Origin of the sequence: Rhizobium rosettiformans W3 (assembly GCF_004912135.1) — a bacterium.
Lineage (GTDB): Bacteria > Pseudomonadota > Alphaproteobacteria > Rhizobiales > Rhizobiaceae > Allorhizobium > Allorhizobium rosettiformans.
Genome location: NZ_STGU01000003.1, coordinates 57,495 through 115,165, shown reverse-complemented (window position 1 = coordinate 115,165; position 57,671 = coordinate 57,495). Strand labels below are relative to the sequence as shown.

General features: G+C 61.2%; 48 protein-coding genes (2 of these 48 cut by a window edge). 19 read left to right on the top strand and 29 right to left on the bottom strand.

Translation table 11 applies throughout. The annotated features are described in order from the left end of the window. Together ccmB and ccmA are read right to left on the bottom strand one after the other, a co-directional pair. On the bottom strand, nt 1-557 hold the 5' portion of the coding sequence (gene ccmB / locus FAA86_RS06620; RefSeq protein ID WP_113377858.1) for a heme exporter protein CcmB. 103 nt of this gene lie to the left of the window's left edge; the window shows 557 of its 660 coding nt (coding positions 1-557); it begins with the start codon at nt 555-557; the stop codon falls past the left edge of the window. Beyond that, nucleotides 554-1,201 (bottom strand): heme ABC exporter ATP-binding protein CcmA, encoded by a 648-nt coding sequence (gene ccmA, locus FAA86_RS06615; RefSeq protein ID WP_136539692.1) that lies wholly within the window; start codon nt 1,199-1,201, stop codon nt 554-556. The genes ccmB and ccmA overlap by 4 nt, the downstream gene beginning before the upstream one ends. A gap of 273 nt (nt 1,202-1,474) precedes the next feature. Between ccmA and acnA the strand changes: the two genes are divergently transcribed. After that, nucleotides 1,475-4,168 (top strand): aconitate hydratase AcnA, encoded by a 2,694-nt coding sequence (gene acnA, locus FAA86_RS06610; RefSeq protein ID WP_113459090.1) that lies wholly within the window; start codon nt 1,475-1,477, stop codon nt 4,166-4,168. Between the two features lie 160 nt (nt 4,169-4,328). Then, nucleotides 4,329-5,117 carry a DUF1223 domain-containing protein gene (locus FAA86_RS06605; RefSeq protein WP_136539182.1) on the top strand — a complete coding sequence of 263 codons (789 nt, stop codon included), beginning with the start codon at nt 4,329-4,331 and terminating at the stop codon, nt 5,115-5,117. A 280-nt stretch (nt 5,118-5,397) separates the two neighbouring features. On the opposite strand, the gene FAA86_RS06600 is transcribed toward FAA86_RS06605, so the two are convergent. The 9 genes from FAA86_RS06600 to chvE all read right to left on the bottom strand — a co-directional run bounded on the left by FAA86_RS06600 (nt 5,398) and on the right by chvE (nt 16,154). Beyond that, a complete protein-coding gene (locus tag FAA86_RS06600) occupies nt 5,398-6,027 on the bottom strand; it encodes a 2-dehydro-3-deoxy-6-phosphogalactonate aldolase (RefSeq protein ID WP_136539180.1) in 630 nt (209 codons plus the stop codon). Between the two features lie 3 nt (nt 6,028-6,030). Beyond that, nucleotides 6,031-6,960, bottom strand: a complete 930-nt coding sequence (locus FAA86_RS06595; protein WP_136539178.1) for a 2-dehydro-3-deoxygalactonokinase — start codon at nt 6,958-6,960, stop codon at nt 6,031-6,033. A gap of 9 nt (nt 6,961-6,969) precedes the next feature. Continuing rightward, nucleotides 6,970-8,484 carry an aldehyde dehydrogenase (NADP(+)) gene (locus tag FAA86_RS06590; RefSeq protein ID WP_136539176.1) on the bottom strand — a complete coding sequence of 505 codons (1,515 nt, stop codon included), beginning with the start codon at nt 8,482-8,484 and terminating at the stop codon, nt 6,970-6,972. A 21-nt stretch (nt 8,485-8,505) separates the two neighbouring features. Then, complete coding sequence (locus FAA86_RS06585; protein WP_136539174.1) at nt 8,506-9,435, bottom strand: Gfo/Idh/MocA family protein; 930 nt, start codon at nt 9,433-9,435, stop codon at nt 8,506-8,508. An 11-nt stretch (nt 9,436-9,446) separates the two neighbouring features. After that, the gene (gene araD / locus FAA86_RS06580) at nt 9,447-11,192 is read right to left on the bottom strand and encodes an L-arabinonate dehydratase (RefSeq protein ID WP_136539172.1); all 1,746 of its coding nucleotides are present in this window, start codon (nt 11,190-11,192) and stop codon (nt 9,447-9,449) included. 49 nt (nt 11,193-11,241) lie between these two features. Next, complete coding sequence (gene araD1 / locus FAA86_RS06575) at nt 11,242-12,207, bottom strand: AraD1 family protein (protein WP_136539170.1); 966 nt, start codon at nt 12,205-12,207, stop codon at nt 11,242-11,244. Nucleotides 12,208-12,217: 10 nt separating this feature from the next. Beyond that, the gene (gene mmsB / locus FAA86_RS06570) at nt 12,218-13,429 is read right to left on the bottom strand and encodes a multiple monosaccharide ABC transporter permease (RefSeq protein WP_136539168.1); all 1,212 of its coding nucleotides are present in this window, start codon (nt 13,427-13,429) and stop codon (nt 12,218-12,220) included. Further along, nucleotides 13,429-14,964 carry a multiple monosaccharide ABC transporter ATP-binding protein gene (gene mmsA / locus FAA86_RS06565; protein ID WP_113459099.1) on the bottom strand — a complete coding sequence of 512 codons (1,536 nt, stop codon included), beginning with the start codon at nt 14,962-14,964 and terminating at the stop codon, nt 13,429-13,431. Before mmsA ends, mmsB begins: the two co-directional genes overlap by 1 nt. Before the next feature lie 119 nt (nt 14,965-15,083). Then, nucleotides 15,084-16,154 (bottom strand): multiple monosaccharide ABC transporter substrate-binding protein, encoded by a 1,071-nt coding sequence (chvE, locus tag FAA86_RS06560; protein WP_113459100.1) that lies wholly within the window; start codon nt 16,152-16,154, stop codon nt 15,084-15,086. Between the two features lie 171 nt (nt 16,155-16,325). Between chvE and FAA86_RS06555 the strand changes: the two genes are divergently transcribed. Both FAA86_RS06555 and FAA86_RS06550 read left to right on the top strand, forming a co-directional pair. After that, nucleotides 16,326-17,264: a LysR family transcriptional regulator gene (locus FAA86_RS06555; RefSeq protein ID WP_136539166.1), complete on the top strand. Its 939-nt coding sequence runs from the start codon at nt 16,326-16,328 to the stop codon at nt 17,262-17,264. A 102-nt stretch (nt 17,265-17,366) separates the two neighbouring features. After that, complete coding sequence (locus tag FAA86_RS06550) at nt 17,367-17,762, top strand: DUF2794 domain-containing protein (protein ID WP_136539164.1); 396 nt, start codon at nt 17,367-17,369, stop codon at nt 17,760-17,762. 2 nt (nt 17,763-17,764) lie between these two features. On the opposite strand, the gene FAA86_RS06545 is transcribed toward FAA86_RS06550, so the two are convergent. Next, the gene (locus FAA86_RS06545) at nt 17,765-18,316 is read right to left on the bottom strand and encodes a GNAT family N-acetyltransferase (protein ID WP_136539162.1); all 552 of its coding nucleotides are present in this window, start codon (nt 18,314-18,316) and stop codon (nt 17,765-17,767) included. Nucleotides 18,317-18,727: 411 nt separating this feature from the next. Here FAA86_RS06545 and FAA86_RS06540 point away from each other — a divergent pair, with 411 nt between their 5' ends. Together FAA86_RS06540 and FAA86_RS06535 are read left to right on the top strand one after the other, a co-directional pair. After that, nucleotides 18,728-19,759, top strand: coding sequence for an aspartate-semialdehyde dehydrogenase (locus FAA86_RS06540; protein ID WP_113459104.1), 1,032 nt, complete (start codon nt 18,728-18,730; stop codon nt 19,757-19,759). A 178-nt stretch (nt 19,760-19,937) separates the two neighbouring features. Further along, nucleotides 19,938-20,759: a lytic murein transglycosylase gene (locus tag FAA86_RS06535; RefSeq protein WP_113459195.1), complete on the top strand. Its 822-nt coding sequence runs from the start codon at nt 19,938-19,940 to the stop codon at nt 20,757-20,759. Nucleotides 20,760-20,824: 65 nt separating this feature from the next. On the opposite strand, the gene FAA86_RS06530 is transcribed toward FAA86_RS06535, so the two are convergent. After that, nucleotides 20,825-21,478: a carbonic anhydrase gene (locus FAA86_RS06530; protein WP_113459105.1), complete on the bottom strand. Its 654-nt coding sequence runs from the start codon at nt 21,476-21,478 to the stop codon at nt 20,825-20,827. A 70-nt stretch (nt 21,479-21,548) separates the two neighbouring features. Continuing rightward, nucleotides 21,549-22,430, bottom strand: coding sequence for a pyridoxal kinase PdxY (gene pdxY, locus FAA86_RS06525; RefSeq protein ID WP_136539160.1), 882 nt, complete (start codon nt 22,428-22,430; stop codon nt 21,549-21,551). A 188-nt stretch (nt 22,431-22,618) separates the two neighbouring features. On the opposite strand from pdxY, the gene FAA86_RS06520 reads away from it, so the two are divergent. Both FAA86_RS06520 and FAA86_RS06515 read left to right on the top strand, forming a co-directional pair. Further along, on the top strand, nt 22,619-27,406 hold the full coding sequence (locus tag FAA86_RS06520; RefSeq protein WP_136539158.1) for an NAD-glutamate dehydrogenase: 4,788 nt from the start codon (nt 22,619-22,621) through the stop codon (nt 27,404-27,406). 53 nt (nt 27,407-27,459) lie between these two features. Then, nucleotides 27,460-28,824, top strand: a complete 1,365-nt coding sequence (locus tag FAA86_RS06515) for an MFS transporter (RefSeq protein ID WP_136539690.1) — start codon at nt 27,460-27,462, stop codon at nt 28,822-28,824. A 61-nt stretch (nt 28,825-28,885) separates the two neighbouring features. Here FAA86_RS06515 and purH read toward each other — a convergent pair whose 3' ends face one another. The 4 genes from purH to htpX all read right to left on the bottom strand — a co-directional run bounded on the left by purH (nt 28,886) and on the right by htpX (nt 34,808). Further along, nucleotides 28,886-30,502 carry a bifunctional phosphoribosylaminoimidazolecarboxamide formyltransferase/IMP cyclohydrolase gene (gene purH, locus FAA86_RS06510; RefSeq protein ID WP_136539156.1) on the bottom strand — a complete coding sequence of 539 codons (1,617 nt, stop codon included), beginning with the start codon at nt 30,500-30,502 and terminating at the stop codon, nt 28,886-28,888. A 100-nt stretch (nt 30,503-30,602) separates the two neighbouring features. Beyond that, a complete protein-coding gene (locus tag FAA86_RS06505) occupies nt 30,603-32,279 on the bottom strand; it encodes a heparinase II/III family protein (RefSeq protein WP_136539154.1) in 1,677 nt (558 codons plus the stop codon). A gap of 190 nt (nt 32,280-32,469) precedes the next feature. Continuing rightward, a complete protein-coding gene (locus FAA86_RS06500; protein WP_136539152.1) occupies nt 32,470-33,855 on the bottom strand; it encodes an RsmB/NOP family class I SAM-dependent RNA methyltransferase in 1,386 nt (461 codons plus the stop codon). Continuing rightward, the gene (gene htpX / locus FAA86_RS06495) at nt 33,846-34,808 is read right to left on the bottom strand and encodes a zinc metalloprotease HtpX (RefSeq protein ID WP_136539150.1); all 963 of its coding nucleotides are present in this window, start codon (nt 34,806-34,808) and stop codon (nt 33,846-33,848) included. Before htpX ends, FAA86_RS06500 begins: the two co-directional genes overlap by 10 nt. 124 nt (nt 34,809-34,932) lie before the next feature. Between htpX and FAA86_RS06490 the strand changes: the two genes are divergently transcribed. From FAA86_RS06490 to FAA86_RS06480, 3 genes are read left to right on the top strand one after another with little or no spacing between them, the layout of a single operon-like run. Next, nucleotides 34,933-35,139, top strand: coding sequence for a DUF1674 domain-containing protein (locus FAA86_RS06490; RefSeq protein WP_113459112.1), 207 nt, complete (start codon nt 34,933-34,935; stop codon nt 35,137-35,139). 49 nt (nt 35,140-35,188) lie between these two features. Further along, on the top strand, nt 35,189-35,638 hold the full coding sequence (locus FAA86_RS06485; RefSeq protein ID WP_136539148.1) for a thermonuclease family protein: 450 nt from the start codon (nt 35,189-35,191) through the stop codon (nt 35,636-35,638). A 35-nt stretch (nt 35,639-35,673) separates the two neighbouring features. Further along, nucleotides 35,674-35,952, top strand: coding sequence for an excalibur calcium-binding domain-containing protein (locus FAA86_RS06480; protein WP_310242534.1), 279 nt, complete (start codon nt 35,674-35,676; stop codon nt 35,950-35,952). A gap of 42 nt (nt 35,953-35,994) precedes the next feature. Here the strand turns inward: FAA86_RS06480 and acs are convergent, their stop codons facing one another. Next, a complete protein-coding gene (gene acs / locus FAA86_RS06475) occupies nt 35,995-37,947 on the bottom strand; it encodes an acetate--CoA ligase (RefSeq protein WP_113459114.1) in 1,953 nt (650 codons plus the stop codon). A gap of 233 nt (nt 37,948-38,180) precedes the next feature. On the opposite strand from acs, the gene FAA86_RS06470 reads away from it, so the two are divergent. Beyond that, nucleotides 38,181-38,882, top strand: coding sequence for a DUF1013 domain-containing protein (locus FAA86_RS06470; protein ID WP_113459115.1), 702 nt, complete (start codon nt 38,181-38,183; stop codon nt 38,880-38,882). A 70-nt stretch (nt 38,883-38,952) separates the two neighbouring features. On the opposite strand, the gene FAA86_RS06465 is transcribed toward FAA86_RS06470, so the two are convergent. Together FAA86_RS06465 and FAA86_RS06460 are read right to left on the bottom strand one after the other, a co-directional pair. Then, the gene (locus tag FAA86_RS06465; RefSeq protein ID WP_136539146.1) at nt 38,953-40,890 is read right to left on the bottom strand and encodes a propionyl-CoA synthetase; all 1,938 of its coding nucleotides are present in this window, start codon (nt 40,888-40,890) and stop codon (nt 38,953-38,955) included. Between the two features lie 111 nt (nt 40,891-41,001). Beyond that, nucleotides 41,002-41,661 carry a YggS family pyridoxal phosphate-dependent enzyme gene (locus FAA86_RS06460; protein ID WP_136539144.1) on the bottom strand — a complete coding sequence of 220 codons (660 nt, stop codon included), beginning with the start codon at nt 41,659-41,661 and terminating at the stop codon, nt 41,002-41,004. 205 nt (nt 41,662-41,866) lie between these two features. Between FAA86_RS06460 and leuS the strand changes: the two genes are divergently transcribed. From leuS to holA, 3 genes are read left to right on the top strand one after another with little or no spacing between them, the layout of a single operon-like run. Beyond that, a complete protein-coding gene (gene leuS / locus FAA86_RS06455) occupies nt 41,867-44,488 on the top strand; it encodes a leucine--tRNA ligase (RefSeq protein WP_136539142.1) in 2,622 nt (873 codons plus the stop codon). Continuing rightward, nucleotides 44,478-44,999 (top strand): hypothetical protein, encoded by a 522-nt coding sequence (locus FAA86_RS06450; protein ID WP_136539140.1) that lies wholly within the window; start codon nt 44,478-44,480, stop codon nt 44,997-44,999. Before leuS ends, FAA86_RS06450 begins: the two co-directional genes overlap by 11 nt. A 9-nt stretch (nt 45,000-45,008) precedes the next feature. Next, nucleotides 45,009-46,055 (top strand): DNA polymerase III subunit delta, encoded by a 1,047-nt coding sequence (gene holA / locus FAA86_RS06445; RefSeq protein WP_136539138.1) that lies wholly within the window; start codon nt 45,009-45,011, stop codon nt 46,053-46,055. Here the strand turns inward: holA and FAA86_RS06440 are convergent, their stop codons facing one another. The 8 genes from FAA86_RS06440 to hemE all read right to left on the bottom strand — a co-directional run bounded on the left by FAA86_RS06440 (nt 46,056) and on the right by hemE (nt 54,700). Next, nucleotides 46,056-46,937, bottom strand: a complete 882-nt coding sequence (locus FAA86_RS06440) for a ParB/RepB/Spo0J family partition protein (protein ID WP_136539136.1) — start codon at nt 46,935-46,937, stop codon at nt 46,056-46,058. 21 nt (nt 46,938-46,958) lie between these two features. Further along, nucleotides 46,959-47,753 (bottom strand): ParA family protein, encoded by a 795-nt coding sequence (locus FAA86_RS06435; protein WP_113459122.1) that lies wholly within the window; start codon nt 47,751-47,753, stop codon nt 46,959-46,961. Between the two features lie 16 nt (nt 47,754-47,769). Next, nucleotides 47,770-48,399 carry a 16S rRNA (guanine(527)-N(7))-methyltransferase RsmG gene (gene rsmG, locus FAA86_RS06430; protein ID WP_136539134.1) on the bottom strand — a complete coding sequence of 210 codons (630 nt, stop codon included), beginning with the start codon at nt 48,397-48,399 and terminating at the stop codon, nt 47,770-47,772. Nucleotide 48,400: 1 nt separating this feature from the next. Next, on the bottom strand, nt 48,401-50,269 hold the full coding sequence (mnmG, locus tag FAA86_RS06425) for a tRNA uridine-5-carboxymethylaminomethyl(34) synthesis enzyme MnmG (protein ID WP_136539132.1): 1,869 nt from the start codon (nt 50,267-50,269) through the stop codon (nt 48,401-48,403). A 24-nt stretch (nt 50,270-50,293) separates the two neighbouring features. After that, nucleotides 50,294-51,622 carry a tRNA uridine-5-carboxymethylaminomethyl(34) synthesis GTPase MnmE gene (gene mnmE, locus FAA86_RS06420; RefSeq protein WP_136539130.1) on the bottom strand — a complete coding sequence of 443 codons (1,329 nt, stop codon included), beginning with the start codon at nt 51,620-51,622 and terminating at the stop codon, nt 50,294-50,296. A 46-nt stretch (nt 51,623-51,668) separates the two neighbouring features. Further along, entirely contained in the window at nt 51,669-52,934 is a 1,266-nt protein-coding gene (gene rho, locus FAA86_RS06415) for a transcription termination factor Rho (protein ID WP_113459126.1), read from the bottom strand. Between the two features lie 195 nt (nt 52,935-53,129). After that, nucleotides 53,130-53,666, bottom strand: a complete 537-nt coding sequence (hemJ, locus tag FAA86_RS06410; RefSeq protein ID WP_136539128.1) for a protoporphyrinogen oxidase HemJ — start codon at nt 53,664-53,666, stop codon at nt 53,130-53,132. Nucleotides 53,667-53,668: 2 nt separating this feature from the next. Beyond that, entirely contained in the window at nt 53,669-54,700 is a 1,032-nt protein-coding gene (gene hemE / locus FAA86_RS06405; RefSeq protein WP_136539126.1) for a uroporphyrinogen decarboxylase, read from the bottom strand. Nucleotides 54,701-55,105: 405 nt separating this feature from the next. Here hemE and FAA86_RS06400 point away from each other — a divergent pair, with 405 nt between their 5' ends. The 4 genes in view from FAA86_RS06400 to coaE are tightly spaced (at most 33 nt apart) and all read left to right on the top strand, a layout consistent with a single transcriptional unit that may run on beyond the window. Further along, complete coding sequence (locus FAA86_RS06400; protein WP_136539124.1) at nt 55,106-55,927, top strand: pyruvate, water dikinase regulatory protein; 822 nt, start codon at nt 55,106-55,108, stop codon at nt 55,925-55,927. Nucleotides 55,928-55,960: 33 nt separating this feature from the next. Next, entirely contained in the window at nt 55,961-56,560 is a 600-nt protein-coding gene (locus FAA86_RS06395; protein ID WP_136539122.1) for a Maf-like protein, read from the top strand. Further along, nucleotides 56,553-57,413 carry a shikimate dehydrogenase gene (locus FAA86_RS06390; protein ID WP_136539120.1) on the top strand — a complete coding sequence of 287 codons (861 nt, stop codon included), beginning with the start codon at nt 56,553-56,555 and terminating at the stop codon, nt 57,411-57,413. The genes FAA86_RS06395 and FAA86_RS06390 overlap by 8 nt, the downstream gene beginning before the upstream one ends. After that, nucleotides 57,410-57,671, top strand: partial view of a dephospho-CoA kinase gene (gene coaE / locus FAA86_RS06385; protein ID WP_136539118.1) — the start only. Its footprint extends 344 nt past the window's final position; 262 of the gene's 606 nt are visible here — the first part of the coding sequence; it begins with the start codon at nt 57,410-57,412; its stop codon lies beyond the right edge, outside the window. The genes FAA86_RS06390 and coaE overlap by 4 nt, the downstream gene beginning before the upstream one ends.

The following is a 57,671-nucleotide window of genomic DNA, read 5'->3' as shown; positions in this document are numbered from 1 at the left end:
GCCGGATCCTCGACCGCCGCATAGGAGGCGCTGACACCGAAGATCAGCACGGGAACGGCAAGCGGCAGAACGAGGATCGACACCAGGAGACCGCCGCGCGGGAGTGCCACGGCGACAGCGGCACCGGCTGCACCGATGAAGGTGATCGCCGGCGAACCGACCAGGAGCGTCAGCATCACGGCACCGATCGCAACCTCGTCCATATTCATGAAGAGCCCGAGCAGCGGCGAGGCAATCACGAGCGGCAGGCCGGTCGCCACCCAATGCGCCAGGCATTTGACGAGCACCGTCAGCACGAGCGGTGTTTCCTGCATCAGCAGGATGTCGAGCGAACCATCGTCGCGTTCTGCCTGGAACAGGCGATCGAGCCCGAGCAAAGCAGAGAGCAGGGCCCCGATCCAGACGATGGCAGGTCCGATCCGCGAAAGAAGATTGAGATCGGGGCCGACGCCGAAGGGAATGACGGCGACCACTGTGGTGAAGAAGAGCACGCCGATCAGCGCGCCGCCACCGGCGCGGACAGAGAGCTTCAGGTCCCGGAGAAACAGCGCCATCATGCGGAATACTCCAGATCGACACCCTCGAAGCCCAGCATCTCGAGCGTCTGGGCGCCCTCCATCCCGAGCGGCTGATGGGTCGCGGCCAGAGCGATGCCTCCCGACTGTCGGTGCCGACGCACGAGCTCTTCGAACATCGCGTCCGCCTTGCGATCGAGCGCGGCCGTCGGTTCGTCGAGAATCCAGATCGGGCGGTAAGCGACGAGGAGCCGCGCCATGGCGAAGCGCCGCTGCTGTCCCGCAGAAAGATAACCATAGGGCAGGTGGGTGATCCCCGAGAGCCCCACTTCGGCGGCGGCCTCTTCGACGCTCGCACCGATCCCGCCTATGGCATCACCCAAGAAGGACTTCCAGAAGGCAAGGTTTTCCGCAACGGTCAATTCGCGCTTCATGCCGTTGCGATGACCGAGGTAGTGGCTGAATTCCCCGGCCGGACGCGGCTCATCGACGGCATCGGACACGCAGATCGCCTGCCCCGTTTCCGGGCGAAGCAGACCGGCGACGACGCGCAGAAGCGTCGACTTTCCAGACCCGTTTCGGCCTGTCAGAACCAGCGCCTCTCCGGCATTCAACCTAAAGGAAACATTAACGAAAATCAGATCCTCGCCACGACGCGCTGAGAGATTTTCGGCTTCAAGCCTGATCATGGTCGCCTTCTGGCAGGATGAGGCCTGCCTCATAAAAAAATCCGATTTCGCCCTTCGTCGGTCTGGCGCCTTTCTTAGAAATTATCTATAAGACCTGCAACCACGCCAGCGGCCGGCGTGAAGTTCATCCTTGTGCCGAACTTGAACATCGCAAGCAGCGGTTTTCACGTGCGGACAGCGGAAATGGTCGTACCCGCATCCTGATGTGCATGAAGTGCATAGGCGTCCGCACGAATGTGTTGGCTATCAGTCTAAGCGGGGTTTCTATCCGTGGCTAAATCTCTCGACAGCTTCAATTGCCGGTCGGTCCTGACCGTCGACGGCAAGGACTATGTCTACTACAGCATTCCCAAGGCCGAAGCGAACGGTCTCGCCGGGGTTTCGAAGCTCCCCTATTCGATGAAGGTGCTTCTCGAAAACCTTCTGCGCAACGAAGACGGCCGTTCCGTCACCAAGGCCGATATCGAGGCCTGTGCCGCCTGGCTCGTCAACAAGGGCCTGACCGAAGCTGAAATCGCCTACCGCCCGGCCCGCGTGCTGATGCAGGACTTCACCGGCGTTCCCGCCGTCGTCGACCTCGCCGCCATGCGTGACGGCATCAAGAACCTCGGCGGCGATCCGGAAAAGATCAACCCGCTCGTTCCCGTCGACCTCGTCATCGACCACTCCGTCATCGTCGACGAATTCGGCACGCCCCAGGCTTTTGCCCGCAACGTCGAGCTGGAATACCAGCGCAACGGCGAACGCTACCGCTTCCTGAAGTGGGGCCAGCAGGCATTCAAGAACTTCCGCGTCGTTCCCCCGGGCACCGGCATCTGTCACCAGGTGAACTTTGAATATCTCGGCCAGACCGTCTGGACGAAGGACGAGGACGGCGAGACCATCGCCTATCCCGACACCTGCGTCGGCACGGACAGCCACACCACGATGATCAACGGTCTCGGCGTTCTCGGCTGGGGTGTGGGCGGTATCGAAGCCGAAGCTGCCATGCTCGGCCAGCCCGTCTCCATGCTGCTGCCTGAAGTCATCGGCTTCAAGCTGACCGGCACGCTGAAGGAAGGCGTGACCGCGACCGACCTCGTTCTGACCGTCGTGCAGATGCTGCGCAAGAAGGGCGTTGTATCCAAGTTCGTCGAATTCTACGGCTCTGGCCTCGACACGCTGCCGGTTGCCGACCGCGCAACCATCGGCAACATGGGTCCGGAATACGGCGCGACCTGCGGCTTCTTCCCGGTCGATTCGGCCACTGTCGGCTATCTCGACATGTCGGGCCGCACCAAGGACCGCATCGCGCTCGTCGAAGCCTATTCGAAGGCTCAAGGCATGTGGCGTGACAATGACGGCTCGCAGCTCGTCTTCACCGACACGCTCGAACTCGATCTCGGCGACGTCGTTCCGTCGATGGCCGGCCCGAAGCGTCCGGAAGGCCGCCTGCCGCTCGAAACCATCGCACCGAACTTTGCGACCGCTCTCGAAGGCGACTACAAGAAGCCGGGTCAGCTGACCCAGCGTTGGGATGTCGAAGGCACCGACTACGATCTCGGTCATGGTGACGTGGCGATCGCCGCCATCACGTCTTGCACCAACACCTCGAACCCGAGCGTGCTGATTGCAGCCGGTCTGCTCGCCCGCAACGCCGTTGCCAAGGGCCTGAAGACCAAGCCTTGGGTAAAGACCTCGCTCGCCCCTGGATCCCAGGTCGTTGGCGAATATCTCGAAAAGTCGGGCCTGCAGAAGGAGCTCGACGCGCTCGGCTTCAACCTCGTCGGCTTCGGCTGCACGACCTGCATCGGCAATTCCGGCCCGCTGCCGGGTCCGATCTCGAAGACGATCAACGACAAGGGCATCATCGCTGCCGGCGTTCTCTCGGGCAACCGTAACTTCGAAGGCCGTATCTCGCCTGATGTCCAGGCGAACTACCTCGCCTCCCCGCCGCTCGTCGTCGCCTACGCGCTTGCTGGCACGGTCCAGAAGGACCTGACCAAGGAGCCGATCGGTGAAGACCAGAACGGCAACCCGGTCTACCTGAAGGACATCTGGCCGACCTCTGCCGAAGTGCAGGAGTTCATCCAGAAATACGTCACCCGTGCCCTCTTCGAATCGAAGTATGCCGACGTCTTCAAGGGCGACGAAAACTGGCAGGCCGTCCAGGTTCCGGAAGGCCAGACCTATGCCTGGGACGACAAGTCGACCTATGTCCAGAACCCGCCTTACTTCGTGGGCATGGGCAAGACCGGCTCGGGCCTGAAGGACATCAAGGGCGCCCGCGTCCTGGGTCTCTTCGGCGACAAGATCACCACCGACCACATTTCTCCGGCCGGTTCGATCAAGGCAGCCTCGCCTGCCGGCGCTTACCTGACGGAGAACGGCGTCGCAGTCGCCGACTTCAACCAGTACGGCACGCGTCGTGGCAACCACGAAGTCATGATGCGCGGCACCTTCGCCAACATCCGCATCCGCAACCACATGCTCGGCCCGAACGGCAAGGAAGGTGGCTACACCATCCACTATCCGTCCAAGGAAGAGCTGTCGATCTACGATGCGGCCATGAAGTACAAGGAAGAGGGCGTTCCGCTCGTCATCTTCGCCGGCGTCGAATACGGCAACGGCTCCTCGCGTGACTGGGCTGCCAAGGGCACCAACCTGCTCGGCGTCAAGGCCGTGATCGCGCAGTCCTTCGAGCGTATCCACCGCTCGAACCTCGTCGGCATGGGCGTCGTGCCCTTCACCTTCGAAGACGGCACCACCTGGGCTTCGCTGAACCTGAAGGGCGACGAGATCGTGACGATCGAGGGCCTGGAAGGCGAGATCAAGCCGCGCGAGAAGAAGATCGCCAAGATCACCTACTCCGACGGCACCGTGAAGGACGTACCGCTGCTCTGCCGCATCGATACGCTCGACGAGGTCACCTACATGAACAATGGCGGCATCCTGCAGACCGTTCTGCGCGACCTCGCCGCCTGAGACTGACAAAACAAATTTGTGAAAGGCCGCCGGGCAACCGGCGGCCTTTTGCGTGGTTCGTGCTGCGGATCCAGTGCCGAAAGTTTCACCCCATCGTGACTTCCCGCTGAAGCGATGAGGCGTTATCAGTGCAGCACTCAAGTGAAGGCATCTCGATAGCATGCAGCACACGAATTTCATCAGGACGGGCAGACGGGCCACGGCATGGGCGATGACGGCCCTTGGCGTCCTGTTCCTGTCAGCCGCGACCGACAGAGCGACGGCCGGTGACTTTGCCGAGCCGAAGGGCGTTGTCGAGCTCTTCACCTCGCAGGGTTGCCGCTCCTGTCCTCCGGCCGATCGCGCCTTTGAACGGCTGGTGCGAGAAGGCGAAGTCGTGGCGCTGTCCTATCACGTCGACTACTGGAATTACCTCGGCTGGGCCGACACGCTGGCCTCTCCCGAGAACACGGAACGGCAATATGCCTATGCCAAGGCCTTCGGCCGCAGCGGCGTCTACACGCCGCAGGCGGTGCTGAATGGGCGCGAACATCTGAAGGGCACCGACGCTGTCGATATCGACCGGCGGCTCGAGCGGCTCCAGGACGCCGGCAAGGGTCTTGTCGTTCCGATCCGAGCCTCCCGCCATGACGATCAGCTGACGATCTCCGTCGGTGCCGGCAGAGGCAAGGCAAACGTCGTCGTGGTCTATTTCCGTCAGCATCAGACCGTCGAGGTGCTGAAGGGCGAGAATGTCGGACAGAACCTGGACTATTGGCACAGCGTGACCGATGTGCAGACCGTCGGCATGTGGGACGGCAAGGCTCTCGATCTCACGCTGCCCGCCAAGCGCATGGGCGACGACAAGAGCGACGGCTGCGCCATTCTTCTGCAAGCCGCAGACAGCGAGGGCAATCCCTCGCACATCGTCGGAGCGACGGTGATGATGGACAAGCCGAAGACGCTTTGAAGGGAAAAGAACCTGGTGTGGTCCGGCCCGGAAGCATTGGGGGGCTGGGGGTAAGGGGTCAATGCGCCAGACCGGACCGTTTGGCGCACCGCGCCAACCAAGTTAGTTATACTCTATCGCAAAAAGCGGCGCAGGTATGTTCAAATTTGGGCAGCCGCGCATTTATCCGCTTTGACGCGTGATAATCGTCACAAGAAACCGCCGAATCCCGAAACGAGAAAGGCCTGCCCGACATCCGGGCAGGCCTTTCTCGCACATTGGGTATGGAAGCTGCTCAGCCCTAGAGCAGCGCGTCGTAGGCAATCACGCTCTTGACCGCACGCTCGCCGATGAGCTTGGCATCGTCGCCCGGCTTGTAGAGACTGGAGCCCAGACCGAAAGCCCGCACACCAACCTTCCAGTAATCGGCAAAGTTCGCGTCCGACACGCCGCCCACGGCGCCGATCGGCAGATGCGGCGGCAGGATCGCCTTGATCGCGGAGATGCCGCCGGGGCCCAGCACGCTCGCCGGGAAAAATTTGAGCGCCGCTGCACCGCATTTGGCGGCAAGCAGCGCTTCGCTCGGCGTGAACACACCCGGCATCGCCACCATGCCATGCGAGACGGCGCGTCGGATAACGTCGGGTTCCACATTCGGAGTGACCAGCAGGTTGCCGCCGACATCGTGCAGGCGATCGACCTGCGCCACTTCCAGAACAGTCCCGGCACCGATCAAGACGTTTGCCGGCGCGCGCTTGCGGGCCTTCTCGATCGAGACGAAGGGATCCGGCGAATTCAGAGGCACTTCGATCGCTTCGAAGCCGGCCTCGACGAGCGCATCGACGGTCGCCTCGATCTCGGTCGGCTTGATGCCGCGCAGGATGGCTACGAGGTTACGGCGAAGCGCGGGCCAGGCAACGGAGGCGGTCATCGGTCAGTCCTTGAATTCGTGGTCGAAGAGGGAAAGCGCGGAGGCGAGCAGGCCGCGGCGAACGAGCAGCCCGCCATCGAGCATCACAGGCTCACCACCGGCTTTGGTGATCGCGCGGGCATAGAGACGCGTAAGCTTGCCGGTCCCGATCAGATAGGCCTTGCCGTGGCGCTGGAGGTCATCCCGGATGGCTGCGATCTCCGCGCCGATCAGGAGACCGGAAAGGCGTGCGGCCGGGTTGATCTTGGCGTCCGGCGCCAGCAGGCCCTCGGCGCGGATCGAGAAAAGAACGGAGGTGAGGGCAAAGCCGGGTTCGAGCGCCTGGGCAACCGCCGCGTCGAAGATCTCCGGATCTGCTTCTGCGTCCCCGTCTTCCGGCACCGATAGCCGCAGGATCGATTGCCGGCTAATCAAATTGAACAGTTCACCCGTCATTACGGTGGAGAAGCGGCGCGCCTGGCCGTCTTCAACGAGCGCCCATTTGGAATGGGTGCCCGGCAGGCAGAAGAGGGCGTTGTCCAGCCCCTGCTCGAGCGCGCCGGCGAGCTGTGTCTCCTCGCCGCGCATGACATCATAGGCACCGCCCTCGCGCTGGCAAACGCCGGGCAGGATATAGACCGGACGGCTCACGCCCTCCGGCTGCACCGCATGCTGGAAGAGGCCGACCAGCGGCGCGGGTGTTTCGACATAAGGCGCTTCGCGCCAGCCGGTGCGGGCACCGGCCATCCCGGCGACCACCACGGGCAGATCCGATGGCGCACCGAGCGCGGAAAGATGCCCTTCCAGCACGGCGGGATAGGCAGCCTTGTCCAGGCCGCCCATACCCTCAGGCGACTGCCTCTCACCGAGGACCGCGCCCTGGCTGTCGACGAGCCAGATGCGCAGGTTGCTGGTGCCCCAATCGACGAGCGCGGCAAACGGTGATGCAGTCACGTCGGCTCCTTAGGCCAGATCGATCGGCAGCAGGGCGGCCGGGATGTCCTGATAGCAGACCGGTCGCAGGAAGCGGCGGATCGACAGCGTGCCGACGGAGGTTGCGCCGAAGTTCGTGGAGGCCGGGTAGGGACCGCCGTGAACCATGCTATCGGCAACTTCGACACCGGTCGGGAAGCCATTGGCAAGCACGCGGCCGGCCTTGCGCTCCAGGATCGGCATCAGACGCTTGCCGAGGGCCTCGTCACCATCGGCGAGATGGATCGACGCGGTCAGCTGACCCGAAAGGCTGCGCGCCATGGCGACCATTTCGTCTTCGCTCTCGGCGATAACGATCAGGCCGAGCGGTCCGAAGACCTCTTCGCCCAGCACGTGGTTGTCGAGCCAGTCCTTCGCCGTCGTCTGGAAGAGATAGGGCGTTGCATTGCGCAGGTCGCAAGTCGACGTGAGAACCGAACGCACACCTTCGGTGCCGGCGATCTTGGTCGCACCCTTGCGATAGGCATCCGCAATACCGTCCGTCAGCATGGTCTGCGGACCAACGGCCGACAGGGCTTCGGTTGCCGTTTCGACATACTTGTCGGCGTCGGCGCCCTTCAGCAGGACGACGATACCCGGATTGGTGCAGAACTGGCCGGCACCCATGGTGAGCGAACCGACCCAGCCCTTGGCGATGGTTTCGCCGCGGGTGGCAACAGCCTTGGGCAGCATGAACATCGGGTTGACCGAGCCGAGCTCGCCGAAGAAGGGGATCGGCTCCGGACGCTGGGCGCAGAGATCGTAAAGTGCGCGGCCACCGCCGAGCGAACCGGTGAAGCCGACGGCCTTGATCAGCGGATGCTGGACCAGCGCCTGGCCGACGTCACGGCTGCCGCCATGAACCAGCGAGAAGACACCCGGATGCACGCCGCAGCGCTTGATCGCGGCATCGATGGCCGAAGCCACGATTTCACCCGTGCCCGGATGGGCATCATGCGCCTTGACCACGACCGGGCAACCGGCAGCAAGGGCTGCCGCGGTGTCGCCACCGGCCGTCGAGAAGGCGAGCGGGAAGTTGGAGGCGCCGAAGACGGCGACCGGACCGATCGGGCGCTGGACCATCTTCAGGTCCGGACGCGGAAGCGGCTTGCGGTCGGGCAGGGCTTCGTCGTGGCGACGATCGAGATAGTCGCCCTTGCGGATATGCGAGGCAAACAGGCGGAGCTGGCCGACGGTACGGCCACGTTCGCCAACCAGGCGGGCTTCCGGCAGGCCGGTTTCCTGAGAACCGATCTCGGTGATCGCGTCACCACGGGCATCGATTTCCTCGGCGATGGCTTCGAGGAATGCCGCACGCTCTTCGCGCGTCGAATAGGCATAGGTCTCGAATGCCTCTTCGGCAGCCTTGGCCGCCTGATCGACGAGGGCAGGGGTACCCTTGGAGAAGGTGTGGGAGGGGCCCGTGGCAGGCGACGAGGCAAAGGTATCCGCGCTGGCAACCCAGTTGCCGGCGATCAGGTGTTTTCCAGTCGGTGTATAGGCCATGGGATGGGCCTCCTTTTCATGTCAGTCTTCGAAGGGAGCGACGACTTTCCGTTCCCCGCAGAGGAAGGAATCCGCCACGATGCGCAGCGGCTGATAGTCAGTGTCGCTCTGGCGGGAGCGGATGAGATGGGCGAAGCGTTCGTAGATGCCCGCATATTCGCGATCCGGGCCGGACGCCTGTTCGGTCCCCTTGATATAGAGTTCCGAGCCGCCCTTTGAAAGACGCAGCTCGCCTTCATTCGTCTGGACTGTGATGTCCCACGTTTGAGGCCCTTCCTGTCGCCAGTCGAATTCGGCCGTAACAGGCGCGCCTTCGACGGTCCGCATGGCGATGGAAGCGGCAATCGGCTGCTTCTTGTTTTCCGGAAACTCGAGAGTGGATTTCTGCACCATGATGTGACCGGGAACGATCTCGGTCAGGATCGACAAGGCGTTGATGCCCGGGTCGAAGACGCCGAAACCGCCCGGCTCCCAGATCCAGGCCTGGCCGGGATGCCAGCGACGCACGTCTTCCTTCCAGACGATGGAGATCGACTGGATCGCCTTGTCCGCCAGCCATTGCTTGGCGGGCTCGACACCGAGGGCAAAGCGCGAGTGCCAGGTGGCGAACAGCGTCACCCCCGCCTTTTCGGCAAGCTCCGAAAGAGCCTCCGCCTCACCCAGCGTGGTTGCCGGAGGCTTTTCCATCAGCACATGGCGTCCGGCAGCGATCGCGGCCTTTGCCATGTCGAAACGGACTTCCGGCGGTGTGCAGAGCGAGACGACCTTGATGTCGGGACGGGCGGCGAGAAACTCCTCGAAATCGGTGAAGTTCTCGGCCCCCTCGACCTTGCCGTGACGGCTGACACCGGCGGCAACGACGAAATCGTCACCGCCTGCGATCGACGGAATGTGCTGGTCGCGGGCGATCTTGCCGATACCGACAAGCGCGAGCGGAATGCGATCTGCCATGGTCCCGTTCCTCAGTGTGCGTCCTTGCCGACCGGCGAACCGCGGCAGCCCTTCAGGAAGTCGAAGTCGGCACCGGTATCGGCACCCTCGACATGGTCATGGAAGAGTTTCGCATAGCCGCTTGCCGGCGGCTCGACCGGCGGACGCCATTCGGCGAGACGGCGCTGCATTTCCTCGTCCGAAATGTCGAGATGAACGCGACGGGCTTCTACGTCGACTTCGATGAAGTCACCGTTCTTGACGATGGCGAGCGGACCGCCGCGTGCTGCTTCCGGCGAGGTGTGCAGGAGAACCGTGCCGTATGCCGTGCCGGACATGCGCGCATCCGAAATGCGGACCATGTCGGTGATGCCCTTGCGCAGGACCTTCGGCGGAAGACCCATATTGCCGACTTCCGCCATGCCCGGATAGCCGCGGGGACCGCAATACTTGAGGACCATGACGCAGGTCTCGTCGATATCGAGCGCCTCGTCGTTGATCTTCGCCTTGTAGTCGTCGATGTCTTCGAAGACCACGGCGCGGCCGCGATGCTTCATCAGATGCGGAGACGCGGCCGAGGGCTTCAAGACGCAGCCCTTCGGCGCGAGATTGCCGCGCAGGACCACGATGCCGCCCTGCTGGGTCAGCGCCTTGTCGACCGGCAGGATGACGTCCTCGTTCCAGTTGCGGACATCCTTCACTTCGTCCCAGATGCTTTCGCCGGAGACGGTCAGCGCATCCTTGTGCAGCTTGCCGGCTTCGCCGAGCATCTTGATGACAACGGGCAAGCCGCCGGCATAGAAGAACTCTTCCATCAGATACTTGCCGGACGGCATCAGGTTGACGATCGTCGGGATATCGCGGCCGAGGCGATCCCAGTCGTCAAGCGTGATGTCGACGCCGACGCGACCGGCCATGGCAAGGATGTGCACGACGGCATTGGTCGAGCCGCCGATTGCCCCGTTGACGCGGATCGCGTTTTCGAAGGCTTCCTTCGTCATGATGTCGGAGGGCTTCAGGTCGTCCTTGACCATCTGCACGATGCGGCGGCCGGAAAGCTGCGCCATCACCTTGCGGCGGCTGTCGACGGCCGGGATCGCAGCGTTTCCGGACAGTGCCATGCCGAGCGCTTCGACCATGGAGGCCATCGTCGAGGCGGTGCCCATGGTGTTGCAGCTACCGCTGGAGCGCGACATCGAGGCTTCTGCCTCGAGGAACTCTTCCTGGCTCATCTCGCCGGCCTTGACGGCTTCGGAGAACTTCCAGAGATGGGTGCCCGAACCGACGCGCTCGCCACGGAAATAGCCGTTGAGCATTGGACCGCCGGTGACGACGATCGACGGCAGGTCGGTCGAGGCCGCTGCCATGACGAGCGACGGGGTGGTCTTGTCACAGCCGACGAGCAAAACGGCGCCATCGATCGGCTGACCGCGCATGGCTTCCTCGACGGCGAGCGCCGCAAGGTTGCGATACATCATGGCCGTCGGACGGAAGGTGTTTTCCGACGCCGAGAACACCGGGATTTCGACCGGGAAGCCACCGGCCTCCCACACGCCTGCCTTCACCTTCTCGGCCAGTTCGCGCAGATGGCCGTTGCAGGGGGTCAGGTCCGACCAGGTGTTGAGGATGCCGATGACCGGACGCCCGTCGAACAGGTCATGCGGATGACCCTGGTTCTTCAGCCAGCCACGGTGGTAGATGGTGTCGCGCGACGTACCGCCATACCAGTGCTGCGATCTCAGTTGGCGCGGCCAGGCCGCCGGTTTGAACTTGCTCATGGCTATCGTCCTGTCTCTGTTGAATGGGCGGGTCGGCAGGCCGATCCGCTCAGAGCATCTTCACCTTGACGGTCTCTGCGGCAGCCTTTGCCAGGCGGTTGCGCAGCGGAAGACCGAATTGCGGGGACTCGATCTCGAACACGTCGCCTTCCTGCGTGACGAAGCCGTCAGCAACCGAAAGCGTCGCCGTGCCATACATGTGCACATGCAGATCGCCGGGCTGGCAGAAGAGCGCGTATTTGAAGTGGTGATATTCGAGGTTCGCGATCGTGTGGGACATGTTCGCCTCACCCGACAGGAACGGCTTTTCCCATACAGTTTGACCGCCACGGATGATGCGCGAGGTGCCCTCGACATGATCCGGCAGAGCGCCGACGCGAAGCTCCGGGCCGAAGGAGGCCGGGCGCAGCTTGGAATGCGCGAGGAAGAGATAGTTGATCTTCTCGGTCACGTGGTCGGAGAATTCGTTGGCGACGGAAAAGCCCAGGCGATGCGCCGTGCCATCTTCGCCGATGATGTAGTAGCCGGCCATTTCGGGCTCTTCGCCACCGTCGAGCGCGAAGGACGGGGAGACGAGGTCTTCACCGGGAGCGACCGCGTTGAAGCCGTTGCCCTTGTAGAACCATTCCGGCTGAACGCCGATTTCGCCAGGCTTCGGCTTGCCGCCTTCCATGCCCATGCGGAACATCTTCATGGAATCGCTCATGCCGGCCGTATCGGCATGCATGCTATCCCGGGCCGAGGCCGAACCGGTATGGGTGAGACCCGTGCCGGTCAGGTACATGTGCGCCGGATCTGGATGACGGACGGGGCAGTCGAGCTTGCCTTCGGCGGCGAGCGCCAGAAGGTCGACGCTGTCGCCGGCCCCCTGCTTTTCGATCAGGGTCGCGACATCCGTGCCGGCGGCGATGGCCGCCTTGGCGAGTTCGTAAGTGGTGTTGAAACCTGGGACAAGGCGCGCAGCCTCACCCTGGCGGCAAATGATGCCGCCAGCCTTCAATTGCGAGAGAAACATAAGCCTATCCTCAGACTGCTTTGTTCTTGTTGTAAACGTCGAAGAAGACAGCAGCCAAAAGCACGAGACCCTTGATGAGCTGCTGGTAGTCGATGCCGATACCCATGATCGACATGCCGTTGTTCATGACGCCCATGATGAAGGCGCCGATGACTGCACCAGTAATCTTGCCAACGCCGCCGGATGCCGAGGCACCGCCGATGAAGCAGGCCGCGATAACGTCGAGCTCGAAGCCCACGCCGGCCTTCGGCGTGGCGGAGTTGAGACGGGCTGCGATGATCATGCCGGCAAGTGCTGCCAGCACGCCCATGTTCACGAAGGTCAGGAACACCAGGCGTTCGGTGTTGATGCCGGAGAGTTTCGCAGCCTTTTCGTTGCCACCCAGCGCATAGATGCGGCGACCGATGGTCGTGCGGGTGGTGACGAAGGAGTAGAGGGCGATCAGAACACCCATGACGACCAGAACGTTCGGCAGACCGCGATAGGTGGCCAGCTGATAGCCGAGGAAGATGGCGACCGCGCTGATGATGCCCATCTGCACGGCGAAGAAGACGAAGGGCTCGTTTTCAGTGCCATGTTCGTCGTTCAGGCGACGGTTCTTCATGCCGGAATAGATCGCAAGACCAACGAGCGCCACAACGAGAATGATCGCGACATGGTTGGCGATACCGGTGGTCGCGGGATCCGTCAGCGGCAGGAAATCCGGGATGAAGCCGGTGGAGAGCAGCGTGAATTCCTTCGGGAACGGACCGATCGGGCGACCGCCAAGCGTGACATAGGTCAGGCCGCGGAAGACCAGCATGCCGGCCAGCGTAACGATGAAGGAGGGGATCTTCTGATAGGCGACCCAGTAACCCTGGGCAGCACCCATCAGGCCGCCGAGCACCAGACACAGCGGCACGACGAGCGAGAAATGCCAGCCCCATTTGACCAGCATCATCGCAGATATGCCGCCGATGAAGGCGACGATCGAGCCGACCGACAGATCGATATGGCCGGCGACAATGATCAGCAACATGCCCAGCGCCATGATGACGATGAACGAGTTCTGCAGCACCAGGTTGGTGATGTTGACCGGACGGAAGAGAACGCCGTCGGTCAGGAACTGGAACAGCAGCATGATGACGACGAGCGCGAGCAGCAGTCCGTATTCGCGGATGTTGTTGCGCAGATAGTCGCCCACGGAGACCTTGGGGGTTTCGGTTCTTGTGTCGATGGCCATTAGTGTTTCTCCCCAGAGCGCATGATGGCACGCATGATGGACTCTTGGCTTGCTTCTTCTTTGGTAAGTTCCGCGACGATGCGACCTTCGTTCATGACGTAGATGCGATCGCAGGTGCCGAGCAGCTCGGGCATTTCCGACGAGATCATCAGAATGCCCTTACCTTCGGCGGCAAGCTGGTTGATGATGGTGTAGATTTCGAACTTCGCCCCGACGTCGATGCCGCGGGTCGGCTCGTCGAGGATCAGGATCTCGGGATTGGTGAACAGCCACTTCGACAGCACGACCTTCTGCTGGTTGCCACCGGAGAGGTTGACGGCTTCCTGATAGATCGAATGCGACCGGATCCGGAGCTTCTGGCGGTAGTCGGAGGCCACCTTGGCTTCCATGCGGTCGTCGATGACGGTGCCGCTGGACACGCCGTCGAGATTGGCGAGCGTGGTGTTTTCCTTGATGTTGTTCTGCAGCACGAGACCGAGATGTTTGCGGTCTTCGGTCACATAGGCAAGGCCGGCACTGATCGCCTTCGGGATCGTCGACACGTCGACCGGCTTGCCGTGCATCGAGACGTCGCCGGTGATCTTGTGACCCCAGGACTTGCCGAAGATGCTCATGGCGGTCTCGGTCCGGCCAGCGCCCATCAGGCCCGCGATACCGACCACTTCACCGGCGCGCACATTGAAGGCGACGTCGTGCAGGAACTGGCGATCGCGGTGGTTCTGGTGGAAGACGTTCCAGTTCTTCACCTCGAGCAGAACGTCGCCGATCTTCGGATCCCGCTTCGGATAGCGGTCTTCCATGTCACGGCCGACCATGCCCTTGATGATGCGGTCTTCGGTGATTTCCTGCGTATGACAGTCGAGCGTCTCGACCGTGCCACCGTCGCGAATGATGGTGATCTTGTCGGCGACCTTGCGGATTTCGTTGAGCTTGTGGGAGATGATGATCGAGGTCATCCCCTGCTTGCGGAACTCCATGAGGAGCGTCAGCAGCGCGTCAGAGTCCGTTTCATTGAGCGAAGCGGTCGGCTCGTCGAGGATGAGCAGGCGAACCTTCTTCGACAGCGCCTTGGCGATTTCGACGAGCTGCTGCTTGCCGACGCCGATATCGGTGATGCGGGTCGACGGGGCATCCTTCAGGCCGACCTTTGCCAGCAGCTCTTTCGTCCGCGCGAAGGTCTGGGGCCAGTGGATCACGCCCTTCTGGGCGATCTCGTTGCCGAGGAAGATGTTTTCGGCGATCGACAGGAGCGGCACGAGAGCCAGTTCCTGGTGAATGATGATGATGCCGAGCTCTTCGCTGTCGGAAATCCGCGCGAAGCGACGGACTTCGCCGTCGTAATAGATGTCGCCGTCATAGGTGCCAGCGGGATAGACGCCACTCAGGACCTTCATCAGCGTAGACTTGCCGGCGCCGTTTTCGCCGACCAGCGCGTGGATCTCGCCCTCGCGCACCTTGAAGCTGACATTGTCCAGCGCTTTCACGCCGGGGAATGTCTTTGTGATGCCGCGCATCTCGAGAATGATGTTGTCCATGTGCAGAATTCCGGCGCCAGGCCAGCGATCCCGAAAGATCCAGCTGGGGCGCGAGCTCCCTCAATGCGTATAGAAAATGGGTCCGCGACGTGTCGCGGACCCGGATGCGACCCGAAGGATCAGTTGTCGATCTGCTCGGCGGTGTAGTAGCCGGCGCCGACGAGAACGTCCTTGGCATTGGCCTTGTCGAGAGCGACAGGCTTCAGCAGGTAGGACGGAACGACCTTCACACCGTTGTTGTAGGTCTTGTCGTCGTTGATCTCGGGGGTCTTGCCTTCCATGATGGCTTCAACCATCGAGACGGCGACCTTGGCGAGTTCGCGGGTGTCCTTGAAAACGGTCGAGTACTGCTCGTCGGCAAGCATCGACTTGATCGAGGGCAGCTCGGCGTCCTGACCGGTTACAACCGGCATGGTCATGTCGCCAGAACCGTAGCCAACGCCCTTCAGAGCCGACAGGATGCCGATGGACAGGCCGTCATACGGGGACAGAGCGCCGTGCAGCTTGTCTTCGGTGTAGGTCGAGGAGAGCAGGTTTTCCATGCGAGCCTGGGCGACGGTGCCGTCCCAACGCAGGGTACCAACCTGGTCCATGCCCATCTGGCCGGACTTGATGACGATGTCGCCGCTGTCGATCAGGGGCTGCAGAACGGACATGGCGCCATCGTAGAAGAAGAAGGCGTTGTTGTCGTCCGGCGAACCGCCGAAGAGTTCGACGTTCCACGGCTTGGTGTCCGGGAACTTCGCCTTGAGGCCGTCAACGAGGCTGGTTGCCTGGAGCACGCCGACCTGGAAGTTGTCGAAGGTGGCGTAGTAGTCGACATTGCCCGAGTCGCGGATCAGACGGTCGTAAGCGATGACCTTGACGCCGGCATCTGCAGCCTTCTGCAGGATGTCGGAGAGCGTCGTGCCGTCGATGGCGCCGATGACGAGAACCTTGGCACCCTTGGTGACCATGTTTTCGATCTGAGCGAGCTGGTTCGGGATATCGTCGTCAGCGAACTGCAGGTCCGGCGTGTAGCCAGCTTCCGTGAACAGCTTTTCCATGGTCTCGCCGTCGGAGATCCAGCGGGTCGACGTCTTCGTCGGCATGGAAATGCCGACCATGCCCTTGTCCTGAGCGTAGGACATGGGCGCGAATGATGCGATGCCGATTGCGAGAGACGCAATCAGGGCGCCAAGTTTCTTCATGGTAACCTCCCTGGTCATACCGTGCGAGGCCAAGCTCCTCCTGGCGCCCGCTGAAACAAGAACGAGTGGCTGACGCAGCAGCCCCCAGCTCCGCGGCGAGTCTTATCGCGGCCCATATACCGATCAAATGATTATTTTGACTTTCTGCATACCATGGTTGATATGTCCTTTATGGCAGAGATCCATATTCAACGATTGCAGCCCAAACACCTCCAGCTGATCCGCTCGATTGCGGAGCTGGGGCAATTAAGCCTTGCAGCTCAGGAACTTGCGCTGACCCAGCCGGCGGCATCTCGCATGCTGGGCGAAATCGAGCGCTATGTCGGGTCGCCGATTTTCCTGCGCACGCCGAAGGGCATGGAGCCGACGGCCGTCGGCAGCGCGCTCGCGCGGCGCGCCCAGAATGTTCTCGAAGAAATGCGCGAGGCCGCCCGAGAAGTGGAGGCCATCCAGCGCGGCTTGACCGGCAAGATCCGGATCGGGGCGGTGACCGGCGGCGCGGTCGGTTATGTGGTCCCGGCGATACGGGCGCTGAAGGCCGAGGCATCCACCATCGACATCCATGTCGATGTGGCGCCGAGTGGAGAGATGATAAGGGATCTGCTGTCGGGACAATATGATTTCGTGCTCGGCCGCATTCCCGCAGGCATCGATGCGCGCCAGTTCCACGTCGAGGGCGCGACGATGGAGGAGGTCGAGATCGTCGTCCACCACAGCCACCCGCTGGTCAATGTCGACCGGCTGAACATTTCCGACATGGCCCATTTCCCCTGGGTGATGCAGGCGCCGGGCACGCCGCTGCGCCAGGCGGTCGAAAACGTCTTCATCGAAGAAGGCGCGCCCATCCCGCGAAACATCGTCAACACCACATCCCTGCTCGTGATGATCGCGATGCTCGCTTCGTCGAATGCGATCGCACCGATGTCGCGGGAGGTGTCCGACCTTCTCTGTCGCCAGACGCCCGTCGGCAATCTGACCACGCTCAAGATGGAAACGCCGATCGAGGTGACGCCCTACCACCTGATCACGCTGAACGGAAAGCGCCTCTCCCCGGTGGCCGCCCGGCTGCGCGAACTCCTGCTTGGGCACTTCATGAGCAGAAGCCGCTGAGGCTTTGCCGGAGAGAAGCGGGGTGCCCGATAAGCTTGCAATTTCGAACATGTCAGGCACACTGTCACCCATCCGTCATGAATCGGAGCTCGTGGAGCATTGATGTCAGAGCAGCCGGAAGGGCAGCGTCGCGACGACGAAGGGGCCGAACGAACCACCAGCGTCGTCGATCTGGGTATCTATCGGCAATCTGTAGACCCGCTCCCCATCACATTTCACCGCCGCGAACTGGATGCCATTCTCTGGATCTACGGGCGGATGGTCGGAGAAGGTGAATGGCGTGACTACGCCATCGATCACCTAAAGGATCGGGCCGTCTTCTCCGTCTTCAAGCGCTCGGGTGAATACCCTCTCTACCGGATCGAAAAGAACCCGAAGCTTGCAGCCAAGCAGGGCGCGTTTTCGGTCGTCGGCACCGATGGCCGTATCCTGAAGCGAGGTCATGACCTGCGCCAAGTGCTGAAGGTCTTCGACAAGGCGCTGAAGGCCGCCGACTAGCTCTAAGCCAAGGTACCGGGATAGGTGTCGGGGTCGGGCATGGTCGAATTCCCCTCCCCGAGAGCCTTCTGCATGAAAACCGTGTCGAGCCAGAGCCCGTGCTTGAACCCGGTCCCGGCCAGACGCCCGGCCAGGTCGAACCCGCAGCTGCGATGCACCGCAATCGAGCTTTCGCTCGCCCCGCCGACGACAGCAACCATCTGACGGAAGCCCAAGGCCTGACAGCGGGCCACAAGCTCGGTAAGCAAGGCCTTGCCCACACCCCGCCCGCGGGCGGACGGGTGAATATAGATGGAATCTTCGACGAGCCATCGATAGGCCGGCCGTGTGCGGAACGCAGACGCATAGGCATAACCGAGAAGCGCGCCGGCCTCATCCGTTGCGGCGAGATAGGGATACCCTTTTTCTTTCAGCGCCGCGAAACGGGACGTCATCTCCTGCAGGTCAGGGGGAACGAGCTCGTAACTCGCTGTCCCCCGGGAAACTGCGTCGGCATAGATTTCTGTAACAGATGGAAGATCGTCCGCGACGAGATCGCGAATGAGAAGGCTCATGGTGACACTCCGAACATGCAGCCTTTTGTTCCACGACGGAAAAGTGCAGGCAAGCAGGCGCGTGTCACCATGACATGCAGAAGCTGGATAAACGGAGTGCGCTTTTCGCCTTCACGCGCCTTCAGTCGGCTTGACTCATCCCAAAAACCTTGTAATCCCTCGCCGCGAAGAGGAATTCGGTCCATGCACGCTTTCGGGCAACCCTTCGCGGTCTTCCACCTCCTGCAGCGCTCCGCTGCCGGCGGCGCATGCCATTCTCTTGCATCCACGACCAAGGCCAAAACGACGACGAAAACCGTCTGACGTCTTCGGCCACCGCTCTCTCCCCGGCACGGCCGGGGACAAGGAAGGTTGCGTCCTGTCGCGAACTTCCCCTCACCATCCGCGGAGAGACAGAAAGAGAGCATAGACATGGGTTTCAAGATTGCAGTTGTAGGCGCCACCGGCAATGTCGGTCGCGAAATGCTCAACATCCTCTCCGAGCGTGGTTTTCCGGCCTCGCAGGTCATCGCGCTCGCCTCGGCGCGCTCGCAGGGCACCGAGGTCTCCTTCGGTGACAGCGTTCTGAAGGTCCAGAACCTCGAAAACTACGATTTCTCCGACACCGACATCTGCCTGATGTCCGCCGGCGGCACGATTTCCCAGAAGTGGTCGCCGAAGATCGGTGCCCAGGGTTGCGTTGTCATCGACAACTCTTCGGCCTGGCGCTACGACGCCGACGTTCCGCTGATCGTTCCGGAAGTGAACCCGGATGCGATCGTCGACTTCAAGAAGCGCAACATCATCGCCAACCCGAATTGCTCGACGGCGCAGCTGGTCGTAGCGCTGAAGCCGCTGCACGACGTCGCGAAGATCAAGCGCGTGGTGGTTTCGACCTATCAGTCCGTGTCCGGCGCCGGCAAGGAAGGCATGGACGAGCTTTTCACCCAGACCCGCGCCGTCTTCGTGGCCGATCCGGTCGAGGCGAAGAAGTTCACCAAGCGCATCGCCTTCAACGTCATTCCGCACATCGACGTCTTCATGGAAGACGGCTACACGAAGGAAGAATGGAAGGTTCTGGCCGAGACCAAGAAGATGCTCGACCCGAAGATCAAGGTCACCTGCACGGCCGTGCGCGTTCCGGTCTTCATCGGTCACTCTGAATCGGTCAACATCGAGTTCGAAAACGAGATCACCGCCGACCAGGCGCGTGACATCCTGCGCGATGCGCCGGGCTGCCTCGTCATCGACAAGCACGAAAACGGCGGCTACGTCACGCCGGTCGAATGCGCCGGTGAAGATGCGACCTACATCTCGCGTATTCGCGAGGACGCCACTGTCGAAAACGGCCTCAACATGTGGGTGGTCTCCGACAACCTGCGCAAGGGCGCGGCCCTGAACGCGATCCAGATCGCAGAACTTCTGGTCAACCGCGGGCTGATCAAGCCGCGCGCTGCCGCCTGATCATTCTGTCCTGAGGCTTCGCGGTTCATCCGGGAAGCCTCATCGGAGCTTTCAGCGGAAAGTGATCCGAATTGAGAAATCCTCGGCCTTATGTAAGCGTTCGATGGATGACAGCATCCGCAATCGCTGGCATGGTGCCGCCGATTCGTCCCAAACCACCGTCCTTCATGAGGCATCAATGCGACTGACATCCACTCTGTCGGCAGCTCTGTTTTCCGTAGCCGCCCTGCTGGCCGGCACGCAATCCGCGGCCGCCGCCGCGTGCAGCAACACTTCCGCAGGCTTCGAGGAATGGGCTGCCGCCTTCAAGCAGCAGGCCGAAGGCCAGGGCTTCAGCCCGCGGATGCTCGACAAGGTGTTCTCCTCGGTCAGCTACAGCCGCAGCACGATCAGCGCCGACCGCGGTCAGAAGAGCTTCAAGCTGTCTTTCGACCAGTTCATGCAGAAGCGTGGCGGCCAGACGATCATCAATCGCGGCAAGACCATGAAGAAGAACAACGCGGCGCTCTTCGCGCGGCTGGAGCAGCGCTACGGCGTGCCGGCAGGTCCGCTGATCGCCATCTGGGGCATGGAAACCGGCTTCGGCTCCTTCCTCGGCAAGGAGCATACGCTTTCGGCCGTGGCAACGCTCGCCTTCGACTGCCGCCGCAGCGAATTCTTCACCGACCAGTTCTATGCGGCGCTTGAGCTCGTTCAGGCCGGCAATCTCGACGTAAACGCCAAGGGTGCAGCCCATGGCGAAATCGGCCAGACGCAGTTCCTGCCGCGCAACGTCGTGCGCTACGGCGTCGACGGGGATGGCGACGGTCACATCGATATGGTGCGCTCGCGCGCCGACGCGCTTGCCTCGACCGCCAACTTCCTGCGCGGCCATGGCTGGCAGCCGGGCGCCGGCTATCAGCAGGGTGAGCCGAACTTTGCGGCAATTCAGGGCTGGAACGCCGCGACCGTCTATCAGCAGGCGATTGCCCATATCGCAGCGCGCATCGACGCCGAGTAAAACGGAAAGCGGCGGCCTCTGGCCGCCGCAATTTCAAATGCCTATCGACAATTGGCAGCCGGCCGTCAGGCCGCTGCTTCGACATCCAGCCGGGAGAAATCCTGGGTTTTCGGATCCATCAGCCAGAGCTCGCCATTGCTGATGTCGAACCATGCGCCGTGAATGCGCAGCTTCCCCCGCTCTTCCAGGATCTTCACGCAGGGAAAGGTCCTTAAGTTCGCGATCGAATTGCGGATCGAGATGCGCTCGAGCGCCGTCTGGCGTTCTCCGGGCGTCATGTTGGCATTGCCCTGGATCTGCTCGGCAGCGGGGGCAACCAGGTTCATCCATTTTCCGATGAAATCGCCCGGCGAGAGAGGTTCCGCATTGGGATCGAGCGCGGCGCGGATACCCCCGCAGCGGCCATGACCCATGACGATGATGTCCTGAACCCGCAGCGCCTGCACCGCAAATTCGAGTGCGGCAGAGGTCGAGTGATATTGGCCGTCCGGCTCGTAAGGGGGCACCATGTTGGCCACATTCCTGACGACGAAGAGTTCGCCGGGAATGGAATCGAAAATCATCTCAGGGGCCGCCCGCGAGTCGCAGCAGGCAACCACCAGCGTATTGGGCTTCTGGCCCTGCTCGGCGAGAACGCGGTAACGGTCGCGCTGATCTTGATATCGGCCACCCATGAAATTGCGGTAGCCATTGAGGAGTGCGGGGGGAAAACTGATCATTGTTACCGATTACAGCGCGTGAACACCTGTGGCAACACCGGTAACACGGATTGGCCTCGGCACGATCGGATCATGATCTCCCCGGTTTCCGTTGGGCCGGATGCATGAGGCGACGCAACTGGACCATGGCCATCGGTGTCGACAGGCTGGACGCATCGCTCTCGAGCGCCAGCTCGTCACCGCCGCGTTTGGCCGTGCGCGCGAGGATCTCGAACACGCTCGCGGTTGCCGTGCGCAATGCCGTCTCCTCATCGACCCCGTCGAGCAGGCGGGCGAGGAAGACGGCAGCCAGCAGATCTCCCAGTCCGTTCGGCGGATTTTCTATCAGCCGGTGCTCCGCCAGAAGCGCGGACCGTCCGCTCAACAGGAGATTGCCGGTCCCGCCCGCCATCATCGGAACTGCAGACGTCACCAGCATCCGTTTCGGCCCGAGCGACAGGGCCGCATCGATGATCTGCTGGTTGCTTGAGAGGTCGCTGCCGACCAGCCATTGGAGCTCGTAGCGGTTGGGCGTGGCAATATCGGCAATCGGGATCAGGTGGTCACGGATGGCCTCTGCGGTTTCCAGCCGGATATAGAGCCCGCCGAGGTCACCCATGACGGGATCGCAGACATAGGTGAGATCGGGGTTTTTCTGCTTTGCAGCCTGAACGAGCCGCGCGACCGCAGCCGGCTGTCGGGCGCTGCCGAAATAGCCCGTCAGGATGGCCGAGACTTCTCCGAGCCATGGTGCTGCGATGAGATCCTCGATCGCCTTGTCGAAATCGTCATCGGCAAACCGCAGACGCGTCGCAGGCCCGTGTCCCGGATGCCAGGGCAGAACGATCGTCGGCAGCGCCCAGACGGGATGTCCGAGCACCTCAAGCGCGAAGACGGCGGCACGATTGCCCACCGATCCGCGGACGACGTGACTTGAAATGACGATCACTGCGCCCTTTGTTAGTGGCTGCATCTCATGCGACTCCTTGCATCAACCCGGCATTCGAAGCGTTGAAGAACCATATTGGATGAAAATTTCCCGATTTTTATGAATTTCGCCGCATATTTTTGCCTGATTTTTTCCTTCATCTGCCTCATACATACTTTTGCAAGTGATTTGCGGGAACAATAGGCCAAACAGTGCGAGCTTCGGAGGGGTCAATGGGCAAGACTGGGATGACAAAGCGCGAGGAGCTTCTGAATAGGGCAGAGGAGGAGGCGCGCAAACTCGGTCATGCCTATATCCCGCCGAAGGTGATCTTCAGCAGAGCCAGCAACGACGACATCGATCGTTATGACGACGCCATGTTGGCTCGTTCGTCGGTGCGCGCCGCAGCCGACATTGCCGGCTGGAACCGCCAGACACCGCATATCCGGATCGAAACGATCGACGGGGTCAACCCGGGCGGTATCCCCGTGAGCGTCCTCTCCATCGTCGATCACAACAAGTCCTTCCTCTATGACAGCCTCATGGGCGAAGTCACCAGCCACTACCGCGACATCTATATGGCGGTGCATCCGATCCTCGCTGTAACGCCCGGCGGTGAGGTCGTCCTCTCCAATCCGGATTCCGATCCGGAAGGCGCGATCAAGGTGAGCTATATCCAGCTTCATCTCGCGCCGCTCAGCGACGAACAGGCAAACGAGCTCATCGAGCGGCTTCAGCACGTGCTCGCTCAGGTGAAATTGGCGGCCAATGACTGGAAGCCGATGCTGAACCTTCTGGAGACGGCGCTTTCGGAACTGCGCGATCTCTCCGCAGGTCGAAGCGAAGCAGAGCGCGACGAGGCGGTCGCCTTCCTGGAATGGCTGCGGAACAACAATTTCACCTTCCTCGGCATGCGCGAATATGTCTATTCCGGCGAAGGCGAGAATGCGACCGTCGAGCGTGGCAAAGGCAGCGGCCTCGGCATCCTGTCCAATCCGGACGTGCTTGTTCTCCGCCAGGGCCAGAACCAGGTCACGACCACGCCGGAAATCCTTGCCTTCCTGCAGGGACCGGACTTCCTGATCGTCACCAAGGCCAATGTGAAGTCGGTGGTGCACCGCCGCGCCTACATGGACTATGTCGGTATCAAGCGCTTTGGCCCGAACGGCAAAGTCGTCGGCGAATTGCGCATCGTCGGCCTCTTTACCGCCACTGCCTATACCCGTTCCGTCAACCAGATCCCGCTGCTGCGCGCCAAGGTCGAGAAGGTCGTCTCCCACTTCGATTTCGACCCCCGCAGCCATTCGGGCCGCATGCTGCAGAACACGCTCGAAAATTATCCGCGCGATGATCTTTTCCAGATCGCACCGGACCTGCTCGCCAAGTTCTGCGAACAGATCAACGACCTCTCCGAGCGTCCTCGCGTTCGCGTCCTGCCGCGCATCGACCATTTCGACCGCTTCGTCTCGCTGATCGTCTACGTGCCGCGCGAAGACTACAATTCCATGGTCCGCGAGAAGATCGGCCTCTACTTCCAGTCCGTCTACAAGGGTCATGTCTCGGCCTTCTATCCGGCCTTCCCGGAGGGTGGTGTCGCCCGCGTTCACATCATCATCGGCCGGCGCGAGGGCGCGACGCCCGACATTCCCCAGGCGACGCTCGAAGAAGCGGTTCGCCAGATCACGGCGCGCTGGACGGACCGCTTCGCGGCACTCGCGGGCGTCGGAGCGCCAACACTCGACGTAGGTCAGGCATTCCAGGAGGCCTTCACGCCGGAAGAGGCGGTCAGCGACCTCAAGCACATCAAGGCCTGCCTTGCCGGTGCGCCCCTGTCGCTAGAGTTCCACGAGGTGGTGAGTGACCACGGGCCCCTGCTTTATCTGAAGATCTTCCACGCCGGCGACCATCTCCCCCTCTCCCGCCGCGTGCCTCTGCTCGAAAACCTCGGCTTCCGCGTCATCAGCGAGCGGACATTCGACATCGAGCTTGGCAGTGACGGACAGTCGCAGAAATCTGTCGTCCTGCACGACATGGAACTGCAGGTGCCCGAGGGTGTGAGCTTCGACATGAAGCAGCACGGTGCGCTGATCGAGGAAGCCTTCCTCGACTCCTTCACCGGTGCAGTCGACAATGACGCCTTCAACCGCCTCATTCTCGGCGCAGGCATCGATGCGCGGGAAGCATCCGTGTTGCGCGCCTATGCCGCCTATCTGCGCCAGGCGGGTGCGGTCTATTCGCTGACCTACATGGCCGAAACGCTGGCAAAGCATCCGGCCATCGCAGCAGATCTCGTTCACCTGTTCCGCAACAGCTTCGACCCCTCGCTTTCCGACAAGACCCGCAAGGGCCGCCAGACGGAGCTTCTGGAAGCGCTCGAAGGCAAGCTGACCGACGTCAAGAGCCTTGACGAGGATCGGATCCTGCGCCGCTACATCAACGGGATCGAAGCGACGCTGCGCACCAACTTCTTCCAGAAGGGCTATCGTGAGAGCGAACGCCCGATGCTCGCCTTCAAGTTCGATCCGCACAAGCTGGAAGGTCTCCCCGAACCGCGACCCTTCCGCGAAATCTTCGTCTATGGCGTCGAAGTCGAAGGCGTTCATCTGCGCTTTGGAAAGGTGGCCCGCGGCGGCCTTCGCTGGTCGGACCGCGCCCAGGACTACCGCACGGAAGTGCTGGGCCTCGTGAAGGCACAGCAGGTCAAGAACGCGGTGATCGTGCCGGTTGGCGCGAAAGGTGGCTTCTTCCCGAAGCAGCTGCCGCCCGCAACCAACCGCGAAGCCTGGTTTGCCGCCGGCACCGAAGCCTACAAGACCTATATCCGGACCCTGCTCTCGATCACCGACAACATCGTAGCCGGAGAGGTCGTGCCCCCCGCGGATACGCTGCGCCCGGATGGCGATGATCCCTATTTCGTTGTTGCCGCCGACAAGGGCACCGCAACCTTCTCAGACACGGCAAACGGCCTCGCCCAGGAAGCCGGTTTCTGGCTGGACGACGCTTTTGCCTCCGGTGGTTCGGCTGGTTACGACCACAAGAAGATGGGCATCACCGCCCGCGGCGCCTGGGAAACGGTCAAGCGCCATTTCCGCGAGATCGATACCGACATCCAGACCACGCCCTTCACCGTTGCGGGCGTCGGCGACATGTCCGGCGACGTCTTCGGCAACGGCATGCTGCTGTCTGAAAAGATCAGGCTAATCGCCGCCTTCGATCACCGTGACATCTTCATCGATCCCAATCCGGATCCGGCCATCTCCTTTGCCGAGCGCAAGCGCATGTTCAACCTGCCGCGCTCCAGCTGGCAGGACTACGACCGCTCGACGCTCTCGCCTGGCGCGATGATCATTTCGCGTGCCGACAAGTCCGTGAAACTGACGCCGGAAGCTGCGGCCGCAATCGGTCTGGAAACGACGACCGCCACACCCATGGACATCATGACGGCGATCCTGAAGGCGCCCGTCGATCTGCTCTGGTTCGGGGGTATCGGGACCTATATCAAGGCCGCCACCGAGACCGATGCCGAAGTGGGCGACCGCGCCAACGACGCCATCCGCGTCAATGCCACGGATGTCCGTGCCAAGGTGATCGGCGAGGGCGCCAATCTCGGCGTCACACAAAAGGGCCGCATCGCCTATGCCCTGAACGGTGGCCGATGCAATTCCGATGCGATCGACAATTCGGCCGGCGTCAACTCCTCCGACGTCGAGGTGAACATCAAGATCGCCTTGAGCCCCGCCATGCAGGAAGGACGCCTTCCCCGCGAGAAGCGCAACGTGCTGCTGGCACAGATGACGGAGGAGGTGGCGGACCTCGTCCTGCGCAACAACTATCTCCAGTCGCTCGCCATCTCCCTGACCGAGGCCAAGGGGCCTGGAAACCGGGAGCCGCTCAGCCGCTTGATGGATTACCTGGAGGGCATGGGGCGCCTGAACCGCAAGGTTGAGACCCTGCCGGATTCAGCCGCCGTTGCGGAACGCTATGTCTCCGGCAAGGCCCTGAGCCGGCCCGAAATCGGTGTTCTTCTCTCCTACGCCAAGATCGTGCTCTTCGATCAACTGGTCGAGTCCGATCTGCCGGACGATCCCTATTGCGAAACGACGCTGTTCAACTACTTCCCGGCTGCCATGCGCGAGGCCTATGCCGCAGAGATTGCCGGTCATCGTCTTCGCCGCGAGATTATCGCAACCGTTCTCGCCAACCATGCCATCAACCGCGGTGGCCCCGGTTTCGTGGTTTCGGTCTGCGACGCCACGGGCGGCACGCCGGCCGGAGTGGTGAAAGCGGCTCTGGTGACCCGGGATGCGCTCGGGCTTTCCGCGCTCTGGGAAAAGATCGACGCCCTGGATGCGAAGATCCCCGGTCAGACACAGAATCGGCTCTACGCGATCGTCGAGGACGTCTACACGGCAATGACGCGGCTGCTGATCGACACCGGCTATGCCAAGGGATCGGTCGGCGATGCGGTTTCCCAGCTGAAGGCAGCTGTTGCCGCGGCAGCGCCCGTCTTCAAGAAGGCGATCCCCGCCACGCTGCGACAGCATTTCGACGATCAGATCGCAGCCCTGACCGAGGCCGGTGCACCGCTGGCTCTGGCAACCGAAGTGGTCAACCTGCAGACCATGCAGCTCTTGCCGGAAATCCTGCAGATCGCCGAACGCACGGGCGCCGACTTTGCCGGCGCCATGCGCGGGTTCTTCGCCGTGTCGGAAGCCTTCCGCATCGGCCGCATCGTTGAAAATGCAAGCCGGATCCAGGCGACAGACCACTATGACAGCCTTGCGCTCACCCGCAGCCTGGATCGCATCGGACAGGCGCGCAGACAGATTGTCTGCGCCGCGCTGACGAGCCATGGCAAGGACGCACAGCCCGTCCAGGCCTGGATTGCAACGGACAGGACGCGTGTGGAACGCATCGGCAAGGAATTGGCCTCGATCGTCGACAGCGGAGAGCCGAGCATCTCCAAGCTCGCCGTGGCAGCGGGGCTTCTGGGTGATCTTGCGCAAGACCACGTGAGGTGACACTGTCCCGGGCCTGAAAGCCTGTGGGGGTGCGCGTGACGACAAGTGTAGACATGAAATCCAGCCATCGTCCCATCGACAGGGGTGTCGGTGGCTGGATGTTCTTCGATTGGGCCGCACAGCCGTTTTTTACGGTCGTGACGACCTTCATCTTCGGTCCCTATTTCGTCTCGCGCATGACCGATGACGCTGTCAGCGCCCAGACCGCCTGGAGCAATGCGGCGACGATCTCGGGCGTCATCATCGCCATCCTCGCACCGATCCTCGGCTCGATCGCTGATGAATCTGGTGCCCGCAAGCCCTGGATTGCCTTCTTTGCGCTGATCAAGATCGTCTGCCTGGCGCTGCTCTGGACGGCCGCTCCCGGTTCGCCGGTCGCCTTCGTCATGCTGCTGATGATCCTCGCGAGCATCGCGGCCGAGTTTTCCATCGTCTTCAACGATTCCATGATGCCCCGCCTGGTCAGCCAGCAGGATGTCGGCCGTGTCTCCAACATCGCCTGGGGACTGGGCTATCTGGGCGGCATGATCGTGCTGATCTTCGTCGTCCTGTTCCTCGCCGGGAACCCGACGACCGGCAAGACGCTGATCGGCATGGACCCGCTTTTCGGCCTGGATCCGGCAACCGGGGAAGATGCGCGCATCACCGGTCCGATCTCGGCCGTCTGGTACTTCATCTTCATCCTGCCGATGTTCCTCTTCACCCCCGATGCGGCGAAGGGCAAGGCGCTCGGTGCTGCCGTGCGCTCCGGGTTGCGAGAGATCCGCTCGACGCTTAGCGAACTGCGTCACCGCACGAACATCCTGCGCTTCCTGATTGCCCGGATGATCTATCAGGATGGCGTGAACGGACTTCTGGTCCTCGGCGGTGTCTTCGCGGCCGCGATGTTCGGCTGGTCGACCATGGAGATCGGGATCTACGGGATCATCCTGAACGTCGTCGCCATCTTCGGCTGCCTTGTAGCGGGCCGTGTGGACAAGGCGCTGGGCTCCAAGGTTGTCGTCGTCATCAGCCTCGTCATGCTGATCACCGCAACCTTCGGCATCATTTCCACCGGCGTCGACTTTACCCTGTTCGGGCTGGTGAGCCTGCCGATTGCCGGAACCGATGGCATCTTCGCCACGCCGGCAGAGAAGGCCTACATTCTCTACGGTCTGCTGATCGGCATGTCCTTTGGCCCGGTCCAGGCTTCGTCCCGCTCCTATCTTGCACGCAGCGTCGAACTGCACGAGGCGGGCCGCTATTTCGGCATCTACTCGCTCTCGGGGCGCGCCACCAGCTTCCTCGCAACGCTGAGCTTCTCGGTGGTCACGGCCTGGTCGGGCTCCGCCCGCGCCGGCATGGCGACCCTGCTCGTCTTCCTCATCGGCGGACTGGCACTGCTGTGGTCTACGCGCTACCCGGCAACGGACCGCTGATCACGGAAAAGAGCCGGCGGATTTCTCCACCGGCCCCTCTCGGAAATGAACGGATATCCGCTCAGTGGCGGAAGTGGCGGATGCCGGTGAAGACCATGGCGACGCCATGCGCATCGGCAGCCGCGATGACCTCATCGTCACGCATCGAACCGCCCGGCTGGATGACGGCGGTTGCGCCAGCGGCGATTGCGGCCAGGAGACCATCGGCGAAGGGATAGAAAGCTTCCGACGCAACCGCAGAACCCTTGGTCAGCGGTTCGGCAAGGCCAAGCGCCTTGGCCGCATCTTCAGCCTTCAGCGCGGCAATGCGGGCGGAATCCACGCGGCTCATCTGGCCGGCGCCGATACCGGCCGTCTGGCCGTCCTTGGCATAGATCACCGCATTCGACTTGACGTGCTTGGCGATCTTGAAGGCGAACTTCATATCTTCGAGCTCGGTCGCCGTCGGGGCGCGCTTGGTGACAACCTTGAGCTCGAGATCCTCGACCATGACATTGTCGCGGCTCTGAACCAGCAGACCGCCCGAAACAGTCTTTGCCATGACGCCACGGGCCCGCGGATCGGGCAGGGCGCCCGTGGTCAGCAGGCGCAGGTTCGGCTTGGCCGCGATAATCGCCTTGGCTTCGTCGGTTACCTCAGGCGCAATGATCACTTCCGTGAAGAGCTTGACGATTTCCTGGGCGGTTTCGGCGTCGAGGATCTGGTTGAGCGCAATGATGCCGCCGAAGGCCGAGGTGCTGTCACAGGCCAGTGCCCGCTGATAGGCTTCGACGAGGCTCGATCCGGTGGCCACGCCGCAAGGATTGGCATGCTTGATGATCGCGCAGGCCGGACCGTTTTCCGGCGGAAACTCGGCCACGAGCTCGAAGGCGGCATCCGTGTCGTTGATGTTGTTGTAGGAGAGCTGCTTGCCCTGGAGGAGGGTTGCCGTCGCGACACCGGGACGATTGTCGCCGGTGACGTAGAAGCCGGCGCTCTGATGCGGGTTTTCGCCGTAGCGCATCTTTTCCTTCAGCACGCCGCCGATCGCGCGATAGGTCGGCATCTCGATCTCGAGAGCCTCCGCAAACCAGTTGGAAATGGCCGCATCATAAGCGGCCGTGCGGGCATAGGCCTTGGCCGCCAGGCGCTGGCGGAGCGCATAGGTCGTCTGGCCGTCATTGTCGGCGAGGGCGGCAATGACTTCCGCGTAATCGGCCGCATCCGTGACCACCGTGACATAGGCATGGTTCTTGGCCGAGGCGCGGATCATCGCAGGACCGCCGATATCGATGTTTTCGACGGTGGTCGGATAGTCGCCACCGGCGGCGCGCACCTGTTCGAAGGGGTAGAGATTGATGACAGAGAGGTCGATTGCCTCGATGCCGTGAGCCTTCATCGCCTCGACATGCTCTGCATCATCACGGATCGCCAACAGACCGCCGTGCACCAGGGGATGCAGCGTCTTCACGCGTCCATCCATGATCTCCGGGAAGCCGGTAATCTCCGACACGTCGGTGACCGGCAGTCCGGCCGCGGCAAGCGCCTTGTGGGTACCGCCGGTCGACAGCAGACGCACACCGCGCTGATGGAGCGCCTGCGCAAACTCGACGATGCCGGTCTTGTCGGACACCGAAAGAAGCGCGGTACGCACGCGCACGAGGTCGGGGGCAGGGATCTTCTTGGAAACGACGGCCATGGTTCACTCCGAGCTGGCGGGCGCCCGGAAAAGCGGCAGCGGGCGCGATGCCGCCGCCTAGCACAGCTTCACCCGTGATGAAACCGCAAGATCGCCGCGATCACGCGTGATGCGCCAGAAACCACCGGATTTCCGGCCCTTCGAACACGATCTCCAACTGTTGCGAGGGTCCGATACCCGAGACATCGGCAAAGAAGACATCTTCACCGATGCTGATCTCCCCGACCGGAATGGAGAAGGTCCAGCTTTCGCCATCCGGCGCGACGAGGCGCACCTTGCGTTCGTCGGACCGCTCGACCGTGATCGAGGGGTGAATATGGAAGCGCGCGATAACCTCGGCGGAAGGCAGATCCGGCGTCGGCAGGCCGTCAGGCAGAAGCAGGCGATCGCGGCCCGCGATCTTCGTCCCCTGCTCGTTGATCCGGATCTCCCGCTCATGGATGACGCCGAAGCGTTTCACATAGCCATCATGCCGCGCCGACAGACGATCGCTGCCATCGGGACCCGTCTGACGGTCGACATGGATCTGCGACGGACCGGAGACCATGATCGGCCCGAGCCGCGGGGAGTTGGCGATACGGGCAGAAGAGACATCGCCAATGCAAACGGTCGTGTGGGCAGCCGTAGTTCGCGCCAGTTGCCGGAGCCGCTCGCCGGCGAAGCGGGGCGAGCCGCTGTTGACGATGAAACGGTTTCGCCCGGATGACAACTCGAAAGACAGGCAGCCGGCATGCGCGGCAGCCGAGAGGCGCGCGGAAAGCGGCTTGCCCGTATCGACGAGGATCACGGTGTCGCCGGCGGACAACCGATGGAAGCCGCCATGCGGCAAGGCCTTGAAGGGAAGCCCGGATGTCTCATCATAGCGCAACACGCTCATGAGATCGGTCGCGAGCGCCGAACTCGAGCCATTGAACAGGCCGATGTCGCCACTGGTGTGACGGAAGAAGCGGACGGCCGGGAAGATCCGGTCGATCACCGGGATCAGCCTGGGTGGCACCGCGTGACCAAGGTTGATGTAGCTCTGGCGCAGCGGCAGAAGATCGAAGAGCAGATCGACAGAGGCCTGCGGATTGCGGGAGATGTGGCTGCCATCCGGCAGGACTTGCCGTTCGAGCTCGCTGTCGAGAAGACGCCCGGCGCGGCGAACGGCCGCCGGACGCGCTTCCGTCGCGATCGAGGCCATGGCAATGGCGATCCGCGCCTTCAGCCGCGGCAGACCCTCGGGGAGCGAATCCACCCGCCGCTGGAGGTAGCGCACTTGCTGGCTCAGCGATGTCGTGAAGCGGCGATAGAAGCCGGCATCGGCGTCCTGCAGCACGACCGGCGAATGGGAGAGCCAGCTGATGATGCGGCGTGAGACGACATCGCTTTCCCAGGCGACACCGCGTGCCCTGCCACCGTGAAGACCGATCCACTGATCCGTGATCCAGCGGGCATGATTGCAGGCGATGACGCTCTTGTCGGCACGCATATGCCGCAACCAGCCGAAGCCATGCAGGCGCCGGGCAAACTGCAGGGATGGAAGCTCGAGCTCGAACGGCGATTGGCCGTCTGCATCGAGGATGCGGCCGGCTAGCGGAAAACGGCCATTCAGGATTTCGTCTGCCACGAAGGCGTCGACTGCGCGCAGATCCGTCGGCGCGACGATGACGCGATTGATCCTGAACCCGCCACGCTGAACGAAGGCCGGCGTCAACACTGCAGCCGTCTGCCGCACCTGCCGCCAACCTTCGGCGATGTGAAGCGAAATCAGTCGGGCGCGATCATTGATTCGCATACTGCTTCCTGTCACCGGATCCTGATGATCCGGTCATTTCGATTGTCGGGCCGTCACTGTCCGAAGAAATGAAGCATTCTCGGACCAGATATTCCGACGCGAAACTCTATGTCATAGCGTCATGCCGCGGACATGCGGAGCGAACCGCACCGTCCACGCAGACTTCCCAACAGGTTTATTGAGATATTAGTTAAATTTTAGCAATGACCGCCGCGTAGAAGCCGTCGAGGCCACCTTGTTTCGCCAGCATGGCCGGTGTCGTGCGGAATTCACCGCGCGGCGTGATCGCCGTTTCCAGCCCAGGCCAGTCCGACGGGTTGATCGCGACGAGGCGCAATCCGGGCATATCTGCCAACACGCGGTCTACGACGTCCTCACCTTCGGAAGGATCGATCGAGCAATTCGAGAAGACGAGCCGGCCGCCTGGCTTCAGCAGACTGACCGCATGGCGCAGGAGCTTTTCCTGGAGCGCGGCAAGCTTGGCGATGTCTCCGGCATCCTTCGTCCAGAGCACATCCGGATGACGCCGGGTCGTGCCGGTCGACGAGCAGGGGGCATCGAGCAGGATGGCGTCGAAACTCTCGGCCTCATCGATGTTGAGCAGGTCCTTGCAGAGCATGTCGGCCGGAAGCCCCAGGCGCGCCAGATTGCTCTCCAGCCGCTTGAGCCGTGTCTTCGATTGTTCGACGGCGAGCACGTCTCCGCCGGCCAGCACGAGCTGCGCGGTCTTGCCCCCCGGGGCAGCGCAGAGATCGGCAACCCGCTTGCCTGTGAGGTCGCCGAACAGTTTGGCCGGAATGGCAGCGGCAGCATCCTGCACCCACCAGGCACCGTCATCGAAGCCTTCAAGCGCGGTGACCGAGCCACGGAACCGATCGAGCCGAACGCTGCCGGTCGGCAGCACCTGGCCACCCAGACGCTCCGCCCAACCTTCAGCATCGGCCTTCACGGTCAGATCGATCGTCGGCGGCTCCAGCTGTGACGCAGCGATGGCAAGAGCGTTCTCTCGACCATAGACTTCGGTCAAACGCTGCATGAACCAGTCCGGCATGCAGGGAAGATCCTCGACGGACGACAGCAAGTCGGCCTTCTCACGGCCGATCCGGCGCAGGATGGCATTGACCAGCTTGGCAAAACGGCGGCTGCGGGGATCGCCATTGGCCTGCTCGACGGCCAGGTCGACTGCGGAATGATCAGGAACATCCAGATAGAGCATCTGCGCGGCAGCGACGACCAACAGGTGGTGGAGAGATCGCGCACCGTCCGGCAGCGGATTGTCGAGGAGGCTGCCGATGATCGCTTCGATCCTCGGCAGATGACGCAGCGCGCTCTGCAGGATGGCCTTGACGAGACCGCGATCGGCTTCGTTCAGCGGAAGGAAGGCAGGATTGCCGTGTTCCGGATCCAGCATCCCGTCCAGAGACGTCTTGCGATCGACCACCGCTGCGAGAATGCGCGTTGCAGCGATACGGGCCTCAAGGCCCGGCTTCATGGGCGGGCGAGGCCGTTCGCCATGCTTCTTTTGTCCGGCTTGCTTGTTTTTCGGTTTGCCCGTCGATCGATCGCTCAAGACCATGGTCCTTTGGGTGGTTCGGCTTTGCCGCGCCCCCAACCGGTGGTCGGAACGGAACGCGCCGTGCGCGTTGCCTTAACAGCGGGCTCCGGCGGCGTCGATCCCCCAGAGCGGATATCCGTCATCGCCAGCAGCGCCTCGATCCGGTTCTTCGTGTTCGGATGGGTGGAGAAGAGGTTGTCCATCCGCTGGCCATTGAGAGGATTGATAATGAACATATGCGCTGTCGCGGGATTGCGCTCGGCATCGACATTATCGATATGCGCCGCATCGCCGGCGATCTTCTGGAGCGCGGAGGCGAGCCAGCGGGGCTGACCGCAGATCTCTGCACCACGGCGGTCGGCTGCATATTCCCGTGTGCGGCTGATAGCCATCTGAACCAGCATGGCGGCAAGGGGCGCAACGATCATCGCCACGAGAACGCCGATGAACCCGAAGGGATTGTTGCGGTCGTCCCGGCCACTGGAGAAGAGAAAGGCAAAATTCGACAGCATCGAGATCGCACCGGCGAGCGTCGCCGTAATCGTCATCGTCAGCGTGTCGCGATTTTCGATATGCGCGAGTTCATGCGCCATGACACCCGCAACCTCTTCAGGCGTGAGCCGCTGCAACAGCCCGGTCGACGCGGCAACGGCGGCATTCTGAGGATTGCGACCGGTCGCAAAGGCATTCGGCTGCGGGCTGTCGAAGACATAGACCTTCGGCATCGGCAGGTTTGCATTGCGCGCGAGATCGCGCACCATAATGTAGAATTCGGGAGCTGTCCGCTCGTCGACCTCCTGGGCGCGATAGGCCCGGAGCACCATCTTGTCCGAGTTCCAGTAGGAAAAGAAGTTCATGCCGGCGGCAATGACGAAGGCAATCATCATCCCGCCGCGGCCGCCGATGAGGAAGCCGACGCCCATGAACAGGGCGGTCATGAAGGCGAGCAGCATGGCAGTCCGCATGGTATTCATGTCGAGCTCCTCCGGAAGCATCCGTTCGGCAAATTCCTTGCCGTTTTCGACTGTTGATTTAAAAAGCGCGCACCCCAATTTCAATGTTTGCGCATGAAATGCCGTCTCAGCAAAGGACGATGTGATGTCAGAAGATCGTGAAGCCGAAACCGGCGTGGAAGAACAGCCACGTGAACTGAGCCCGGCTGCGAAACGGGCACTCGCCGAAGCCGAGGAGCGCCGCCGCAAGGAAGCAGCCCCTGACATGCCGCCGGAGATCGGCGGACGCGGTGGAGCGGATCCGGCACGGTTTGGCGATTGGGAGATCAAGGGACGGGCAATCGATTTCTGAGGAATGATTCCCCATTGATTGGCCGCTTATATCGGAATATGTTCCTATCATGTTCCGAACCCCTGTCGCCACTGTGATGATATTCCTCTCGGCCGTCCCGACGGGTGCCGGCAGCCGGATGATCGACGGCCCTGTTGCCGCAGAGGTGGTCAGAGTCATTGACGGGGACACCATCCTTGTCGAAGCCATGCCCTGGCCCGACCACAAGATGAACACCTATGTGCGCCTGCGCGGCATCGATGCGCCTGAGCTTCGATCCAAATGCCCGGCGTTCCGGAAGGCGGCTCAAGTTGCAAAGAGCGAGCTGGCAAGCCTGATCGGGAACGAGCGACTGGTGCAGCTGACCGCAATCTCCGGCGACAAGTATTTCGGTCGTGTGGTTGCCGATCTTACCCTGCCAGACGGTACGCGACCGGCGGATCGCCTCTTGGAGGTGGGCTTGGCTGAGCGATACGCGGGAAAGCAGAAGATCAGACGAGCTTGCCCTGGCAGATTGTAGGGCGTTTGTAGACAGCTGCAGGCAGATGCGGCTTGATGCTACGCATGTTGATTCGTCAGATGTCTATATCCCGCTGGTCATGTTCGCTTATTCTGCTTCTTTTCGCACAGGCAGAACCCCTCGCGCATGCACAGACGACTGCATTCGAAGTGGCAGCGCGATCCTGCAAGCAAGTGTCGAGTTGTGAAGAAGCTGTTATCCTGTGGTGCAGTGGATACCGTCGCGCCGATGGAGATAACGACGGCATACCGTGTGAGAACGTCTGCTCGACAGTAGATCAGGTCAACGAAATCCGACGCGTGATCGGATGTTGAGGAAGCCGGGAGCTTTAGGAAGCTCCCGGCGCTCTGTTTGTATCAGGCGCTCTTGTTCTGACGATTAGCGATCAGATCATCCACGACAGCCGGATCGGCGAGCGTCGAGGTATCGCCGAGCGCGCCGAAATCATCCTCGGCGATCTTGCGCAGGATACGGCGCATGATCTTGCCGGAACGCGTCTTCGGCAGGCCGGGCGCGAACTGGATCTTGTCCGGTGTGGCGATCGGGCCGATTTCCGTACGCACATGCTTCACCAGGTCCGCCCGCAGCGCGTCATTGCCTTCGTGGCCCGACATCAGGGTGACGTAGCAATAGATGCCTTGGCCCTTGATGTTGTGCGGGTAACCCACGACGGCCGCTTCGGAGACGAGGTGGTGCGAGACGAGCGCCGATTCGACCTCTGCCGTGCCCAGGCGGTGACCGGAGACGTTCAGAACGTCGTCCACGCGACCCGTGATCCAGTAGTAGCCGTCTTCATCGCGCCGGCAGCCGTCACCCGTGAAATACTTGCCCTTGTAGGTGGAGAAGTAGGTCTGCACGAAGCGATCGTGATCGCCGTAGACGGAGCGGGCTTGGCCCGGCCAGCTGTCGGTGATGCAGAGGTTGCCGTCGGTCGCGCCTTCCAGCACTTGACCTTCATTGTCCACCAGCTCCGGCTTGACCCCGAAGAAGGGTCGTGTGGCCGAACCGGGTTTCAGCGCGGTCGCACCCGGCAGCGGCGTGATCATGATGCCGCCAGTTTCCGTCTGCCACCAGGTATCGACGACGGGCGACTTCTGTTCGCCGACGACGTTGTAATACCACTCCCAGGCTTCCGGATTGATCGGTTCGCCCACGGAGCCGAGAAGGCGGAGCGACGAACGGTCCGAGCGCTTCACGAACTCGTCGCCGGCACCCATCAGCGAGCGGATTGCGGTCGGTGCAGTGTAGAAGATGTTGACCTTGTGCTTCTCGATCACCTCCCAGAAGCGGCCCTGATCCGGGAAGGTCGGGATACCCTCGAACATCAGCGTCGTGGCGCAGTTCGAAAGCGGCCCGTAGACGATGTAGGAGTGACCGGTAACCCAGCCCACATCGGCCGTGCACCAGTAGATGTCACCATCGTGATAATCGAAGACATATTCATGCGTCATCGACGCGTAGACCAGATAGCCGCCGGTCGTGTGCATGACGCCCTTCGGCTTGCCCGTCGAACCCGAGGTGTAGAGGATGAACAGCGGATCTTCCGCCTTCATCTTCACCGGCGGGCATTCGGCCTTGACCGTGTGCACTTCCTGATGGTGCCAGATGTCGCGACCCGGTGCCCAGCCGATCTTGCCGCCCGTACGGCGCACGACAAGAACCTTGTTGACGATGACATACTGCTTGGCGGCAATATCGATCGCGATATCGGTGTTTTCCTTCAGCGGAACCGGCTTGCCGCCACGAACACCTTCGTCGCAGGTGATGACGAAGGTCGATTCACAGTCGACGATGCGACCTGCGAGCGCCTCAGGCGAGAAGCCTCCGAAGACGACCGAATGGACCGCGCCGATGCGGGCGCAGGCAAGCATGGCATAAGCCGCTTCCGGGATCATCGGCATGTAGATGGTGACGCGGTCACCCTTCTTCACGCCATGCTTCTTGAGGACGTTCGCCATGCGGCAGACGTGCTCGTAGAGCTCGTTATAGGTGATCTTCTTGTCGATATAGGGGTTGTCGCCTTCCCAGATGATGGCTGTGCGTTCGCCATGCGTCTTCAGGTGACGGTCGATGCAGTTGTAGGAGACGTTGGTCAGGCCGTCCTCGAACCACTTGATCGGGACCTTGCCCTTGAAGGACGTGTTCTTGACCTTCGTATAGGGCTTGAACCAGTCGATCCGCTTGCCGTGCTTGCCCCAGAACTTCTCGGGATCCTCGATGCTCTCCTGATACCACTTCTGGTACTTCTCATCATCGATCAGGGCACGAACTTTTGCCGATTTCAGCACCGGATAGGTTTTGGCTGACATGAACTCCTCCTCATGTTGACGGGCCACTACTGGCGACCAGGACCGTCCTCCCCGGCCTATCGCCGACATACATAGCAGGTGCAACATGGCCAGCAATTAGACAAAGGTCATTCGTGACTTCGCGAATTGCAATTTCGTTACATAATCGCTATAAGGACGCCGAATTCCCGGAAATAGTGGTTTAAACCCACGGCCCGCGACAACCGGCGCGGACCCTCAGAAGGATTGTATCCATGGCCCAGACACTGCTCATGCCGAAGGCGACCGCCGTATGGCTCGTCGACAATACCGCGCTGTCATTCGACCAGATCGCGCAGTTCTGCAAACTGCATCCGCTCGAAGTCAAGGCGATCGCAGACGGCGAAGCAGCACAGGGAATCAAGGGTCTCGACCCCATCGCGACCGGCCAGCTCTCGCGCGACGAAATCGCCCGTGCCGAGAAGGACGTGAACTACAAGCTGAAGATCTCCGAGCCGAAGGTGCGCGTTCCGGATTCCAAGCGCCGCGGCCCGCGTTACACCCCGGTGTCCAAGCGCCAGGACCGTCCCAACGCCATTCTCTGGCTGGTCCGCAACCATCCCGAACTGAAGGATGCGCAGATCTCGCGCCTCGTCGGCACCACCAAGTCGACGATCGAGCAGATCCGCGATCGCACCCACTGGAACTCAGCCAACCTGACGCCGATGGACCCGGTCACGCTCGGCCTCTGCAGCCAGATCGATCTCGATCTCGAAGTCGAAAAGGCATCGAAGGGCCGTCCGCTGCCGACCGCTGCCGAACTCGGCGCAACGCTTCAGTCGGCCAGCGACACCGAAAACCTCGGCTTCGGCTACGATCGCGAGGAAGAGAAGGAAATCGACGCCAACGCCGTCTTCGCGAAGCTGCAGTCGCTCAAGTCGGATCGCCCGACCGACGACGAAGACGATCAGTACTGATCGCGTATCCAACCGACCGAACCCCGGCAGCCCATGGCAGCCGGGGTTTTTTATTGCCTGGACTTCAGGTTCAAGCGCTGGCGGCGGCCTTCGTTGCGACCGGCACCTGCCCATGCGCCTGAAGTACGGCGGTAATCTCGTCGAGGATCGCCGGATCGTCGATCGTCGCCGGCATCTTCCAGGGCAGACCATCGGCAATCTTCTGCATCGTCCCACGCAAGATTTTGCCCGAGCGGGTCTTCGGCAAGCGGTCCACCATCAGCACCATCTTGAAGGCGGCCACCGGACCGATCTCGTCGCGCACCAGCTGAACGACTTCCTTGGAAATCAGCTTATGATCCCGATGCACATTCTTCTTCAGCACGAGAAGGCCGCAGGGGATCTGCCCTTTCAGCTCATCGGCAATGCCGATGACCGCACATTCCGCGACATCGGGATGCATGGCGCAGACTTCTTCCATCGCCCCGGTAGAGAGACGATGACCAGCGCAATTGATGATGTCATCGGTGCGGGCCATGACGAAGACATAACCGTCTTCGTCGATGACGCCGGCATCGGCCGTCTTGTAGTAGCCGGGGAACTCCTCGAGGCATGAAGCTCGAAAGCGCTCATCGGCATTCCAGAAGGAAACGAGGCAGCCCGGGGGCAGGGGTAGCTTCGCCACGATGTTGCCAAGCGTGCCGGGAGCGACCGGATGGCCGGCATCGTCCAGGACCTCGAGCCCGTAACCAGGCATCGGCTTGGTCGGCGATCCGTGCTTCACCGGAAGCAATCCTAGGCCCGCCGGATTGGCGGCGATCGCCCAGCCGGTTTCCGTCTGCCACCAGTGATCGATGACAGGGATCTTCAGGATCCGCTCAGCCCATTTTAAGGTCTCCGGATCGGCACGCTCTCCGGCCAGGAAAAGGGCACGGAGGCCCGAGAGATCGTAGCGGGCGACATGTTCACCCTCGGGATCGTCACGGCGGATCGCGCGGAAGGCCGTCGGAGCCGTGAACAGCACTTTCACGTCGTGATCATTGACCACGCGCCAGAACGTGCCTGCGTCGGGCGTGCCCACAGGCTTGCCTTCGAAAACAACGGTCGCATTGCCGGCCAGAAGCGGCCCGTAGACGATATAGGAATGGCCGACCACCCAGCCGATATCGGAGGCGGCCCAGAAGACCTCGCCCGGCTTCACGCCATAGATGTTCTTCATGGTCCAGTTGAGGGCGACCATGTGGCCGCCATTATCGCGCACCACACCCTTCGGCTGACCGGTCGTGCCGGATGTGTAGAGAATGTAGAGCGGATCGGTTGCGGCAACCGCCACGCAATCGATCGAAGAGCCGTTGATCTTTTCTTGCTCGACGGCTTGCGCCAGATCGACGTCGCCGTGTTCGTAGCGGAGCGGCGCGTGGTATTGTTCGCGCTGCAGGATCAGGCAGTAATCCGGCTTGACCTTGGCCATGTCGATCGCCTGGTCGAGCAGCGGCTTGTAAGGCACGATGCGGCCCGGTTCGAGGCCGCAGCTCGCCCCGATCACAACCTTGGCACCGGAATCGTCGATGCGCGTCGCAAGCTCATGCGCGGCGAAGCCGCCGAAGACGACCGAATGCACGGCGCCGATGCGAGCGCAGGCGAGCATGGAAAACACGGCCTCTGGGATCATCGGCATGTAGATGATCACACGATCGCCCTTGCCGACGCCATGATTGCGCAGGACCGCAGCCATTGCGGAGACTTCCGTCAGAACCTGATCATAGCTGTAGCGCGCCGTCTGCCCGGTCATGGGGCTGTCGTAGATGACAGCCGTCTCGGCACCCCGGCCGGCCTCGATATGCCGGTCGATACAGTTATAGCAGGTATTGGTCTCACCCCCGGCAAACCACCGCCCATAGGTCCCTTGAGCGGGATCGAAGACACTTTCAGGCGCCTTGAACCAGTGAATGTCTTTTGCCGCAGCGCCCCAGAAACCTTCGGGGTTTGCCTTCCAGGAATCATAGACGTCCTGATAGCTCTCGCGCATGCCGATCCTCCCATGACAACGCTTGAGGCTTTCGCCTTTACCGTCATTTTAGGATCGGCGAAGGAAGGAGGAAAGAGAGACCAAAGCGCTATGCCGAAGGTCTAAGGCAATTTAACGTGTGCCAAAAATCGCCGAGCCGACGCGCACGCTTGTTGCCCCGAAGCCGATGGCAGTCTGGAAATCACCCGACATGCCCATGGAGAGCTTCGAAAGCCCGTTTTCCTCGGCAAGTTTCGCCAGCAGGGCAAAATGCGGTCCTGGATTTTCATCGACCGGCGGAATGCACATCAGGCCTTCGACCTGCATTGCAAGTTCATCCCGGCAGAGCGAGACAAAGGACGCGACGTCGTCGGGCGCAATCCCGGCTTTCTGCGGCTCGAGACCGGTATTGACCTGAATGTAGAACCGGATCGAACGCTCCTGGCGCTTGACTTGCTCGGCCAGCGCCCGCGCGATCTTCTCGCGGTCCACGGTTTCGATCACATCGAAGAGTGCCACCGCGTCGGCTGCCTTGTTCGACTGGAGCGGCCCGATCAGATGCAGTTCGAGATCAGGTGTCTCGGCCTTCAGCTCCGGCCACTTGCCCTGGGCCTCCTGCACGCGGTTTTCTCCAAAGACCCGCTGCCCCGCAACGATCGTCGGCCGGATGTGCTCGGCATCGAAGGTTTTGGACACGGCCACGAGCGAAACGGAATCCGGCTCACGACCGGCTTCATGCGTTGCCTTCGCGATCTTGTCCCGGACGTCCTGGAGGCGTTCTTCAACCGACATGTCCAACCCTCGTTTCATTCTACTCGATATCTGGCGTATTCACGACTTTCGGCAAGGGGTTAAAGCCAGCCTCGGGCGATGGCAAGCTCAGGCGGCAAACGCGGCCCGGAAAGCCCCGGCGAATCCCTCAAAAACTTGACGCTTGGCCGGTTTCATGATGAAGGTCGGCCCTCTTCCTTTGATGCTATTCCCGGAAATGCGATCCATGGCTACCGAACGTTACAATCCGCGCGACGCCGAGCCCCGTTGGCAGGCGAAATGGGCCGAAGACAAGGTCTTCGAGACCGACAATGCTGACCCGCGCGAGAAATACTACGTGCTCGAGATGTTCCCCTATCCCTCGGGACGCATCCACATGGGCCATGTCCGCAACTACGCGATGGGCGATGTCGTTGCCCGCTACAAACGCGCCCGCGGCTATAATGTCTTGCATCCCATGGGCTGGGACGCATTCGGCATGCCGGCGGAAAATGCCGCGATGAAGAACAAGGTCCACCCCAAGGCCTGGACCTACGAGAACATCGCCACCATGCGCGGCCAGCTGAAGTCCATGGGTCTGTCCCTGGACTGGTCGCGCGAATTCGCGACCTGCGACGTCGACTACTACCATCGCCAGCAGCACCTGTTCCTGGACTTCCTGGAAAAGGGTCTGGTCTACCGCAAGAATTCGAAGGTGAACTGGGACCCGGAAGACATGACCGTGCTCGCCAACGAGCAGGTCATCGACGGCCGTGGCTGGCGCTCCGGTGCCCTGGTCGAGCAGCGCGAACTGACCCAGTGGTTCTTCAAGATCACAGATTTCAGCCAGGACCTGCTCGACGCCTTGGACGAACTCGACCAGTGGCCCGAAAAGGTCCGGCTGATGCAGAAGAACTGGATCGGCCGCTCGGAAGGCATGGCGATCCGTTGGGAGGTTGCGTCCGGCAGCGAAGCCGGCGAGCTGACCGTCTATACGACACGGCCCGACACCCTGTTCGGCGCCTCCTTCCTCGCGATCGCCGCTGATCACCCCTTGGCAAAGGAAGCCGCCGCGCGTGACGCAGCCGTGGACGCCTTCTGCCAGGAATGCCGGCATGCCGGCACGTCTCTGGCAGCGCTGGAAACAGCCGAGAAGAAGGGCATCGATACCGGAATCCGCGTGAAGCATCCGCTCGACCCGAGCTGGGAGCTGCCGGTCTATGTCGCAAACTTCGTGCTGATGGAATACGGCACGGGCGCGATCTTCGGCTGCCCCTCCGGCGACCAGCGCGACCTGGATTTTGCCCGCAAATACGACCTGCCGGTCGTGCCGGTCGTCATGCCCAAAGACGGCGACGCCGCAAGTTTCGTCGTCGGTGACACCGCCTATACCGATGACGGCGTGATGATCAATTCCCGCTTCCTCGACGGGCTTTCGACGACGGAAGCTTTCGAGGAAGTGGCGAACCGTCTGTCCTCTCAGCAGCTGAACGGCGCACCGCAGGGCGAACGCAAGGTCAATTTCCGCCTGCGCGACTGGGGCATTTCCCGTCAGCGCTACTGGGGCTGCCCGATCCCGGTCATCCATTGCGATGACTGTGGTGTGGTCCCCGTCCCGAAGAAGGACCTGCCGGTGAAGCTGCCGGACGATGTCAGCTTCGACAAGCCGGGCAACCCGCTCGACCGTCATCCGACCTGGCGCCATGTCGCCTGCCCCTGCTGCGGCAAGGATGCCCGTCGCGAGACGGACACGATGGACACCTTTGTCGATTCGAGCTGGTATTTCACCCGCTTTACGGCACCGTGGGAAGACAATCCGACAGATCCGGCCGTCGCCAACCGCTGGCTGCCGGTCGATCAGTATATCGGCGGTATCGAGCACGCGATCCTGCACCTGCTCTATTCGCGTTTCTTCACCCGCGCGATGCGCGAGACCGGACATGTCGGCCTGAAGGAACCCTTCAAGGGTCTCTTTACCCAGGGCATGGTGGTGCACGAGACCTACAGCATCGGCGAGGGACTGGAGCGCGAATGGGTGGCCCCGGTTGATCTTCGCATCGAAGAGGCCGATGGCACGCGCCGGGCATTCCTGCTGAGCAATGGTCACGAAGCCAAGATCGGCTCGATTGAGAAAATGTCGAAGTCGAAGAAGAACGTCGTGGATCCCGATGACATCATTGGTTCCTACGGCGCCGATACCGCACGCTTCTTCGTTCTCTCGGATTCGCCGCCGGACCGCGACGTCATCTGGTCGGAAGCAGGCGTCGAAGGCGCCCATCGCTTCGTCCAGCGCGTCTGGCGTCTGGTTTCCGAGGCCGCCGATCGTCTGAGGTCCGTACAGCCGAATCCGGCTAAGGACGGTGACGCATTGGCCGTGTCACAAATCGCCCACAAGACGCTGAAGGCTGTTCAGGGCGATCTCGACAAGCTTGCCTTCAACAAGGCGATCGCCCGCATCTACGAACTGGTCAATGCGCTGGCCGCGCCGCTCACCAATGTCGCGGCAGGGCAGGGTGACCAGGCTTATGTCGCCGCGGTCCGCAATGCGGCCGAGATCCTTGTGCAACTGATTGCACCGATGACACCGCATCTGGCCGAAGAGTGCTGGTCGATCCTCGGCAATGAGGGTTTGATCGCGAAATCGGTCTGGCCGCAATTCGACGAAGCTCTGGTCGCCGAGAATGAAATCACGCTGCCTGTGCAGATCAACGGCAAGAAGCGCGCCGAATTGACAATCGCGCGCGACGCAGACCAGAATGCCGTCCAGGAAGCCGTGCTGGCTCTCGACGCCGTCAAGGCCGCGCTCAACGGCCAGGCGCCGAAGAAGATCATCGTTGTCCCGCTAAGGATCGTGAACATTGTCCTCTGAACTCAAGCCTTCCACGGTGCTTCGGCGCTCGCTTCTGATCGGCGCGGCTCTGCTTCTGGCGGGCTGCCAGGCGCGTCCCTTGTATCAGGATGTCAATGCCATTGGTGAAACGCGCGGCGCTCTCGCGGCCATTTCCTACTCTGAAGCTACAAGCCGGATTGGCCTCGAGACGCGCAATCGTCTGCTCTTCCTGACCAGTGGTGGCAAGGAAGCCGCAACGCCGGAGTATCGCGTCGAATTGACCGTCACCGGCGGCGTAACAGGCATTTTGCTGGATGAGGCAGCCGATACCCCGAACGCGGGGCGCGCTGCCGTCCTGGGAACCTATACGCTGAAGCGTATCTCGGACGACACCGTTCTCAAAACCGGTCGTCGAACGGGCGTCGCCCTCTTCGACTATCCGCGTCAGGAATTTGCAAAGCTGCGTGCGGTCCGGGACGCAGAGACGCGTGCAGCCCGGGAATTGGCTGAGATCATCTACGCCGACCTGGCCATGACCCTCGGTCGCTGATCGGCGATCATGGCGGAGATCAAATCTCACGAGTTTGAAGGCTTCCTGGCCAAGTCGGCCAGGCATTACCGGCTCTTTGTTATTTATGGACCGGATCGTGGGCTGGTCGCCGAACGGGCCTCGGCTCTTGCTGCCACAACGGGTGTCGATCTCTCGGACGGGTTTGCGCTGATCCGGCTCGACGCGTCCGACATCCAGTCGGACCCAGGCCGGCTGATCGATGAGATGAATGCATTCGGCCTCTTCGGCGGCGAAAAACTCATCTGGGTGCGCAGCGCAGCCAATGAGAAACAACTGGTCGACGGCCTCGCGCATCTTGCGGCAAAGCCACCGGAAGGCAGCTATCTCCTCATTGAGGCCGGCGATCTCAAGAAGGGTTCGGCTCTACGGAAAGTCGCGGAATCCGAGCGGAGCGTGGCCTGTATCGCCTGCTACCAGGATGACGCGCGGGCCTTGAATGGCCTGATCGACGCCGAACTCGCCGCCGCGAATCTCCGCATCACACCGGCAGCGCGAGAATTGCTGCTCGAGTCCATCGGCGGTGATCGTATTGCGTCGCGCAACGAGATCCAGAAGCTCGTTCTCTATTGCATGAACGACGAGCTGATCGACGAGCGCCACGTCCTGGATATCGTCGGCGATGCCAGCGCCGTGTCGACCGACGAGGTTGTAGACGCCGTACTGTCCGGTGATCCCGACGGCTTTCTGCATGCAATCCAGAAAGTCATCTCGTCCAAGACGGCTGTCTTCCTGGTCCTGCAGGGAACGATGAAACAGATTCAGTTGCTGGAGGCCATGCGTCTGGAGATGGAAGAGAAGAGCCAGCAACCGGCGCAGGTACTCCAGACGCTGGGCCGCGGCATCCATTTCAAACGCAAGCCGATCATCGAGAAAGCGTTACGGAACTGGAACAGTTCCGACCTGGGGCGTGAAAGCTCTAGGCTCAATGCGGCGGTTCTGCAGAGCAGGCAGAATGCGTCGCTCGAAGACAATCTGGCCATCCAGACCCTTCTGGCAACGACGCTTCAATCCGCGCGGCGCAATCGCCGCGGCTGATCAGCGAGCCTCGAGCAGGCGGCAGATCTCTTCCAGCTGGTCCAGCGTCTTGTAATTGATCTTCAGCTGACCGCCACCACCCTTGTGGTTGATCGCGACAGAAAGACCCAGGCGATCGGAGAGGCTACGCTCGAGCGCGATGGTGTCTGAATCTTTCGGCTCCCGAACTTCTGCTGGTGTGGGTTCCTGCTGCGCCTTGATGTGGTTCTGCGCGAGCTTCTCCGCATCGCGAACGGAAAGACCCTTTTGCGCTATGGTCTTGGCGAGCATCACCGGATCGGGCGTCGAGACCAAAGCGCGCGCGTGACCAGCAGAAAGACTACCGTCGGCCAGCATGTCACGCACGGGGTCGGGGAGCTTCAGAAGGCGCAGGCTATTGGCCACATGGCTCCGGCTCTTGCCGATGATTTCGCCAAGGTCGTTCTGGGTATAGCCGTGCTCGGCAATCAACTGCTCGTAACCAAGCGCCTCTTCGAGAGGGTTGAGGTCCGCGCGCTGCACGTTTTCAACGATCGCGAGCTCAAGAGCGGTGCGATCGTCGACATCCCGCACGATGACCGGAATTTCGACCAAGCCGGCGAGTTGGGCAGCGCGCCACCGGCGCTCGCCGGCGATGATCTCATAGCGATCGTTGCCGACCGTACGAACTACCACGGGCTGCACGATACCATGCTGCCGGATCGAACCGGCGAGATCCTGCAATTCGGCCTCGTCGAAGTAGCGACGTGGGTTCTTAGGGCTACGAGCGACGAATTCGATCGGAACGGTGCGGTCAGGGTTCACCGTCGGCTTGGTTTCGCCAACTGGAACCGGCTGATCCATTTCGCCGATCAGTGCTGCCAGACCGCGACCGAGGCGGCGTTTCGATACGTCTTCGCTCATACTCACACCCTTATACGAAGATTAGGCTGCCTTACGCTGCCGTTCGCGCTGAATGACCTCGGAAGCCAGCTGCAGATAGGCCTGGCTGCCTGCACACTTCAGATCATAAAGGATAGCCGGCTTACCATAAGACGGCGCCTCGGACACCCGCACGTTTCTTGGGATCAGCGTCGTGTAAACCTTCTCCCCAAGATGCTCGCGGACGTCGCTCACCACCTGTTGGGCGAGATTGTTGCGCGAGTCGAACATAGTCAGCACGATGCCCTGGATATCGAGCGTTGGATTGACCGTCTGACGAACCTGGTTGATCGTCTCAAGCAGCTGACTCAGGCCCTCGAGCGCAAAGAACTCGCATTGCAGGGGCACCAGCACCGAGTGGGCTGCTGCCATGGCGTTCATCGTCAAAAGGTTGAATGACGGCGGGCAATCCAGAAGCACATAGCTGAAGGAGCGCGCATCATCGAGATTCAGAGCCTTCTTCAGCCGGAACACGCGATCCGCCTGCTGGGAGATTTCCATCTCGAAGCCGAGGAGGTCCATCGTCGAAGGCACGATGGACAGGTTTGGCACCGCCGTCTCAAGCGCTGCTTCGGTAATGGAATGGGTCCCGATCAGCACATCATAAGACGACAGCCGACGATCGCGGCGGTCGATACCGAGACCGGTGCTGGCATTGCCCTGCGGGTCCAGGTCCACGATCAGCACGCGCTCACCAATGGCGGCCAAGGCCGTTGCAAGATTGATGGCCGTCGTCGTTTTCCCCACGCCACCCTTTTGGTTCGCGATGGTGATGATACGGTTTTTCTCGAGATTCATATGGCACCCGAAGCGGTTAAACCCTGCGTGACAGGGAGGCGATCTCCAGGATGACGGAATCTGCCTCGACGACGCTTTGATGTTTTATCAGATCGAAGTCCCAGCGACCACGCGCTTTATCGATCTCTGCCTGATAATCCCGGCCTTTGTGGAAGATAAAGCGGATGTTGGGATTGTTTTGCGCCCAGGGGAACACATAGGCGAAGAGTGCATCAAGCTCCGCCAGCGCCCGGGCTGAAACAAAGTCAGGTGCCTGAAGCTTCTTGGTTGCCTCTTCGATCCGCAGGGGATGGACCGCACCGCGCCCGCCTACTTCTGTGAGCGCGACGCGGAGAAAGCCACATTTCTTGTTGTTGCTTTCCACGAGATCAATCCACCCGTCGCCATATTCTGCAAGGCTGATGGCGGTGATAATCCCAGGGAAACCACCACCACTGCCGATATCGATCCAGCGGCCGGGCTGCGGCACAATGTTCCGGATTTGTAACGAGTCTATGATGTGCCGGGTCCACACTTGCTCAAGCGTTGAGGGTGCGACCAGATTGATGCGGGGCGCCCACTTCATGAAAAGATCGGCGAAACGGTTGAGGCGCTCCTGCGTTTCACGTGAAACATGGATGCCGTAGGCGCTACTGTCGATCTTCATATCAAGAAGCCAATTTACTTGTATTTTTCCGGAGATGCGCGACCAGCAACGCAACCGCAGCCGGAGTCATGCCTTCGATGCGCGCAGCCTGAGCGACGTTCAAGGGGCGCTGCGCAGTGAGCTTTGCCTTCAGCTCATTGGACAGTCCCGAAAGAGCGAGATAGTCGAAATCACGTGGGATTTCGCGATTCTCTTCTGCGCGCACATCGGCGACGTCCGAGGCCTGCCGCTCGAGATAGACGTAGTAGAGGCAGTCGATCTCAACGGCTTCGGCGATCTTGCCATTCTCGGCGGCAAGTTCCGGCCACACGCGCACCACATCAGCCCAACCGATTTCCGGATAGGACAGGATCTCGCGCGCGGATCGCCGCCGGCCATCCTGGTTGACGCTGACGCCGACGGCCGACATTTCATTTGGGGAAGCCATGAGCGACCCAAGGCGTTCATAAAGGCCCGTCCGCTGCGCCGCATACGTCGAAAACTTCGACGCACGGTCGGGGCCAACACAGCCAATAGAGATACCAATCGGGGTAAGTCGCATGTCCGCATTATCTGCGCGCAATGACAGCCGATATTCTGCTCGCGACGTAAACATCCGGTAAGGCTCGGCGACACCGCGGGATGTGAGGTCATCGATCATGACGCCAATATAGGAATCCGTTCGGCTGAGCCGCACACTGTCCTGACCGCCGGCATATCGGGCCGCATTGATTCCGGCGACCAAGCCCTGGGCACCGGCTTCCTCGTATCCCGTGGTCCCGTTGATCTGGCCTGCGAGATAGAGGCCACGCGCGCCCTTGACCGCCAGAGAGAGGTCAAGCTGCTGCGGGTCCACATAATCATACTCTATCGCGTATCCAGGCTGCAGGATCCGAACATCTTCAAGCCCGGGGATCGAGCGGATGAAGAGCTCCTGCACCTCTTCCGGCAGGGAAGTGGAGATGCCATTGGGATAAATCGTGTCGTCGTCCAGGCCTTCCGGTTCAAGGAAGATCTGGTGACCGTCGCGATCACCGAAACGGTTGATCTTATCCTCGATAGACGGGCAATAACGTGGGCCCACACCTTCGATCTGCCCGGAATATATGGCGGAGCGATGGATATTGTCCCGGATGATCTGATGCGTACGTTCGGTCGTACGCGTGATGCCGCAGGCAATCTGCGGGGTCGTTATCTGCTCCGTCATGAAGGAGAAGGGAATAGGGTCCGCGTCCGCCTCCTGAACGTCCAGACCGTCCCAGCGGATTGTCTTTCGGTCCAGCCGTGCAGGCGTGCCTGTCTTGAGACGTCCAAGTTTCAGGCCCAAGGCCGCAAGGTCGCCGCTAAGACCAAGGGCAGGGGCCTCGCCAACCCGGCCCGCCGGGATCTTCTTGTCGCCGATATGGATCAGACCATTCAGGAACGTTCCGGTGGTCAACACCACCGCAGATGCCCGGAGCTCGCGCCCGTCCTCGAGGTGAACTCCTTTTATTTCGGACGAGTCACGAATGAAAGAGTTCACCGCACCTTCGATGATTTCGAGATTCGGTGTCTCCGACAAAAGCTGCTGCACGGCCTGACGGTAGAGCTTTCGATCAGCTTGGGTGCGAGGCCCCCACACTGCCGGGCCCTTCTTGCGGTTCAGCATGCGAAACTGGATACCGCCCATGTCGGCAGCCCGGCCCATCAAGCCATCGAGAGCGTCAATCTCACGAACGAGGTGACCTTTGCCCAGGCCGCCAATCGCAGGGTTGCAGGACATCACGCCGATCGTATCGGCACGATGCGTCACCAGCGCGGTTCTCGCACCCATGCGCGCAGATGCAGCGGCAGCCTCTGTTCCGGCATGGCCGCCACCCACAACGATGACGTCAAACTGTATTCCGACCATGTTCAGTAGCCTGTTTCACGTGAATCACTTGCCGACACAGAATTCGGAGAAGATCTTACCCAAAAGCGTTTCGGTATCGATTCGACCAGTCATGCGCGACAGCTCCATCGAGGCTAATCGCAGATCTTCGGCTCGAAGCTCAAGCGGGCTCATCTCGTTCTGAAGAGCCGATTGTAAATGTGCAGATGCGGAGCGAAGGCGCTCTGCATGCCTCAAACGACTTGGAATTGCAAGGCTTGCGACGTTCGTGCTCTCGCGCACTGCCCGCAGAAGGCGAGAGCGAAGCTCCTCCAATCCCTCGCCACTCACTGAGGACAAGCAGACATCGAAGTCACAAGCACCTCCACGAGCCTCGCTCAAAACATCTAGCTTTGTACCCACCCTGATAACAGGCCGATCAATGCCAATCGGATCACCTCTGACAGCTGCGGACATATCCGTAAGCTCGAGAACCAAATCTGCGTCGCTGATCGTCCTCATGGCGCGCCGAATGCCCTCCTGTTCGATGACGTCGGCTGTCTCTCTCAGCCCAGCGGTGTCGTAGAGCTCAAACTTATATCCTTCGATATCGAGTTCACAGCGAACAACATCCCGTGTTGTCCCAGCGATTGGCGTAACTATCGCGACATCACGCTGTGCCAAGGCGTTCATCAGGCTCGATTTTCCGGCATTGGGCGCCCCCGCCAAGGCGACCTTGAAGCCATCACGGATAATCTCGCCAGCCCGCAGGTCTTGAATGCCTTTGTCGACCTCTTGCTTCAGGAGCGCAACTTCGTTCCATATCCGATTCGAAACAGACCCAGGGATGTCACCTTCGTCGCTGAAGTCGAGCTCGGCCTCCAGCATGGAGCGGGCAAAGATCAGTTTTTCTCGCCAGTCATCGTAGAGACTGGACAGGTGGCCGCTCGCTTGCTCGCTCGCCAATCGTCGCTGCATCTCGGTCTCGGCCGCCAGGAGATCGGCCAGACCTTCAACCTCGAGCAGATCCATCTTGCCGTTTTCGAAAGCCCGACGGGAAAACTCACCGGCTTCGGCCATCCGAGCGCCGGAGAATCCGGCTAAGGAATTGAGAACGGCAGTGACGACAGCGCGGCCGCCGTGCAGGTGAAGTTCTGCGCAATCCTCGCCGGTAAACGACTGAGGGCCGGGAAACACCAGAACCAGTCCGCGATCGAGGAAGGCGCCGTCTGCGCTCCGGATGGTTCGCAATGCTGCCTGCCTTGGTGCCGGTACGTCACCAACCAGTGCGTTGACCATCATGAAAGCGGCCGGGCCGCTGATCCTCAGGACAGCAACTCCGGCCGGCAATGCACCAGAAGCCAAGGCGAATATTGTCTGGGAATGAGCGGTCACGTGAGAACCCTCAGCCACGCCCTGACGCCAGCTCCCGCTGGGAGGATCAGGTGTTCATCGAGTCGAAGAAGTCGCCATTGTTCTTCGTCTGCTTGAGCTTGTCGATCAGGAACTCGATCGCATCGGTCGTTCCCATCGGTGCCAGGATACGGCGGAGGACGAAGATTTTCTGCAGGTCCTGACGCGGTACGAGCAGGTCTTCCTTACGGGTGCCGGACTTCAGGATGTCCATCGCCGGGAAGATGCGCTTGTCCGCAACCTTGCGATCGAGGACGATTTCCGAGTTACCGGTGCCCTTGAACTCTTCGAAGATGACTTCGTCCATGCGGCTGCCGGTATCGATGAGGGCCGTCGCGATGATCGTCAGCGAGCCACCTTCTTCGATGTTACGGGCTGCACCGAAGAAGCGCTTCGGACGCTGCAGCGCGTTGGCATCGACACCACCGGTCAGAACCTTACCCGAAGACGGCACGACGGTGTTGTAGGCGCGGCCGAGGCGGGTGATCGAATCGAGCAGGATAACAACGTCACGACCGTGTTCGACAAGACGCTTCGCCTTTTCGATGACCATTTCTGCCACCTGAACGTGGCGAACAGCCGGTTCATCGAAGGTGGAGGAAACGACTTCGCCGCGCACAGAGCGCTGCATGTCGGTCACTTCTTCCGGGCGTTCATCGATCAAGAGAACGATGAGGTAACATTCCGGATGGTTCGCGGTAATCGAATGCGCGATATTCTGCAGCAGAACCGTTTTACCGGTACGCGGCGGTGCAACGATCAGACCGCGCTGGCCCTTGCCGAGGGGGGCAACGAGATCGATGACGCGCGAGGAAAGGTCCTTCGACGTCGGAACATCGAGTTCCATCTTGAAGCGCTCGTTCGGATAGAGCGGCGTCAGATTGTCGAAGTGGACCTTGTGACGGATCTTCTCGGGATCCTCGAAATTGATGGTGTTGACCTTCAGAAGGGCAAAATAGCGCTCGCCTTCCTTCGGACCCCGGATCGGGCCTTCAACCGTGTCACCTGTCTTCAGAGAGAAGCGGCGGATCTGCGAGGGGGAGATGTAGATATCGTCCGGACCCGGAAGATAATTGGCATTGGCGGAGCGGAGGAAGCCGAAGCCGTCCTGCAACACTTCAACGACGCCCTCGCCGATGATCTCCACATCCTGGCTCGCCAGCATCTTGAGGATCGCAAACATGAGCTCCTGCTTGCGCATCGTGCTCGCGTTTTCGACTTCGAGCGATTCGGCAAAGGTCAGGAGATCGGTCGGCGATTTGCTTTTGAGTTCTTGTAGCTTCATTTCAGCCATGAAGAGGGACCACGTCAGATAGAATTTTCAAGGAGAACGGCGAGCTGGTGGAATTCGGTACGATCGCGAAGGCCGCAAATGACTGAATAATACGCAAGCCAAAAGAGGGAGTGGCGCGAAAATAGCGACTCGGGGATTCGACCGCAAGTGAAAAGCCCGCGCTCACGAAAATAATACGAACCGCGGCGATTGCGCTTAGAACGGCTTCACGACGGCGAGGACCACGATCAGGATCATCAGGAGGGTCGGCGCTTCATTCATCATGCGCCAATAGCGCGGCGTCTTGATGTACTCACCCCGACCGAAGGATTTCACCGCCTTGGCGAAATAGCCATGCACACCCGAAAGCGCGATCACCGCCGCGATCTTGGCATGCAGCCATCCGCCCTGGAATGCAAAGACCTGCCAGGCGAGGTAAAGACCGAGCACCCAGGACACCACCATGGCCGGGTTCATGATCACCTTCATCAGCCGCGCTTCCATCACCGCAAAGGTCCGTGCCTGCTCGGAGGAGGGATCGCAATCAGAATGATAGATGAACAACCGGGGCAGATAGAGCATCCCGGCCATCCATGAGATGATCGCGATGATGTGAAGCGCCTTGATCCACGGATAGGCCTCATCCGGACCGGCCAGCATGATGCCGCCTCCGACCAGGCCGAAGAAGATCAGCGCGGTAGCCGCTTTCTTCGCAGCCTGCTGGCCTGGCCGCGCGTCGATCTGCTTCTCCATGGTCAGCCGAAGCTCCGAACCTGCGCCACGAGCTCCGTGACATGCTGGGGATCGGCCTGCGGCGTAATCCCGTGGCCAAGGTTGAAGATCAGGGGTCCATTGCCCAGCGCCTGCAGGATCGCATCGATGCCTTCCCGGAGCGGCGCACCGCCGGCAACGACCCGCATCGGATCGAGGTTACCCTGGACAGGTCCATCCTTCTGCAGCTCCGCCGCAAAGCTCAATGGCACCGACCAGTCGAGCCCGATCGCATCGGCATTGGTGTCCTGCCGATACCTCCTCAAGAGGATCCCAGCACCCTTGGCGAAAGCGATCACCTTGGCGTTAGGCCGCCGCGATTTGACAAGATCGATGATCCGGCGAACCGGCCGCACCGCGAAAGCTTCAAACTCCGCCTCACCGAGGACGCCCGCCCAGGAATCGAAGATCTGAACGGCATCCGCACCGGCATCGATCTGGGCCACCAGGTAATCGGCCGAAACCTCAGCGAGAAAATCGAGAAGTCGTTTGAACGCTTCGGGATAGCGATAGGCGAAGAGCCGGGCAGGGGCCTGGTCCGGCGTCCCGTGGCCCGCGATCATATAGGTCGCCACAGTCCAGGGCGCACCACAGAAGCCGAGCAGCGTGGTTTCAGCGGGAAGCTCGGCGCGAAGACGGCCCACTGTCTCGATCACGGGCTTCAGGTGATCCATCACACCTTCAGGAGACAGTTTGGCAATGCCGTCCGCATCGATCGGATCCATGCGTGGACCATGACCCTCGGTAAAGGTCACATTGCGGTGCAAGGCGTCCGGGATGACCAGAATGTCCGAAAACAAGATGGCTGCATCGAAGCCGTAGCGCCTGATCGGCTGCAGCGTCACCTCTGCCGCGAACTCCGGCGAATAACAGAGATCGAGGAAACTCCCGGCCTTCTGCCGCGTTTCACGATATTCCGGGAGATAGCGGCCTGCCTGCCTCATGAGCCAAATGGGAGGCGGCGTCACCGTCTTCCCATTCAAAACGTCCAGGACTTTCCGGTTCGGCGTGCTCAAGGCTCAAGCCCTTTCAATAAAGAAAAGATATATAGACTCTTCTTCTATTTCTAAGAGTCTCTGACTATCAAGGATTAATCCCGGACCACAACTTCTTCCAGTCCGATCATGATCAGACCAACGCGCCGCATGTCGGCTCCCGGCAACTCTGGGATTATGGGGATAACCCGAAATTAACCCGCGATTCCAGAGGCTTCTCGTCACAGAAATTCATCCCTTAACTGGGGATCGGGAGTCGACACTCTGCGAGTGATTCAAGATCGTCACCACTATCCACATCCCCTGTCGGAGGGTGCCAACACGAGGAGCCATTGTGGATAAATCGCCACTTTTCCTCTTGCGAAGATCGCCCGCTCGCCGCTACCTCTCCTTATCCCAAACAATCAACAGGGCGCGGTGAACAACGTGGAGAACCGGAAAAACTTCTTCCATCTCCACCTGATTTCTGACTCAACCGGCGAGACTCTCATTTCAGCGGGGCGAGCCGCGGCAGCGCAATTTCGCGGCACCAATGCCATCGAACATGTCTATCCGCTGATCCGCAGCAAGAAGCAGATCAAGGCGCTGCTCGATGCGCTCGACCGCGAGCCGGGAATCGTCCTTTACACCATCGTCGACGGCGATCTTGCAGCACTGATCGAGACAGGCTGCCATGAACTGGGATTGCCCTGCGTAAATGTGCTGGCCCCCATCATCGAAAAGTTTCAGGCCTATCTCGGCGCGCCCTCACGCGGTCGCGTCGGTGCGCAGCATGTGCTCAATGCCGAATACTTCGCGCGCATCGAAGCGCTCAATTTCACCATGGATCATGATGATGGCCAGGCACCTGAAGATTATGACGAAGCGGATGTCGTGATCATCGGTATCAGCAGGACCTCGAAAACACCGACCAGCATCTATCTCGCCAACAGGGGGATCAAGACGGCGAACCTTCCGATCGTCCCCGGCGTGCCTTTGCCGGACGGCCTGTTGAAAGCGACGCGTCCCCTCGTCGTTGGGCTGATTGCGACGTCGGATCGCATTTCCCAGGTGCGCGAGAACAGGGTGCTGGGGAACACGCCGGGCTATGATCGAAGTGAATATGTCGACCGGGCGTCCATCACCGAGGAGCTTAAATATGCGCGCGCGCTGTGTGCTCGCAACAACTGGCCGGTCATCGACGTGACACGGCGCTCGATCGAGGAGACCGCTGCGGCGATTGTTGCCCTCCGTCCCAAGCCGCGTTAATCCAGAGCGATTGCCATATTCAAGGTCTCTATCATGGTCTCCTCTCTGATCCTGGCGTCCGGCAGCAAGACGCGGCAGGCGCTTCTCAAGAATGCCGGCTTGCAGTTTAAAGCAGCGCCGGCCGATGTGGATGAGCGCGCCATCGAAGAAGGCTTGCCAACCGATGAAAGAGACCCGGTCTCGGTTGCCAAACATCTCGCGCTCGCCAAAGCCATCGAAGTTTCTCGGCGCAATCCCGGCGCCTACGTGATTGGGTGCGACCAGACGATGTCACTCGGCGACCGGATTTTCCACAAGGCGTCCTCGAGAGAGGAAGCCCGTGAGACATTGAAGACGTTGAGAGGCAAGGCGCACTTTCTGAACAGCGCGGTCTGCCTGATCCGAGATGGTGATCTGGTTTGGAGCGAGGTGTCACGCGCCTGCATGCAAGTGCGCGAATTCTCGGATGCCTTCCTCGATGACTATCTCGAACGCAATGGCGATGCGGTTCTCTCAAGCGTTGGCTGCTATCAGCTGGAGGGTGAGGGAATCCAGCTATTTGATGCGATAGCCGGAGACTATTTCACCATCCTCGGCTTGCCGCTCCTTCCGCTTCTGGCCGCCCTTCGTGACTATGGAATTAACCATGCGTGATTCACGTGAAACATTTCCGCGGCGTGCTTTTGTCGCCGGCTACCCGATCAAGCATTCCCGATCACCATTGATCCACGGATACTGGCTGAGAGAGCTGGGACTCGAGGGCGAGTATGAAAAAGTCGCGGTCGAACCGGAGCATTTCGGTCGCTTCATCGAGGACCTGAGGCAGCAGAAAAGCGCCTATTGCGGCGGCAATGTCACGATCCCGCACAAGGAGGCCGCGTGCCAGTTGGCGGATCACGTGGATCCCCCGGCCGAAGAACTGGGGGCTGCAAACACCCTTTGGCTGGAAGAGGGAAAGGTCTTTGCCACCAACACGGACGGGATCGGCTTCGTCTCGAACCTGGACGCGGAACATCCGGGCTGGGACCAGGCCGAGCGTGCCGTCGTGCTCGGGGCAGGGGGCGCCAGCCGGGCCATCCTCCAGTCCCTGCGAGACCGCGGCATTTCCGAGATCCATGTAGTGAACAGGACGGTGGATCGCGCACGTGAACTGGTCGATCGTTTCGGAGCGCCGCTGCATGCGCATGGAATGGAGGCACTGGATGGTCTGCTCGATGGCGCCGGCCTCTTCGTCAACACGTCGTCCCTGGGCATGGACGGCGCGGAGGCGCCACACCTGGCATTCGACAAGATGAAATCGAACGCGCTGGTAACCGACATCGTCTACGTCCCGCTCGTCACCCCGTTTCTTGCGCAGGCGCAAGAGGTCGGGCTGGCGACCGTCGATGGACTGGGCATGTTGCTGCACCAGGCGGTTCCGGGTTTCGAGAAATGGTTCGGTCAGAGACCTAAGGTGACGCCGGAACTTCGGCAGCTTGTTCTCGATGATATCGAGGCCCATGTATGATTATTGTTGGGCTGACCGGATCGATCGGAATGGGCAAGACCACGACGGCGACCTTGTTTGCCGATGAAGGGGTTCCCGTCAACGATGCCGACCAGGTCGTGCATGATCTCTACCGGTCAGACGCTGTTGAGCCGATCCGCGCCATGTTCCCGGATGTCATTGTCGATGGCGTGGTGGACCGCAAGAAGCTCTCCGAGAATCTGGCGAAGAATCCGGCTAAGTTTGCTGACCTCGAAGCGGTGGTTCATCCGTTGGTGC

What these genes read in the sequence shown, in the direction of transcription:
- FAA86_RS06605 (WP_136539182.1), top strand. Translation starts at nt 4,329, where the DNA reads ATGCAGCACACGAATTTCATCAGGACGGGCAGACGGGCCACGGCATGG.
- FAA86_RS06600 (WP_136539180.1), bottom strand. Translation starts at nt 6,027, where the DNA reads ATGACCGCCTCCGTTGCCTGGCCCGCGCTTCGCCGTAACCTCGTAGCC.
- FAA86_RS06590 (WP_136539176.1), bottom strand. Translation starts at nt 8,484, where the DNA reads ATGGCCTATACACCGACTGGAAAACACCTGATCGCCGGCAACTGGGTT.
- FAA86_RS06585 (WP_136539174.1), bottom strand. Translation starts at nt 9,435, where the DNA reads ATGGCAGATCGCATTCCGCTCGCGCTTGTCGGTATCGGCAAGATCGCC.
- araD (WP_136539172.1), bottom strand. Translation starts at nt 11,192, where the DNA reads ATGAGCAAGTTCAAACCGGCGGCCTGGCCGCGCCAACTGAGATCGCAG.
- araD1 (WP_136539170.1), bottom strand. Translation starts at nt 12,207, where the DNA reads ATGTTTCTCTCGCAATTGAAGGCTGGCGGCATCATTTGCCGCCAGGGT.
- mmsB (WP_136539168.1), bottom strand. Translation starts at nt 13,429, where the DNA reads ATGGCCATCGACACAAGAACCGAAACCCCCAAGGTCTCCGTGGGCGAC.
- mmsA (WP_113459099.1), bottom strand. Translation starts at nt 14,964, where the DNA reads ATGGACAACATCATTCTCGAGATGCGCGGCATCACAAAGACATTCCCC.
- chvE (WP_113459100.1), bottom strand. Translation starts at nt 16,154, where the DNA reads ATGAAGAAACTTGGCGCCCTGATTGCGTCTCTCGCAATCGGCATCGCA.
- FAA86_RS06555 (WP_136539166.1), top strand. Translation starts at nt 16,326, where the DNA reads ATGGCAGAGATCCATATTCAACGATTGCAGCCCAAACACCTCCAGCTG.
- FAA86_RS06550 (WP_136539164.1), top strand. Translation starts at nt 17,367, where the DNA reads ATGTCAGAGCAGCCGGAAGGGCAGCGTCGCGACGACGAAGGGGCCGAA.
- FAA86_RS06545 (WP_136539162.1), bottom strand. Translation starts at nt 18,316, where the DNA reads ATGAGCCTTCTCATTCGCGATCTCGTCGCGGACGATCTTCCATCTGTT.
- FAA86_RS06540 (WP_113459104.1), top strand. Translation starts at nt 18,728, where the DNA reads ATGGGTTTCAAGATTGCAGTTGTAGGCGCCACCGGCAATGTCGGTCGC.
- FAA86_RS06535 (WP_113459195.1), top strand. Translation starts at nt 19,938, where the DNA reads ATGCGACTGACATCCACTCTGTCGGCAGCTCTGTTTTCCGTAGCCGCC.
- FAA86_RS06530 (WP_113459105.1), bottom strand. Translation starts at nt 21,478, where the DNA reads ATGATCAGTTTTCCCCCCGCACTCCTCAATGGCTACCGCAATTTCATG.
- pdxY (WP_136539160.1), bottom strand. Translation starts at nt 22,430, where the DNA reads ATGCAGCCACTAACAAAGGGCGCAGTGATCGTCATTTCAAGTCACGTC.
- FAA86_RS06520 (WP_136539158.1), top strand. Translation starts at nt 22,619, where the DNA reads ATGGGCAAGACTGGGATGACAAAGCGCGAGGAGCTTCTGAATAGGGCA.
- FAA86_RS06515 (WP_136539690.1), top strand. Translation starts at nt 27,460, where the DNA reads ATGAAATCCAGCCATCGTCCCATCGACAGGGGTGTCGGTGGCTGGATG.
- purH (WP_136539156.1), bottom strand. Translation starts at nt 30,502, where the DNA reads ATGGCCGTCGTTTCCAAGAAGATCCCTGCCCCCGACCTCGTGCGCGTG.
- FAA86_RS06505 (WP_136539154.1), bottom strand. Translation starts at nt 32,279, where the DNA reads ATGCGAATCAATGATCGCGCCCGACTGATTTCGCTTCACATCGCCGAA.
- FAA86_RS06500 (WP_136539152.1), bottom strand. Translation starts at nt 33,855, where the DNA reads ATGGTCTTGAGCGATCGATCGACGGGCAAACCGAAAAACAAGCAAGCC.
- htpX (WP_136539150.1), bottom strand. Translation starts at nt 34,808, where the DNA reads ATGAATACCATGCGGACTGCCATGCTGCTCGCCTTCATGACCGCCCTG.
- FAA86_RS06490 (WP_113459112.1), top strand. Translation starts at nt 34,933, where the DNA reads ATGTCAGAAGATCGTGAAGCCGAAACCGGCGTGGAAGAACAGCCACGT.
- FAA86_RS06485 (WP_136539148.1), top strand. Translation starts at nt 35,189, where the DNA reads ATGTTCCGAACCCCTGTCGCCACTGTGATGATATTCCTCTCGGCCGTC.
- FAA86_RS06480 (WP_310242534.1), top strand. Translation starts at nt 35,674, where the DNA reads ATGCTACGCATGTTGATTCGTCAGATGTCTATATCCCGCTGGTCATGT.
- acs (WP_113459114.1), bottom strand. Translation starts at nt 37,947, where the DNA reads ATGTCAGCCAAAACCTATCCGGTGCTGAAATCGGCAAAAGTTCGTGCC.
- FAA86_RS06470 (WP_113459115.1), top strand. Translation starts at nt 38,181, where the DNA reads ATGGCCCAGACACTGCTCATGCCGAAGGCGACCGCCGTATGGCTCGTC.
- FAA86_RS06465 (WP_136539146.1), bottom strand. Translation starts at nt 40,890, where the DNA reads ATGCGCGAGAGCTATCAGGACGTCTATGATTCCTGGAAGGCAAACCCC.
- FAA86_RS06460 (WP_136539144.1), bottom strand. Translation starts at nt 41,661, where the DNA reads ATGTCGGTTGAAGAACGCCTCCAGGACGTCCGGGACAAGATCGCGAAG.
- leuS (WP_136539142.1), top strand. Translation starts at nt 41,867, where the DNA reads ATGGCTACCGAACGTTACAATCCGCGCGACGCCGAGCCCCGTTGGCAG.
- holA (WP_136539138.1), top strand. Translation starts at nt 45,009, where the DNA reads ATGGCGGAGATCAAATCTCACGAGTTTGAAGGCTTCCTGGCCAAGTCG.
- FAA86_RS06440 (WP_136539136.1), bottom strand. Translation starts at nt 46,937, where the DNA reads ATGAGCGAAGACGTATCGAAACGCCGCCTCGGTCGCGGTCTGGCAGCA.
- FAA86_RS06435 (WP_113459122.1), bottom strand. Translation starts at nt 47,753, where the DNA reads ATGAATCTCGAGAAAAACCGTATCATCACCATCGCGAACCAAAAGGGT.
- rsmG (WP_136539134.1), bottom strand. Translation starts at nt 48,399, where the DNA reads ATGAAGATCGACAGTAGCGCCTACGGCATCCATGTTTCACGTGAAACG.
- mnmG (WP_136539132.1), bottom strand. Translation starts at nt 50,269, where the DNA reads ATGGTCGGAATACAGTTTGACGTCATCGTTGTGGGTGGCGGCCATGCC.
- rho (WP_113459126.1), bottom strand. Translation starts at nt 52,934, where the DNA reads ATGGCTGAAATGAAGCTACAAGAACTCAAAAGCAAATCGCCGACCGAT.
- hemJ (WP_136539128.1), bottom strand. Translation starts at nt 53,666, where the DNA reads ATGGAGAAGCAGATCGACGCGCGGCCAGGCCAGCAGGCTGCGAAGAAA.
- FAA86_RS06395 (WP_136539122.1), top strand. Translation starts at nt 55,961, where the DNA reads ATGGTCTCCTCTCTGATCCTGGCGTCCGGCAGCAAGACGCGGCAGGCG.
- FAA86_RS06390 (WP_136539120.1), top strand. Translation starts at nt 56,553, where the DNA reads ATGCGTGATTCACGTGAAACATTTCCGCGGCGTGCTTTTGTCGCCGGC.